58 protein-coding genes (1 of these 58 only partly in view) are annotated in these 56049 nt (G+C 64.7%); 27 read left to right on the top strand and 31 right to left on the bottom strand.

The window, feature by feature from the left end:
- The 11 genes from KZ491_RS12315 to KZ491_RS12365 form a co-directional block, all read right to left on the bottom strand.
- On the bottom strand, positions 1-134 hold the 5' portion of the coding sequence (locus KZ491_RS12315; protein ID WP_222566146.1) for a hypothetical protein. The gene continues 181 nt to the left of window position 1, outside the view; only the first 134 of its 315 coding nucleotides appear in the window; the start codon lies at positions 132-134; the stop codon falls past the left edge of the window.
- 114 nt (positions 135-248) lie between these two features.
- On the bottom strand, positions 249-563 hold the full coding sequence (locus KZ491_RS12320) for a cupin domain-containing protein (protein WP_246606820.1): 315 nt from the start codon (positions 561-563) through the stop codon (positions 249-251).
- Positions 564-649: 86 nt separating this feature from the next.
- The gene (gene chrA / locus KZ491_RS12325; protein WP_246606821.1) at positions 650-1861 is read right to left on the bottom strand and encodes a chromate efflux transporter; all 1212 of its coding nucleotides are present in this window, start codon (positions 1859-1861) and stop codon (positions 650-652) included.
- A gap of 619 nt (positions 1862-2480) precedes the next feature.
- The gene (locus KZ491_RS12330; protein WP_222566147.1) at positions 2481-3017 is read right to left on the bottom strand and encodes a TlpA family protein disulfide reductase; all 537 of its coding nucleotides are present in this window, start codon (positions 3015-3017) and stop codon (positions 2481-2483) included.
- 600 nt (positions 3018-3617) lie between these two features.
- Entirely contained in the window at positions 3618-4229 is a 612-nt protein-coding gene (locus tag KZ491_RS12335) for a DUF1294 domain-containing protein (protein ID WP_222566148.1), read from the bottom strand.
- A gap of 124 nt (positions 4230-4353) precedes the next feature.
- Positions 4354-4881: a hypothetical protein gene (locus tag KZ491_RS12340; RefSeq protein ID WP_222566149.1), complete on the bottom strand. Its 528-nt coding sequence runs from the start codon at positions 4879-4881 to the stop codon at positions 4354-4356.
- 33 nt (positions 4882-4914) lie between these two features.
- Entirely contained in the window at positions 4915-5388 is a 474-nt protein-coding gene (locus KZ491_RS13000; RefSeq protein ID WP_222566150.1) for a GNAT family N-acetyltransferase, read from the bottom strand.
- Between the two features lie 605 nt (positions 5389-5993).
- Positions 5994-6947 carry a hypothetical protein gene (locus KZ491_RS12350; protein WP_222566151.1) on the bottom strand — a complete coding sequence of 318 codons (954 nt, stop codon included), beginning with the start codon at positions 6945-6947 and terminating at the stop codon, positions 5994-5996.
- Positions 6948-7056: 109 nt separating this feature from the next.
- Positions 7057-7506: a hypothetical protein gene (locus tag KZ491_RS12355; RefSeq protein ID WP_222566152.1), complete on the bottom strand. Its 450-nt coding sequence runs from the start codon at positions 7504-7506 to the stop codon at positions 7057-7059.
- Positions 7507-7894: 388 nt separating this feature from the next.
- Complete coding sequence (locus tag KZ491_RS12360) at positions 7895-8311, bottom strand: ribonuclease E inhibitor RraB (RefSeq protein WP_222566153.1); 417 nt, start codon at positions 8309-8311, stop codon at positions 7895-7897.
- A 64-nt stretch (positions 8312-8375) separates the two neighbouring features.
- Positions 8376-8681, bottom strand: a complete 306-nt coding sequence (locus KZ491_RS12365) for a hypothetical protein (protein WP_246606823.1) — start codon at positions 8679-8681, stop codon at positions 8376-8378.
- 306 nt (positions 8682-8987) lie between these two features.
- Between KZ491_RS12365 and KZ491_RS12370 the strand changes: the two genes are divergently transcribed.
- Positions 8988-9989, top strand: coding sequence for an integron integrase (locus tag KZ491_RS12370; RefSeq protein ID WP_222566155.1), 1002 nt, complete (start codon positions 8988-8990; stop codon positions 9987-9989).
- Here the strand turns inward: KZ491_RS12370 and KZ491_RS12375 are convergent.
- Positions 9986-10909 (bottom strand): LysR family transcriptional regulator, encoded by a 924-nt coding sequence (locus tag KZ491_RS12375; RefSeq protein WP_222566156.1) that lies wholly within the window; start codon positions 10907-10909, stop codon positions 9986-9988. The two genes, KZ491_RS12370 and KZ491_RS12375, sit on opposite strands and share 4 nt — an antisense overlap.
- 89 nt (positions 10910-10998) lie before the next feature.
- On the opposite strand from KZ491_RS12375, the gene KZ491_RS12380 reads away from it, so the two are divergent.
- A complete protein-coding gene (locus tag KZ491_RS12380) occupies positions 10999-12528 on the top strand; it encodes an FAD-dependent oxidoreductase (RefSeq protein ID WP_222566157.1) in 1530 nt (509 codons plus the stop codon).
- Entirely contained in the window at positions 12525-12716 is a 192-nt protein-coding gene (locus tag KZ491_RS12385; RefSeq protein WP_222566158.1) for a hypothetical protein, read from the top strand. Before KZ491_RS12380 ends, KZ491_RS12385 begins: the two co-directional genes overlap by 4 nt.
- A 24-nt stretch (positions 12717-12740) precedes the next feature.
- Here KZ491_RS12385 and KZ491_RS12390 read toward each other — a convergent pair whose 3' ends face one another.
- Both KZ491_RS12390 and KZ491_RS12395 read right to left on the bottom strand, forming a co-directional pair.
- A complete protein-coding gene (locus KZ491_RS12390; protein ID WP_222566159.1) occupies positions 12741-13481 on the bottom strand; it encodes a GntR family transcriptional regulator in 741 nt (246 codons plus the stop codon).
- Positions 13482-13508: 27 nt separating this feature from the next.
- Complete coding sequence (locus KZ491_RS12395; RefSeq protein ID WP_222566160.1) at positions 13509-14753, bottom strand: acetyl-CoA hydrolase/transferase family protein; 1245 nt, start codon at positions 14751-14753, stop codon at positions 13509-13511.
- 175 nt (positions 14754-14928) lie between these two features.
- On the opposite strand from KZ491_RS12395, the gene KZ491_RS12400 reads away from it, so the two are divergent.
- From KZ491_RS12400 to KZ491_RS12430, 7 genes are all read left to right on the top strand, one after another.
- Positions 14929-16290 carry an MmgE/PrpD family protein gene (locus tag KZ491_RS12400; RefSeq protein WP_222566161.1) on the top strand — a complete coding sequence of 454 codons (1362 nt, stop codon included), beginning with the start codon at positions 14929-14931 and terminating at the stop codon, positions 16288-16290.
- Between the two features lie 8 nt (positions 16291-16298).
- Positions 16299-17684: an MmgE/PrpD family protein gene (locus KZ491_RS12405; protein WP_222566162.1), complete on the top strand. Its 1386-nt coding sequence runs from the start codon at positions 16299-16301 to the stop codon at positions 17682-17684.
- Complete coding sequence (locus tag KZ491_RS12410) at positions 17681-19081, top strand: phenylacetate--CoA ligase family protein (RefSeq protein WP_222566163.1); 1401 nt, start codon at positions 17681-17683, stop codon at positions 19079-19081. Before KZ491_RS12405 ends, KZ491_RS12410 begins: the two co-directional genes overlap by 4 nt.
- Before the next feature lie 10 nt (positions 19082-19091).
- Complete coding sequence (locus tag KZ491_RS12415) at positions 19092-20489, top strand: amidase (RefSeq protein WP_222566164.1); 1398 nt, start codon at positions 19092-19094, stop codon at positions 20487-20489.
- On the top strand, positions 20486-21745 hold the full coding sequence (locus KZ491_RS12420) for a CaiB/BaiF CoA transferase family protein (RefSeq protein WP_222566165.1): 1260 nt from the start codon (positions 20486-20488) through the stop codon (positions 21743-21745). The genes KZ491_RS12415 and KZ491_RS12420 overlap by 4 nt, the downstream gene beginning before the upstream one ends.
- Positions 21746-21855: 110 nt before the next feature.
- Positions 21856-23193 carry an MFS transporter gene (locus tag KZ491_RS12425; protein WP_222566166.1) on the top strand — a complete coding sequence of 446 codons (1338 nt, stop codon included), beginning with the start codon at positions 21856-21858 and terminating at the stop codon, positions 23191-23193.
- Between the two features lie 29 nt (positions 23194-23222).
- Entirely contained in the window at positions 23223-23591 is a 369-nt protein-coding gene (locus KZ491_RS12430; protein ID WP_222566167.1) for a hypothetical protein, read from the top strand.
- A gap of 217 nt (positions 23592-23808) precedes the next feature.
- Here the strand turns inward: KZ491_RS12430 and KZ491_RS12435 are convergent, their stop codons facing one another.
- The 9 genes from KZ491_RS12435 to KZ491_RS12475 form a co-directional block, all read right to left on the bottom strand.
- Positions 23809-24735: a VOC family protein gene (locus KZ491_RS12435; RefSeq protein ID WP_222566168.1), complete on the bottom strand. Its 927-nt coding sequence runs from the start codon at positions 24733-24735 to the stop codon at positions 23809-23811.
- Positions 24732-25304, bottom strand: a complete 573-nt coding sequence (locus KZ491_RS12440) for a LeuD/DmdB family oxidoreductase small subunit (RefSeq protein ID WP_222566169.1) — start codon at positions 25302-25304, stop codon at positions 24732-24734. Before KZ491_RS12440 ends, KZ491_RS12435 begins: the two co-directional genes overlap by 4 nt.
- A 35-nt stretch (positions 25305-25339) precedes the next feature.
- Positions 25340-26605: a 3-isopropylmalate dehydratase large subunit gene (locus KZ491_RS12445; RefSeq protein WP_222566170.1), complete on the bottom strand. Its 1266-nt coding sequence runs from the start codon at positions 26603-26605 to the stop codon at positions 25340-25342.
- Positions 26606-26719: 114 nt separating this feature from the next.
- Positions 26720-27388: a hypothetical protein gene (locus KZ491_RS12450; RefSeq protein WP_222566171.1), complete on the bottom strand. Its 669-nt coding sequence runs from the start codon at positions 27386-27388 to the stop codon at positions 26720-26722.
- A gap of 12 nt (positions 27389-27400) precedes the next feature.
- The gene (locus KZ491_RS12455; protein ID WP_222566172.1) at positions 27401-28081 is read right to left on the bottom strand and encodes a hypothetical protein; all 681 of its coding nucleotides are present in this window, start codon (positions 28079-28081) and stop codon (positions 27401-27403) included.
- A 107-nt stretch (positions 28082-28188) separates the two neighbouring features.
- Positions 28189-29031 carry a cupin domain-containing protein gene (locus tag KZ491_RS12460; protein ID WP_222566173.1) on the bottom strand — a complete coding sequence of 281 codons (843 nt, stop codon included), beginning with the start codon at positions 29029-29031 and terminating at the stop codon, positions 28189-28191.
- Positions 29032-29119: 88 nt separating this feature from the next.
- On the bottom strand, positions 29120-30619 hold the full coding sequence (locus KZ491_RS12465) for a flavin monoamine oxidase family protein (protein WP_222566174.1): 1500 nt from the start codon (positions 30617-30619) through the stop codon (positions 29120-29122).
- 85 nt (positions 30620-30704) lie between these two features.
- On the bottom strand, positions 30705-31643 hold the full coding sequence (locus KZ491_RS12470; protein WP_222566175.1) for a VOC family protein: 939 nt from the start codon (positions 31641-31643) through the stop codon (positions 30705-30707).
- 42 nt (positions 31644-31685) lie between these two features.
- Complete coding sequence (locus KZ491_RS12475) at positions 31686-32453, bottom strand: GntR family transcriptional regulator (RefSeq protein WP_222566176.1); 768 nt, start codon at positions 32451-32453, stop codon at positions 31686-31688.
- 90 nt (positions 32454-32543) lie between these two features.
- On the opposite strand from KZ491_RS12475, the gene KZ491_RS12480 reads away from it, so the two are divergent.
- The 5 genes from KZ491_RS12480 (at position 32544) to crcB (ending at position 36848) form a co-directional block, all read left to right on the top strand.
- The gene (locus tag KZ491_RS12480) at positions 32544-33323 is read left to right on the top strand and encodes an enoyl-CoA hydratase/isomerase family protein (protein ID WP_222566177.1); all 780 of its coding nucleotides are present in this window, start codon (positions 32544-32546) and stop codon (positions 33321-33323) included.
- 274 nt (positions 33324-33597) lie between these two features.
- Positions 33598-34641 (top strand): nitrilase-related carbon-nitrogen hydrolase, encoded by a 1044-nt coding sequence (locus KZ491_RS12485; protein ID WP_222566178.1) that lies wholly within the window; start codon positions 33598-33600, stop codon positions 34639-34641.
- The gene (locus KZ491_RS12490; RefSeq protein WP_222566179.1) at positions 34634-36082 is read left to right on the top strand and encodes an aldehyde dehydrogenase family protein; all 1449 of its coding nucleotides are present in this window, start codon (positions 34634-34636) and stop codon (positions 36080-36082) included. Before KZ491_RS12485 ends, KZ491_RS12490 begins: the two co-directional genes overlap by 8 nt.
- Positions 36083-36237: 155 nt before the next feature.
- Positions 36238-36411 carry a LiaI-LiaF-like domain-containing protein gene (locus KZ491_RS12495; protein ID WP_200889966.1) on the top strand — a complete coding sequence of 58 codons (174 nt, stop codon included), beginning with the start codon at positions 36238-36240 and terminating at the stop codon, positions 36409-36411.
- Between the two features lie 47 nt (positions 36412-36458).
- Positions 36459-36848 carry a fluoride efflux transporter CrcB gene (crcB, locus tag KZ491_RS12500; RefSeq protein ID WP_246606824.1) on the top strand — a complete coding sequence of 130 codons (390 nt, stop codon included), beginning with the start codon at positions 36459-36461 and terminating at the stop codon, positions 36846-36848.
- A gap of 36 nt (positions 36849-36884) precedes the next feature.
- On the opposite strand, the gene bilR is transcribed toward crcB, so the two are convergent.
- Positions 36885-38804: a bilirubin reductase, long form gene (gene bilR, locus KZ491_RS12505; RefSeq protein WP_222566180.1), complete on the bottom strand. Its 1920-nt coding sequence runs from the start codon at positions 38802-38804 to the stop codon at positions 36885-36887.
- Positions 38805-39076: 272 nt separating this feature from the next.
- On the opposite strand from bilR, the gene KZ491_RS12510 reads away from it, so the two are divergent.
- Complete coding sequence (locus KZ491_RS12510) at positions 39077-39463, top strand: MAPEG family protein (RefSeq protein ID WP_222566181.1); 387 nt, start codon at positions 39077-39079, stop codon at positions 39461-39463.
- 20 nt (positions 39464-39483) lie between these two features.
- Positions 39484-39933: an EamA family transporter gene (locus KZ491_RS12515; protein ID WP_222566182.1), complete on the top strand. Its 450-nt coding sequence runs from the start codon at positions 39484-39486 to the stop codon at positions 39931-39933.
- Positions 39934-40025: 92 nt separating this feature from the next.
- On the opposite strand, the gene KZ491_RS12520 is transcribed toward KZ491_RS12515, so the two are convergent.
- Positions 40026-40607 carry a DUF1003 domain-containing protein gene (locus KZ491_RS12520; RefSeq protein ID WP_222566183.1) on the bottom strand — a complete coding sequence of 194 codons (582 nt, stop codon included), beginning with the start codon at positions 40605-40607 and terminating at the stop codon, positions 40026-40028.
- Between the two features lie 101 nt (positions 40608-40708).
- Here KZ491_RS12520 and KZ491_RS12525 point away from each other — a divergent pair, with 101 nt between their 5' ends.
- The 6 genes from KZ491_RS12525 to KZ491_RS12550 all read left to right on the top strand — a co-directional run bounded on the left by KZ491_RS12525 (position 40709) and on the right by KZ491_RS12550 (position 46146).
- Complete coding sequence (locus KZ491_RS12525; protein ID WP_222566184.1) at positions 40709-41467, top strand: TVP38/TMEM64 family protein; 759 nt, start codon at positions 40709-40711, stop codon at positions 41465-41467.
- Between the two features lie 36 nt (positions 41468-41503).
- The gene (locus KZ491_RS12530; protein WP_222566185.1) at positions 41504-42193 is read left to right on the top strand and encodes a VIT1/CCC1 transporter family protein; all 690 of its coding nucleotides are present in this window, start codon (positions 41504-41506) and stop codon (positions 42191-42193) included.
- Positions 42194-42233: 40 nt separating this feature from the next.
- Positions 42234-42992 (top strand): COG4705 family protein, encoded by a 759-nt coding sequence (locus tag KZ491_RS12535; RefSeq protein WP_222566186.1) that lies wholly within the window; start codon positions 42234-42236, stop codon positions 42990-42992.
- 192 nt (positions 42993-43184) lie between these two features.
- Complete coding sequence (locus KZ491_RS12540) at positions 43185-43475, top strand: hypothetical protein (protein WP_222566187.1); 291 nt, start codon at positions 43185-43187, stop codon at positions 43473-43475.
- 56 nt (positions 43476-43531) lie between these two features.
- Complete coding sequence (locus KZ491_RS12545) at positions 43532-44449, top strand: c-type cytochrome (protein WP_343225625.1); 918 nt, start codon at positions 43532-43534, stop codon at positions 44447-44449.
- Positions 44446-46146 (top strand): cbb3-type cytochrome c oxidase subunit I, encoded by a 1701-nt coding sequence (locus KZ491_RS12550; RefSeq protein ID WP_246606825.1) that lies wholly within the window; start codon positions 44446-44448, stop codon positions 46144-46146. The genes KZ491_RS12545 and KZ491_RS12550 overlap by 4 nt, the downstream gene beginning before the upstream one ends.
- Positions 46147-46262: 116 nt before the next feature.
- Here KZ491_RS12550 and prpB read toward each other — a convergent pair whose 3' ends face one another.
- The 6 genes from prpB to KZ491_RS12580 form a co-directional block, all read right to left on the bottom strand.
- Complete coding sequence (gene prpB / locus KZ491_RS12555; protein ID WP_222566188.1) at positions 46263-47150, bottom strand: methylisocitrate lyase; 888 nt, start codon at positions 47148-47150, stop codon at positions 46263-46265.
- A gap of 45 nt (positions 47151-47195) precedes the next feature.
- Positions 47196-48878 carry an electron transfer flavoprotein-ubiquinone oxidoreductase gene (locus KZ491_RS12560; RefSeq protein ID WP_222566189.1) on the bottom strand — a complete coding sequence of 561 codons (1683 nt, stop codon included), beginning with the start codon at positions 48876-48878 and terminating at the stop codon, positions 47196-47198.
- Between the two features lie 117 nt (positions 48879-48995).
- Positions 48996-49937 carry a polysaccharide deacetylase family protein gene (locus tag KZ491_RS12565; protein WP_222566190.1) on the bottom strand — a complete coding sequence of 314 codons (942 nt, stop codon included), beginning with the start codon at positions 49935-49937 and terminating at the stop codon, positions 48996-48998.
- The gene (locus KZ491_RS12570; protein ID WP_222566191.1) at positions 49934-50878 is read right to left on the bottom strand and encodes a polysaccharide deacetylase family protein; all 945 of its coding nucleotides are present in this window, start codon (positions 50876-50878) and stop codon (positions 49934-49936) included. Before KZ491_RS12570 ends, KZ491_RS12565 begins: the two co-directional genes overlap by 4 nt.
- Positions 50875-51549, bottom strand: coding sequence for an isochorismatase family protein (locus tag KZ491_RS12575; RefSeq protein WP_222566192.1), 675 nt, complete (start codon positions 51547-51549; stop codon positions 50875-50877). Before KZ491_RS12575 ends, KZ491_RS12570 begins: the two co-directional genes overlap by 4 nt.
- A gap of 68 nt (positions 51550-51617) precedes the next feature.
- On the bottom strand, positions 51618-52865 hold the full coding sequence (locus tag KZ491_RS12580; protein WP_222566193.1) for an MFS transporter: 1248 nt from the start codon (positions 52863-52865) through the stop codon (positions 51618-51620).
- A gap of 141 nt (positions 52866-53006) precedes the next feature.
- Here KZ491_RS12580 and KZ491_RS12585 point away from each other — a divergent pair, with 141 nt between their 5' ends.
- The 4 genes from KZ491_RS12585 to KZ491_RS12600 are packed head-to-tail and all read left to right on the top strand — an operon-like array spanning position 53007 to position 55984.
- A complete protein-coding gene (locus KZ491_RS12585) occupies positions 53007-53315 on the top strand; it encodes a hypothetical protein (protein ID WP_222566194.1) in 309 nt (102 codons plus the stop codon).
- A gap of 7 nt (positions 53316-53322) precedes the next feature.
- Positions 53323-54192: an SDR family NAD(P)-dependent oxidoreductase gene (locus tag KZ491_RS12590; protein WP_222566195.1), complete on the top strand. Its 870-nt coding sequence runs from the start codon at positions 53323-53325 to the stop codon at positions 54190-54192.
- 47 nt (positions 54193-54239) lie between these two features.
- Positions 54240-55118 (top strand): polysaccharide deacetylase family protein, encoded by an 879-nt coding sequence (locus tag KZ491_RS12595; protein WP_222566196.1) that lies wholly within the window; start codon positions 54240-54242, stop codon positions 55116-55118.
- Entirely contained in the window at positions 55115-55984 is an 870-nt protein-coding gene (locus KZ491_RS12600) for an HpcH/HpaI aldolase/citrate lyase family protein (RefSeq protein ID WP_222566197.1), read from the top strand. The genes KZ491_RS12595 and KZ491_RS12600 overlap by 4 nt, the downstream gene beginning before the upstream one ends.
- The last annotated feature ends 65 nt before the right edge of the window (positions 55985-56049 follow it).

Here is a 56049-nt window from a genome sequence, read left to right on the forward strand (position 1 = left end):
GCAGAGGGATCGGTGACGCGGCCGTAGTCAACACCATTCAACGGCGTTGAAGTTCCCGCGAAGCGAATAGTCAAGGCGACGCCCAGAAGGACCGGGACGAGGAGTAGTTGAACGATGGCGAGTAGCGCTTCCATGCGGTCTAACACTGGGTTTAAGCCGACCAGCGATGCGGGGATTGGGCGATGCTGGGAATCGAACCACGACTCTGTCGGGAAATGGGGCTTCGCGGATTCGGCTTGAATGAGAAGTTAGATGCTGCCCTCGCGCTCCACGACCAGAATTCTCGCTTCCCCGACCGGAATTGCAACATGCTCGGTACCAACTGACGCAAAGAACACATCGCCAGTCTCTAAGAGCGTGCGTTGCTCTGTACCACTGTTGTCACGGAAACGCATCTCCACTCGCCCAGCGAGGACGGCAAAAACCTCCTCACCGTCATTGATATGCCACTTGTACGGCTGGTCTGACCAGTGAAGTCGAGTGGTCACACCGCCCATGTTCGCGATATCCACCGAACCCCAGGGCCGGTCAGCTGTGAACGTGCTGCTACGAAATACTTTCATGCAGTGTCTAGCGCCTGAGTTAAGCCGGACCGCGAAGCGGTCTCGCCTTGAACGAATCGTTAGCCGTCAATCGGTTGTTGTCTTGGCTACACCAAAACTGCCACAACACTTGCAGATACGCACCACAGCACTACGACGAGCGGAGAAGCCCGCCAAGCCACCATCAGGCCAAAGGCAACTAGGGCGATTACAAAGTCTATTGAGCCGGTAATGCTTGTTGTGAAAATCGGATCATAGAGCGCCGCGCCTAACAAGCCTACAACGGCTGCATTGATGCCGGAAATCGCGTTCCGTGCTGTGCGATTGTGAGAGAGCGCTTGCCAGAACGGGAGAACTCCTGCGACCAGTAGCAACCCCGGCAGAAACAGGAAGGCTAGTGCCGTTGCCGCTGTCAGATATGAGTTCTCAGTTGATGAAATTATGGAGCCAAGATATGCCGCAAAAGCAAACATTGGACCTGGAATGGCCTGTGACGCACCGTAGCCTGCCAGGAACTCATTAGACGAAACCCAGCCTGAGGAAACCACGGCATCCTGAAGCAACGGAAGGACGACGTGACCGCCCCCAAAAACTAGTGCGCCGGCACGATAGAAAGCTCCGGCGACAGGTAGCAATCCTGATTCTGCGGTGGCCAGCACAGGTAGGACAAATAGCAACCCTACGAATAACGCAATAAGCATGATGCCAGTTCTCGCTCCGAACGGAACTCGAATCCGGCTAGGCTCATCAGATTCCATGTTGCTGCGAAGGATGAGCAGACCGGCTAGTGCAGCGGATGCCACAACGGCGAGCTGAGCTATTGCTGATCCGAGTAGGAGCAGGACTGCGGCAGAAAGCAGAGCGATGGTGCGCCGTGGTCTGTCGGTGCAGATTTTCTTGGCCATTCCTAAAACTGCGTCTGCAACCACTGCAAAAGCCACAATCTTCAGACCATGAACGGTCGCCTGCCCGGCTGGTCCGGATAGAACCGGTAACAATGCCGCAAATACAACGAGCAAGATGGCCGAAGGCAGAGTGAAGGCCAGAAAGGCAGCGAGCCCGCCGAGCCAACCCGCGCGTAGCAAACCAATGCTAAAGCCTAGCTGGCTACTGGCTGGGCCTGGTAAAAACTGGCAGATAGCTAAAAGGTGCCCGAACTGATCCTCACTGAGCCAACGACGACGCTCGACGAATTCAGTCCTGAAGTAGCCAAGATGGGCGATTGGCCCGCCGAATGATGTGAGGCCAAGCTTCAGAAAAGCTGACGCCACCTCTAGCGCACTTCCTGAACGCATCGAATTGTTTTGATCTTTAATCATGCGATCAAGATAGTGCTTTGACGGCTAACACTGTAGTTAAGCAGATACCCGAAGTAGGCAGGAGGTTGGCCGAAATCGAGACACGATTATGCCTGTAAATGGGAATTAGGGGGTTCGGCTTGAACGACCAGTTAGATAAACTAGGGTGTAACGGCGAGCGTTGTGCTTTGCGAGCTAATTACAACGCCGTTGTCTTTAACTTGCGAAGAGTACGCTGCGGTGTCTCCGGACTCGTCTACTGTCACGGTGAACTCGACGCTCATCATCCCAGAGGCACCAGTCGCACCAACCTCAACCTGTGCGCGCTTTCCCGCCGCTGCGACAAGCTTTGGCTCGGACAGCACCTGTCCAGTGCGCAAGTCCGAAACAATAGCGGAAAGGTTATACGTGTTTTCAGCAGAGCCACGGCTCACAGCAACTTGTACGTCGGGCCGAGCATTGTTCCATGCGTCAAGCTAAACAGGTGCGCTGGGGCTGGCGACGGCGAGCGATGACACTGAAAGCAAAGCAACGGCAATGAGGTTCTTCATAACGGCTCCTTGTTGATGAGTGATGTCTAATACCTGGGTGCAGACGGGCCTGAAGCGGGCTCGGCTTGAACGAATAGCTAGGCCGCGCCCTATTTAATCTTGATTGACAGTGAAGATTCGATCCAACTTGATATACCCGCAAGAGTGGCGTGACCGTCCTCTCCGCCAAGTTCATTGGCGTATGTGGCGCTCACCAAATTTCCGCTCTCGTCGATAATTGCGAATACAGGGAACACTTTGATCCCGAGTGTCTCAAACACGTAATCCTGGCCGGGAGCGGCGATCGACCATGCTAGGAAGCGATCTTTGGTATAGGCGGCAGCGTCTTCTGGCGGATCGGGTGTGACGGCCAACACTTGCAGATCTGGATTGAGTTGTTTCAGGGCATTGAGTTTTGGAATTTCCCGAATGCACGGCGGGCAATAGGCGCTGTAAAAATTGATGATCAGTGGCTTTCCACGAAATGAAGCAAGATTTGCTGGCCCTGGGAAGTCGGGAACGGGTTGGCCAACGGTGAGCTTCAGGCCATTTACAGGCTTATACGGGGCCTCTGACTGTTCTTGCGCGTAAAGAGGTGAAGTTATTGAAATTGCAACTAGCACCAGAAGAGCTGACAACAGGCGCATATGAGTCTCCGTTAGCGGCCTAACACCGAAATTAAGCCGACCCGCAACGCGTGAGCCGGATGCTGATGGAATCCGAATTACGAGTCTGCCTGGAAATGGGACTTCGCGGGTTCGGCTTAAATAACCAGTTAGGGCTCACTCTGCCACAAAAAACTCGACCTTTCCGCAAGTGGCGCATGCGTATGTGTCGAACGTCGAACGGCTGACAAGGAGCTCGCCTAAGCGGCCGAAGAGGAGCGGCCAAGCACGTGTGCCTTCATGGATCTTGATGCGATCGACGACGGACATAGGTGTGGCACATCGTAAGCAATTTAGATCGCGAGAGAGCGGTTCATCCCGAGGCAGGCTCGGGAGGCTGTCAGGGACAAATAAAGCGTCCCGAGGCGTGCCGTCTAGGTGAGTGCCGCAGCTCCAGCACACGGAGTAGCCAGCCTCAATAACTTCGTCGCAGTTAACGCATCGTTGAATAGCCATGACACTTCCTGTGAGGGCTAACACCGTAGTTAAGCCGACCCCCGGCACGTAGTCCGAAGATTGGCGAAAATTGAGCAATGACGCTGCCTGAAAGTGGGACCTCGGGGGTTCGGCTTGAACGCCCAGTTAGCCGCCAAGCAGCGCAGCTGTTATTGAGTGTGCAAGGCCGCTATGCACAAGCCAAGCAACAACTGCGATGTTGAGGAGCACCGTAACCCAGAAGGCCTGCTGAAACGACGCCTTTACCGTCTTATGGCGAAACTGTTGCTGCGCAATGAGTGCACCTGGCCAACCACCAAGCAAGTCTAGTAGGTGCAACGTGCTTTCTGGAGTGCGTTGCATGTCTTTGCCAGCGGCAGCCTTGTCCAGTGAATACATGATGTAGGACACGCAGCTAAGTAACATGTAGCCGACTGTAATCGCCGCCGGGACGCCGCCGAAGAGCATGCCGAGTGTGACTGCAACCAAGAAAAATACACCAAGAGCCCGCCGCGGCAATGGCCTATATGGCTTAGGTTGCTGGATCTTCTGACCGGCGTGCCGTACATCTGTTGCGTTTGTTCGGCCCCGGGCATCTTTTGCTGCCGCGTATGTGATGAGGTCGCCATCAACTGGCCTACGAGACCCGAACTGGAAGGCTTTGATATGAACAAAGGCGCGGTCTCCACCGTCATGTGGCGTAACAAAGCCGTAGCCTTTGTCTTCGTTCCAGTCGGAAATTCGTCCTACAAATCGCATGGAAAGTCCATGTGGCAGCTGACACCGGAATTAAGCCGACCCGCGACGCGTGGGTCGCGTGCTGATGGAAACCGAACCACGAGCCTGCCTGGAAATTGGACTTCGCGGGTTCGGCTCGAAACTTTTAGGCGCCGCCCGACAGCGTCTTGTTAGCCCGGTGCAGGAGTACACGCTGCAAGATCCCGAGGCCAATGATCGGATACACAGCAGCCAAGTAGCGGTCGCCGCGGAACGCTAGAGCAAACATGAGAGCCAGGGCTGTGGCGAACAGCAGAACGAGCGATGCGCGCCTGGGCGATCCTTGAGCACCGATGTAGCCGGCAGCACTTGTGAGCGTAGCAACAATGCCTACCGCCAACATAAGGATGAAAATAGCAGCCTCTTGAAGCGAATTGTAAAGCTTGAGGAACCACCACTGATGGGTAAGGAACGCAAGCCCGCCGAGCAATAAATAGAGGTTTGCGGCCAGGATGAGGCGATTGGTAGGGCGGCGCTGCGGAACAATGATGGCGAGTTGAATGATGGCTGCCAGCGACGCTAGCTTGAATGCCATCTCCCAACGAGATTCATCCGGGGTTCCGCTCCAGAAGGCGTAGGTTGCGAACAGTGAAAGAGGCACAAACTGGATGAACGCAAAAATCCATTTCGGCACGGCGGATCTCTCCTGTGGTACCTAACGCCTAAGTTAAGCCGACCCACGCAGTGGGTTCGGCTTGAATGATTGGTTAGGCGGCAACTCGTATGCCATGTGTACGGTGCCACCGATGACAGACTGTACATTGAAGCCAAGCCGAGCATACAACTGCCTAGCAGGGCTCTCTTGATACACGCGGAGCCGCAGTAGCCGAGTGCGGCGCTTAGCGGCAATGATCAGAGCTTGCTGTATGGCCCAACTGCCAATGCCACGACCTTGATGCTCGGGAAGAACCTGTAGGTCTCTGATGGCAAGTGCATCAGTCTCATGCGCTAGTCTGATAAGGCCGACCGCGTCTGTCCGCTCTAGGATTATCAGATTCTCAAACTCCGACCAGCTTGCGGAGTAAATGCCGCTGTCCCAGCGAATCTGGCGCGAAGCAAGATAAGCTGACATGTTGCGGCGATTGAGATCCTCGCAGAACGTGCGGTCGTCATCACCCGCCGGTCGAAGTGAGAGCTGCATTGCCGCCTAACGCGGGAATTAAGCCGACCCGCGACGCGTGGGTCGCGTGCGGATGGAAGTCGAGCCACGAGTTAGCCTGGAAATGGGACGTCGCAGGTTCGGCTTGAATGACTCGTTAGGGCTCGGCTCGGGGGACCGCAACTGCCTAAGTATCTTGGCCGACAGCATCAGATTCTTTGCCGGCACGATTAATCCCGACTCAAATGGGGTCAGGAAGATTGTCATCAGAATCATGGGAATCAGCCCAATGGTTCTAGAGCTCGGATCAATGGCACGGCAGGTTTTATGAACAAGTGCGGCGTATACGATCACTGGAGGAATAGTAATGAGGGCAAGCCCGATGGAGGTTGTAGCGACCGCCTTGGAAGTATGCGCTATTGCGGTAGCGATCATTGCCACGAACCAGATGACGTGCACCACATAGCTCTGCAGCAGACGTCGTCGCTGCCGAGCTAGAGTTGCAGTCAGCGGGTTGTCCATACGAGCCCTAACACCGGAATTAAGCCGACCCGCAGCGCGTGTGGGTCGGGTGCTGATGGAAATCGAACCACGCGTCTGCCTGGAAATGGGACTTCGCGGGTTCGGCTTGAATGATTAGTTGGGCGTCATTCCTCTGGGTACACATCAATTAGAGACTCAAGCGAATTCGACACTACGACACCATACCGAATATCAAGCTTGGCTTGTTGCGCCATAGAGACGGAACTCTTTTCCGCAATGATGCGCGTTGAATATGGGATTGCGGTGTAAAAGGACTGCATGTCAAATAGGTCATTTGTCGTCAGAATCCCAGTTTTGGATTCAAGACGAGCTGCCATTTGTGCTTCTACGTTCAGGGTTGGAACATCCTCTATGAGCGCACGGACGGCTCTTTCTCCAAGCGCTTGGATCTGCTCAAAAGGATGTCCCATAGTGTTGGCTATTCGAATGAATAGGTCCTGGTGATCGATGAAGAGCTGGGCTGAGTAGGCCCGACGGCGCATATCAACTGTCTCACCGGCTAGCCTAGCGCGCCTTTTTTCAATTTCCGCAACTGCGGATTCTGCCGAAGCTGCTAATTTCTTGTGCGCTTCTCGGCGAGTACTATCATCTTGATTCTTCATGTATCTCACGTACTGATCCGCGGGATCTATGAGCTTATTTAGGCGAATGACCCTGTGCGTCTCCGACTCTGTTGCTATAAGCGTGTCCGTAGGTTCGAAGGACTGCAAGAAGCCATGAGCAATTACCCAGTTTTCTGGTAATTCTGGTTCCGGAGTGCTGAATATCCGATGGAGTGCAGATCGAACCTCGACGTGTAGCCGACCTGATCGACTGCGGTACGCGTATCCACGACTGAGTTGGGCTTGTGTTTCTGCCAATGCTGCCCGACTAGCTGGGTCATTTCGCTTTGAAGTTTCAAGCACATGAGATGCTGACAAAGGGAAAAGTACATGTCCTGCACCGACAGCCTTCAGAGCTTGGTTGTACGCGATAGTCGTATTGGAATCTCGTGATTTGCCGGCGCGTACACGAGCGAGGTCTATCCACTTGTTCTGATCGAGATAGACGATGTCCATTGAATGACGCCTAACACCTGAGTTAAGCCGGACCGCGTAGCGGCTTGGCAGTGTGCTACACGATAGCGCATGCGCCGAGCCGCGAAGCGGTCTCGGCTTGAACGAATAGTTAGGCAACATGTGCCGAGTACTGCGCGTTGAAGAACGCAACTGTGTTCTCGTACTTGACGCGAACATCCTGAGGCAAGTCAGCGAAAGAGCCGAATGTCGGTTCAAATATTTGATAGAAGCTCTCCGTAGTGAACGGAGGTTCCACTTTTAGTTGATGAGCCATCATCGCGGGCCAGTTCAGAACAACTAGATTTTCAACCGAGTTCTTCATTGGAACAGGCCAAGATACGACCACCTCACTCGATCCTGTCGTTAGGCCAAGAGCTCGAATGTCCGAAGCGACCGAGGGAGAGAATGTGGCGCCGAGCCACTGACAAGACTCGCCAACATGATATGCCTCCACAAGAGCGGGCCCTGCAAACATTGAGCGTTCGAGGTTTACGAAGAGCGTTCCTTTAGCTATGCCGATGCGTATTGGTACACGGTTGTACAAAGAGTTGTTGAACATCTGGGCCACTACGATAGTGAGAGCCCGAAGATCAGCCTCTCTGTCGCTGCGAGTGAATAGAAAGACGGTGTCAGAAAGGTGACCGCTTTTACGCGCTCAGGAACATGAATAGGTTCGCTAAGCCCCTCAAATTCAAGGGTCACGTTGGTAGAGGAGTCTCGTGCGTCTACTAGTGCGGAGAGCATGGACCAGGCTTCTTCTGGATCTTTGTCCATGATCGAAGACATCCCGAGTATGTCGAGATGTGCCACATAACGACGTTGCGAAGTGGTCATTAATGTTGCCTAACACCTGAATTAAGCCGACTTGCGTAGTGGAGGCAAAAGCGTGGCAGGCTTTTTATGCCACGCTTTTGATGTAACGAAGCAAGTTCGGCTTGAATGAATTATTAGGGGTGCTGCTTTTGCACGATACAACCCCAGCCGTCACACTCAAGCCCAAAAAGCTCACCGATGCAGACCATGAAGCCAGAAACCGAAAGTATGGCGTGCTGCTGTATGGGCATGTTTACAACTACGACAACTTGATGCTCACCGTCCGACTCCTGTGTTGCCGCAACCCCGAACTGGTAGTCGTTAATGAAGTCAGCGGCAAGGTCAGCCTTTTCAGCGGACGGGCAGCGAAGCATGAACTCCACATCACGAGGCACGGCAAAGTCATCGCCCTGCGAGTCAAGCTTGCGGAGCAGGTCTATATCCGATTCTGCATTTTGCATCAAGGAATCAAGAACCGTCACATGCACCCCTAACACCGTAGTTAAGCCGACCCCCGGCACGTAGTCCGAAGATTGGCGGAAATTGAGCAACGAACCTGCCTGAAAATGGGACTTCGGGGGTTCGGCTTGAACGACCAGTTAGACCGCAGGTACGTCACAGGCGCGCCCATACCTGCCGGATGCCTATGAAGTGGACAATGCCAAAGGCCAAGCAGATAGCAGAGCTCCAGAACCAAAATGTCATGCTGTTGCCAGGGAAGTAGCGCATAAGCGGGGCAGCAGCGAATCCCCGGAGGATGTAGACACCAGTGATCGCAACAAGCGCGATACGAAGTAACGGAAGCTTGCGTATGACGCCGGCACCGGACAGCGCGTAGATCGACCACAACAGCAGAATGGATGAAATCACTAGCGTGGCTACCGTCGGGTACCAATGGCCGGCTAGATCCAGTTGTGCCATCTGCTCACCAGCACCGAGGAATCGATACCACGGCGCGCCAAAAGCGATGCAGCCAAGGTGCAATAGCGCCGCGGATGCGCTGAGCGCAGCACCAGTTACAAGGAATGCATTCCTAGCCATACACCTACCGCCCTTTGCCGTCTAACACCTATTAGACACCAAAGTGGTGCCTATTCCTTGTGTCTAATCCGGATAGTCCGGTCCGAGTTTCCAGCCGTAGTCCTACAGAAATCAGCCACATCCCCTGAGCGAAGGGGCCTAATCCCTGTGTCTAATCTGGGACTTCCTCCGGAAAAGGACAATGCGATGGGATATTCGCACCCGAGCTCGGGCGGTGCAACGCCTGAGCCGCACGCCCCCCGGCTGCTGGACCAGGTCCGGGCGCGCATTCGTCGTCGCGGCTTGGCGATTCGTACCGAGGAGGTTTACGTCAGCTGGATTCGCCGCTTCATTTTGGCGAACGGAAAACGTCATCCGAGCGAGATGGGCGAGCGGGAGGTGGAATGGTTTCTTACCCGGCTGGCGGTGCACGGAAAGGTGGCCGCTTCGACCCAGAACCAGGCGTTGTCCGCGCTGCTGTTTCTGTACCGCGAGGTGCTTGGGCAGGACCTGCCATGGATGGAGAATATCCGGCGCGCCAAACGACCCGAGCGGTTGCCGGTGGTCCTCACCGTTGAGGAAGTGGCGCGCTTGTTGGCCCAGATGAGCGGCGTCCACCACTTGATGGCCAGTCTGCTCTACGGCTCAGGTATCCGGCTGATGGAGTGCGTGCGCTTGCGGGTTCAGGACATCGACTTTGTGCGCCGGGAGATCCTCGTGCGGCGCGGAAAGGGCGGCAAGGACCGGAGAACCATGCTGCCCGCCAGGGCGGTCGCGGCTCTGCAGACGCATCTCGTCCAAACCAGGATGCTCCATGAGGGAGATCTGGCCGTGGGCCACGGATCGGTGTGGTTGCCGGGTGCTCTGGCACGCAAATACCCCAATGCGGCCCGCGAGTGGATCTGGCAATACGTGTTTCCGTCGCGCCTGCGCAGCGTGGACCCGCGCTCGGGGATCGTTCGACGTCACCATGTGGACGAGAAGAACCTGCAAAGAGCGGTCAGGATTGCGGTACAGGCCGCCGGTATCGGCAAGCACGCCACATGCCACACGCTCCGGCACAGTTTCGCGACGCATCTGCTCGAGTCGGGCTCGGACATTCGCACGATTCAGGAGCTGCTGGGTCACTCGGATGTATCGACCACCATGATCTACACCCATGTCCTGAATCGTGGCGGTTCCGGTGTGCTCAGTCCGCTGGATCGCTAGGCCGCTTGCTCGGCTGCATTTCGCAGTGCTTGCAGCAACCGGGCCTGCGGATCCGACTGCGGTTCGCCCAGCCGGGTGTAGACGACCAGAGGGCGCTCCCAGGAGAATCCCGCCACATCCAGCTGCGTCCACTGCCGCGAGCCCAGCTCGACATGCACCAGGCGGGACGGCAGGAGGGTCAGGTAGCCGCCGTCGCGGACCAGGGTTCGCACGAAGTCCAGTGATGATGATTCCAGCGACTGCACGGGCGGACTGAGGCCGGCGTCCACAAAGCGCTGGCGGAACTGGGCTTCCACCTCGCCTAGACGTCGACCCATCACCCACGGATGCTCCAGCAGATTGGCCGCGGTCAGCTCAGCGCGGCCGGCCAGGGGATGGGAGGAGCTGGCCATGATCCGGTATTCGTCGTTCACCAGCAGGTCGCGGTGCAGTCGAGGGTCGGTTTCCAGCATGGTGTCCAGGGCGACGACCACGTCCAGCTCGCGCGCCAGCAGGGCGGGCAGCAATTCGGGAAGCACGCCACCCGTGACGCGCACGCCCAGTCGGGGCCATGCCGCGCGTAACGCGAGCACTGCCGGGGCGACAACCGAGCCGGCGGCGGTGGGGCCGGTGCCGATACGGATCTCGCCCTCGGTGCCGGTCTGCAGTTCGTGCAGCCGTTGTTCGAAGGTGCGCAGGGTGGCGTCGGCGGTGCGCGCGTGGTCCAGCAGCAGTCGGCCGACGGCGGTCGGACGGGCGCCGCGCGAGCCACGCTCAAACAGGCGCGCGCCCAATTGCTGTTCCAGCGCGGCGATGCCCTTGCTCAACGCCTGCTGGGTGCGACCGGTCATCGCGGCGGCGCGGGTAAAGCTGCCATGCTCGACGACGGCAAGGAAGTAGCGAAGCTGCCGGATATCCATGGCGGCAGGATAGGCGATCACAACGTCCGGTTGTTGACGTCCCGCTAACGGGTTGGCGCAGACCGCCCGCAGCGCGGATACTCGGTGCATCCCCCGTATTGAGGAATCCCATGGCCAGTCTTTCTTCCGTGTCCCGCTGGGACCAGACCTACGACATCGTCATCGCCGGCGCCGGGCTGGCGGGCATGTGCGCCGCGATCGAGGCGTATGACCTCAACCCCGAGCTGCGCATCCTGATCATCGAGAAGGCGCCCGAGGCCGAGACCGGCGGCAACAGCCGCGTGGCCGGGCAGTCGTTGCTGATCTCCAAGAACGCCGAGGTGCTGGCCGAGTACCAGCGCAAGATGAGCGCGGCCAACCCGATTCCCGAGGACATGCTGGTGCCGTGGTCGGAGGCGATGGTGGCGCTGGAGCCATGGATCCAGGCCCGCGCCGAGCAAGCCGGTGCGCAATACATCCACGGCACCGGTTTCAGCGATCGCGACGCCGTGTTGGAGTTCCCCGAGTTCGGTGCGCGCGAGGCGGTGTATTGCACCGCGACCATCCTGCCGATTCCCAGCGGCGTGTACCTCGCGTTCCGCGAGAACGTGCGCCTGCGCCCGGGCATCCAGGTCGCCTATGAGACCCCGCTCAAGGACCTGGTCCAGGATCCGGACACGCTGGAGGTCTACGGCGTGATTGCCGAGGTCAACGGCCAGCGCCAGGCGATCCGCGCCAACCGCGGCGTGGTGATGGCCGTCGGCGGTTTCGAGGCCAACATGGACATGCAGCGCAACTACTTCGGCCTGTCCGAGGCGCATCCGCTGGGCACCCCGCACAACACCGGCGACGGCATCAAGATCCTGCAAAAGGCCGGCGCCGACCTCTGGCACCTGCGCAACCAGGGCCAGTCGGGTGGTATCTGGCCGGGCTTCCGACCGGAGGGATTCGAGAGTGCCTTCCTGCGCACCTTCTTCTGGCAGAGCTTCAGCTGGATCGAGGTCGACGCGCTCAGCGAGCGGTTCTACAACGAGACCGCAGAACTGCAGCTCACCCATTACAAGGAAAAGAAGCACGGCCACTGGGTGGACACCCCGCACCACCGCGCCGGACCGGTGCACATGATCTTTGATGAGACCACCCGCCAGTACAACAAGCTGGTGGTGGAAGTCATGACCTGGAACCCGGTGGTCGGCGGCTACGAGTGGAGCGATGACAACAGCGCCGAGATCGCCAAGGGCTGGATCGTGCAGGCCGACACCATCGAGGAACTGGCGGCGAAGATCGGCCGCGACCCGGCCAAGCTGCGGGCCACGGTGGACCGCTACAACGCGGCCTGCGAGGCAAAGCAGGATGCCGACTTCGAGCGCAATCCCGACACCCTGTACCCGATCGCGCAAGGACCGTTCTACGCGATCAAGGTCGATCCGGTGATCGTCTGCACCGGTGGCGGCGCGCGACGCAACATCCACTCCCAGGTGCTGGACCATGACCTCAAGCCGATCCCGCGGCTGTACGAGGCCGGCGAGCTGGGCTCGATGTTCTCCGACCTCTACCAGAACGGGTCCTACCTGACCGAGGCGATGATCTCCGGACGCGCCGCCGGCAAGGGCTTGGTCGCGCTGGACGACTGGCAGGATCCCGCGGAGGTGTCGGCATGAAGGTCGTCACCCCGGCGATGAAGCTGGACGTTCGCATCAACGACGTGGTCAGCGAGGACGGCCTGCTGGTGATGAAGGGCGTGGCCGGCGTGCTGCCGTGCAACACCAGCCTGACCCCGGCCGAGTTCCGTCAGATGATGCGCATGGCGCTGCGGCCGTCGGTGCTGAAGCTGCTGTTCAAACGCTAAGCAGAAGCCCGCGCGCCGGCGCACTCAGCGCCGGTTGCGTGACAGCACCATGGAATAGGCGAAGCGTCCGGGCGGGTGTTTGCTGATGGCCAACATCAGCAAGCGCCCCGTGGCGTCGCGGTAGTGGCGGCGTACCCGCATCGCCGGCTCGCTGCTCTCCACGCCCAGCAGCTTTGCCTCGGCCGGCGACAGCGACGCGGCATCGAATACCTGCTCCACCCGTGACAATCGCGCCGCATCCAGGAAGCCGGCGACCGTCCGCGCGGAGCTGGACAGGTCGAGCAGCTCGGCGCTCGGTGTGCCCGCCCGTACCGGCACCAACATCTCGGTCACCGCAATGGGCTCGCGATTGGGTTCTTCCATCCGCACCCCGTTGAGGACGAGGTATTCCTTGCCTGCGCCGATCTCCAGCTCGCGGATCATCTCGCCGCTGGCTTTCGCCGAGTGGGTCTCGTGCACCTGCAAGCGGGTGGTGTTGCCGTATTGCATCAGCAGGTCGAGGCTGTCGATGCCATGCTCATAGCGCATCGCCTCACGCTGGGCGATGACCCGGGTGCCCGATCCGGGGCGGCGCTGGACCATCCCGGCGGCGATCAATTGGGCGAGGGCGGCGCGCGCGGTGTGCCGGCTGACCTGGTGTCGCTCGCACAGTTCCAGCTCGGTCGGCAGCAGGCTGCCCACCGGGTAGTCACCACGCTCGATGCCGGCCTGGAGCAGGTCGCCCAGCTCGGCGTAGCGGGGTTTGCTGCGCTGTTTGACGGTCATTCCTGAAGTCCTTTCAAATGTGCCATGTCAAAGCCTTTGGGTAATTTCGTGCCAGTCCCGTTCCAGGGATTCGCGATGGGCCGGGTCGGCGATCGCGATCAGGGCGCGCGCCCGTTCGTGCACGTCCAGATGTCGCAGGTCGGCCACGCCGTGCTCGGTAACCACGCAGTCGGCGTCGATCCGCGCCACGCTCACCGGGCCAGCCGGCAACATTGGCACAATTCGTGTCTGTCCTTTCGGTGTGGCGGCGGGCAAGGCGATGATTCCGCGGCCTTCGGGTGCCTGTCGTGCGCCCCTGAGGAAGTCCGGCAAACCGCCGATGCCACTGAGCTGACGACCGCCGAGGCAGTCGCCGTTGACCTGGCCCAGCAAGTCCACCGACAGCGCACTGTTGATCGCGGTCAGGCGCGGGATGGCACGCAAGACGCCATGGTCGTGGGTGTAGCCAACCTCGCGGAACTGCGCCCGTCCGGCAACGGCCTCATACAGCGCCGGGCTGCCCAGGGCGACCCCAGCGACTACGGCATCCGGCGCCGGCGCCAGAGCGCCGTCCTCGATCAACCCCAGCAGGCCATCGGACACCATCCCGGTGTGCAGGCGCAGGTCGCGCCTCCCGCGCACGGCGCGCAGCACTGCCGACTGCAACCGGCCCAGGCCCAATTGCAGGGTCGCCCGGTCCGGCACCAGGGTGGCGACCTGTTCGGCCACCGCGTCCATGGCAGGGTCCGGCGCGGGATCCGGGGCTTCCAGCAGCGGGCAGTCGTGCTCGATGGCCGCGTGGATGCGCGACCACGGGATCGAGGGGCCGTGGGTGCGCGGCATGCGGGGGTTCACGTGGGCCAGCACCTTGGTCGCCCGCGGCCAGGCGGCAGGCGTGAAGTCGGCAGCCACCCCCAGCGAGCATTGGCCGTTGTCATCCGGCGGCGCGACCTGCACGAGGGCGACGTCGAATTGCGCCGCCTCGCTCAGCCACTGCCAGGTCGCCGAATAGCTCATCGGCAGATAGTCCACGCGTCCGGCCAGCCACGACTCGCGCAGTTCGGCGCTGAGAAAGATCGTGCGTTGACGCGCGCCCGGGTGCAGGCTGGCAAAATCGAACTTGTTGACGGTCGGGATGTGCACGCCGGTGAAGCGGACGCCGTCACAGCGCTCCGGCGCCTGCTGCAGCCACGACTCGAACAACAGCGAATGGCCAGCACAACCGGGTGCATAGACCTCCGCACCGGGACGGAGATGATCGAGGAAGGAACTGGCGTCGAGCTGCGTAGGCACGGGGACTCCGGTCCGGAAAAACGGTGATGGCTGACCCGGCAGCGGCCGGGTTTGCGATGTGCGGAAACCTGATCATATGATATGTCCGGACAAAGTCCGATACCCTTGGCCGGAACGGTGAATCACGTGCGGACACATTCCACGATGCAACGAGGTGCGACTTGGTAGACGCGGCATGACAGCACGGGCCCCGAGCCTGACCGAAGCGCTGGCGACGCAACTTCTGCGGCCGGTGGACACGTCCGCGCGCCAACGCGCCGCCGCGCTGGTGGCCGACTGGTTGGGTTGCGCGCTGGGTGCGTTGCGATCCCCGCTCGCCGGTCAGCTGACCGGAGTGGTGGCCGCACTGCCCCGCGGCGACGCAACGGTACTCGGCGCCGGTCGGCGCGATCCCGCCTCCGCGCTGCTGGTCAACGGCGCGCTCGGCAACGTGCTGGAAATGGACGACGTGCACCGCGGCGCCATCCTGCACGCCGGACCGGTGGTGATCCCGGTCGCGCTGGCGGCGGCGGAAAGCGTCGGCGCCACCCCGCAGCAATTCCTGGATGCCGTGGTGCGCGGCTACGAGGCCACCATCCGCGTCGGTCGCGCGCTCGGGCGTGACCATTACCGCTACTGGCACCCGACCTCGACCGCCGGTGCGTTCGGCGCGGCCGCCGCTGCCGGCTCCGTCCTCGGCCTGGACGCTGATGCGCTGGCCGACGCGCTGGGCACTGCCGGCAGCCGGACCGGAGGTCTGTGGCAGATGCGCCACGAGCCGGTCCCGACCAAGTCGATCCACAATGCCGAAGCCGCCCGCAGCGGCTTGCTGGCCGCGCAACTCGCGGCCGCCGGCCTGCGCGGCCCGCGCCGGATCCTGGAAGGCGAGCAGGGCCTGTTTGCCGCCACCGCGCCGGATGCCCTGCCGGGCCTGGTCCTTGCCGAGGCACCGGACTGGCTCATCCACACCACCAGCCTGAAACCCTGGCCGGCCTGCCGCCACGCCCACCCGGCGATCGATGCGATGCGCGACGCCCTGCGCCAGTCCGGTGGCCTGCCGGTGGAGGCGTTCGTCAGCATCCACGTGAGCACCTACGCCGAGGCGCTGCGGTTCTGTGACCGGCCCGAGCCGACCACCGAACTGGAGGCGAAGTTCAGCCTGCAGCACGCGGTCGCCGCGATTGCCTGTCTGGGCCGTCCGGAGTTGGCCCACTACCTGCCCGAGGCGATCAACGATCCGGTGCTGCGTGCGATGCGCGAGCGGGTCACCGTGAGCGAAGACGAAGCGGCCAGCGCGCGCTTCCCGGACCATTACGGCGCCACCGTGACCGTGGCGCTGGCCGACGGCCGCCGCCTGCACGCGAGCCGCGTGGATGCCTGGGGAGACCCGGAGTGCCCGATGCCCGAAGCCGCGATCGCGTCCAAGGCGTTGGCGTTGGCGGAGTGGGGCGGTGTGCCTGCACCGGTCGCGACCCGTCTGTTCGATGCCGTGCGCGCGTTGCCGACCGCGCTCTCGCTGGAACCCCTGCAGGCCGCCCTGGCCGGGCTGGACGCATGAGCGAAGCCATGCCCCGCCTGACCGAAGCGCTCGTCGCGCACGCCGCCGACCTGCGCTACGAGGATCTCTCGCCGGACACCATCGCCGCGGCCAAGAAATTCATCATGGACGGCGTTTCGGTCGGCATCGCCGGCTCCGGCCCGCAGGTGCCGTTGAACAAGGTCGTGCGTGACAGCGCCCAGACCCTCGGCAGCGGCGGTGATAACGATGCCCGCGTCTGGGTCACCGGCGAGCGCCTGCACGCCTCCAGCGCGGCGATGGTCAACGGCTTCCAGATCCACAACCAGGAATTCGACTGCGTGCACATGCCCGCGGTCGTGCATCCGATGGCGGTGGTGCTGTCCAGTCTGCTCACCGCCGCCGAGCAGCGTGGCGGCGTGGACGGCAAGCGCCTGATTGCCGCGGTGGTGATCGCGGTCGATGTAGCCACCCTGATCGGGATCAGCGGCCGGGCGCCGATGCGCTTCTTCCGCCCGGCGATGTGCGGGGCCCTGGGCGCGGTGGCCGGGATCGCCCATTTGCACGGCGCCGACGAGGTCACTCTGCGCCGCGCGCTCGGCCTGACCTACAGCCACCTGTCCGGCACCATGCAGGCGCACGTGGAGGGCTCGCCCACGCTGGCGCTGCAGATCGCCTTCAATGCGCGCGCAGCGATCACCGCCTGGACGCTCGCCAACCACGGTTTCCCCGCGCCGCACGACTGGCTGGAAGGCCCGTTCGGCTACCTGCCACTGATTGAAGGCGCCTTCGACACCCGCCCGGCGCTGGCCGCGCTGGCCGCGGGCGATGCGCAGATCGAGCAGGTCAGCCACAAGGTGTTCCCGACCGGCGGCGCCGCGCATGCCTGTCTGGACATGCTGCGCGAACTGCGCGAGCGCGAGCACCTGCGCATCGAGGACATCGCCCGGATCGAGCTGCGTGCGCCGCCACTGGTCCGCCGGCTGGTGTCGCGGCCGTACAAGGCCGGCATGGAGACCAGCTACGCGCGCCTGTGCCTGCCCTACCTGACCGGCACGATGCTGATCGACGGCCGGGTCGGACTGGACGCGTATTCGGCCGAGGCGCTCGCCGATCCGGTGCGCGCCGAGTTCGCCAATCGCCTGCATGTCGTGCCCAACGAATGCGACGATCCCAACGCGCTGGTGCCGCAGAGTCTGGTGGTCACCACGACCGATGGTCGCGAGCTGCACAACCACCGCGATGCCGCGCTGGGTTCCCCTGAGCGCCCGCTGGACCGCGCCCAGCAACTCGACAAGTTCCACCATTGCCTGGACCACGCGGCCCGGCCTTTCGATGCGGCCCGCCGGACCGAACTGCTTACCCTCCTTGACCAGCTGGAGGCGCTCGATGATGTGCGTCGCCTGGTCGACCTTCTGATTGTTGAGGCCCCATGAAAACGACGCCGACCTATTTCGAAACCTTCGACATCAAACAGCTGCTGTCGGACTTCCCGCTGGAGCAGGACTTCACCGAGCGCTTCCGCACCATCAGCCGCGACGAGCTGTTCGCGCAGCAGGATGTGCTGTTCAAGCGCTGCGTCGCGCGCGCCTGGCAGATCCCGTTCTACCAGCGCCTGTGGGGCGCGCAGGGCATTGAACCCGGCGACATCAAGGGTCTGGCCGACATCACCAAGCTGCCGGTGTACGGCAAGCACGACATCATGGGTTCGGTGGAATCCTGTCCGCCGCTGGGCGACTTCCACGGCTGGCACGACGGCACCCCCGCCGGCGACATGCCGATGGTGTTCCACACCACCAGTGGCACCACCGGCCGCCCGCAGCCGCTGGTGTTCAGCCCGCGCAGCCGCGAGATCCAGAACCTGCTGCTGGCGCGTCTGTACCGCTGGCAGGGCATGAAGCAAGGCGACGTCGTCCACTCGGTGTACGGCCACGGCATGATCAACGGCGGCCATTACGTGCGCGAGGCGGTCAACCACTTCACCCAGGCGCTGTTCTGCTCGGCCGGTACCGGCATCGAGATGCGCTCCGCGCAGCAGGTCAAATTGATGCGTGACATGGGCGCGACCGTGATCGTCGGTTTCGCCGACTACATCAAGAAGCTGGCCGACGTGGCCCGCGAGCAGGGCCTGGAGCCCGGCAAGGACATCCCGGTGCGGATGATCTGCGGCCATCTGGGGCGCGAGTCGCGCGAGTCGCTGGCCAAGGCCTGGGGCGGGGTGGAGCTGTACGACTGGTACGGCGTCGGCGACACCGGCGCGATCGCCGGTCAGGGCCCGGATCAGGACGGCATGTACGTGATGGAGGATGCCCAGTACCTGGAGATCCTCGGCGTCGACGACGGCAAAGTCGTGGCAGAAGGCGAGACCGGCGACATGGTCGTGACCTGCCTGTACAAGGACGACATCTACCCGATCATCCGCTTCAACACCCATGACGTGACCCGCGTGCTGACCACGCCGTCGTCGCTGGGCCTGAACCTGCGCCGGATCGAGGGCTTCCTCGGCCGCAGCGACAACATGGTCAAGGTGCGCGGCATCAACGTGTTCCCGCAGGCGATGGCGCCGATCCTGGAAGAGCACTCCGGCTTTGCCGGTGAGTTCATCTGCGTGACCACCCGCGATGCCTCCGGCCGTGACGATCTGGCCGTGCACATCGAGGTCAATGGTTCGACCGACGACACCGAGCTGGCCGCGGCGTTTGCCGCGCTGCTGCGCATGCGCCTGGGCGTGGATGTGACCATCGTGCTCGCCGAGCGGGGCTCACTGGCACCGTTGACCGGGATGGAGACGCGGCAGAAGCCGATCCGCCTGATCGACAAGCGCTTCGAGTAAGCACGACGCCATGAGCCGGATCGACGCTGCCCTGCTGGGCGAGGACATGACTTCGCATCTCGCCCGGCTGGAGCGCGGCGAGCTGACCTGCCGCGACTTGGTGGAACAGCAGCTGGCCGCGATCACGGCCAGCCAGCCGGTGCTCAACAGCTACCTGGCGGTGGATGCGGAGGCCGCCCGTCGCGCCGCGGACGCGTCCGATGCGCGGCGCAAGGCCGGGACCGCACGTACCCTGGAAGGGGTGCCGGTCGCGATCAAGGACAACATCGACGCGGCCGGTTTTGCCACCACTGCCGGCATGGCGACGCGTCGTGATGCGGCCGCGGCCAGCATCGACAGTCCTTCCGTCGCGCGTCTGCGTGAGGCCGGCGCGGTCATTCTCGGCAAGCTCAACATGCACGAGGCGGCGCTGGGGGCGGACAACAACAACCCGCACTTCGGCCCCTGCCACAACCCGCACCGGCCCGGCTTCACTCCCGGCGGGTCCAGCGGTGGCAGCGGTGCTGCCGTGGCCGCCGGAGTGTGCAGCGCCGCGCTCGGAACCGACAGCATGGGCTCGGTGCGCATCCCCGCCAGCTACTGCGGCGTGGTCGGTCTCAAGCCCAGCTGGGGCGCGATCAGCACCCGCGGCACGGTCGCGCTGAGCCATCGGCTCGACCACATCGGCCCGCTGGCACGCTCGGCGCGCGACCTGCGGGTGCTGTTGCCGGTGCTGGCGGCGTTCGACCCGGCCAGCGCGCAGTCGCGGGCGATCCACTTTGCGCCGGCTTCGAGCGGACCTCTGCGGCTGGGTGTGGTGGATTTCGGTGACACCGTCGAGTGCGAGCCGGGTATCACCGAAGCGTTCGAAGCCGGGTTGCAGATTCTGCTCGGCCTCGGTCACCAGCGCGTGGATCTGCCCGCACCCGCGTTCGCGCCCGGCCATTCGCGCCGCGCCGGCCTGCTGGTCTGCGAGGCGGAAATGCTGATCGAGCACGCCGATGACTGGCAGCACCAACGCGAACGCTTTTCGCCGCTGCTGCAGAAATTGATGGCCTACGCCGAGCGCAAGTCCGCCAGTGATCTGGTCGACGCGGTGCGCGTGCTCGATCAGGCCCAGGTGCAGCTGCAGCAGTGGCTGGCCCAGTGCGATGTGCTGGTGATGCCGACCACCCCGCAGCGCGCTTTCAGCTTTGACACCGCCACGCCGGCCAATCAGGCTGACCTGACCGGCTATGCCAACTTCGCCGGCAATCCGGCGCTGTCGGTGCCGCTGGCGGTGGCCGACGGTGAACTGCCGCTGGGCCTGCAGCTGGTCGGCGCTATCGGTGATGAAATGCAACTGATCGCACTCGCCGAAGCGTTCCAGCAGACGATTGGCTGGCAGCCCTCCCTCCCGCAAGCCTGCAACGACTGGTGGCCGCAATGAAACCTCTTGATGGCGTGCGCGTACTGGACCTCTCGCGCATCCTCGCCGGCCCGTGGGCCACCCAGGTGCTGGCCGATTTCGGCGCCGACGTGATCAAGGTCGAGCGTCCCGAAGGCGGCGACGACACCCGCGGCTGGGGTCCGCCGTGGCTGCACGACGCGGACGGCGTGCCGACCGCGGAGTCCGCCTATTACCTGTGTGCCAACCGCGGCAAGCGCTCCGTGGCGATCGACTTCACCGGTGAGCAGGGTCAGGCGCTCATCCGCGAGATGGCCCGGCACTGCGACGTGCTGGTGGAGAACTACAAGGTCGGCGGTCTGGCCAAATACGGCCTCGACTACGCCAGCCTGAAGGCGATCAATCCCAAGCTGGTGTACTGCTCGATCACCGGCTACGGCCAGACCGGCCCCTACGCCAAGCGCGCCGGCTACGACGCCGCGATCCAGGCGATCGGCGGGCTGATGAGCATCACCGGCGAGCCGGAAGGCACCCCCGGCGGGGTACCGCAGAAAGTCGGCGTCGCCGCGACCGACCTGATGACGGGCATGTACGCGGTGTCGGCGATCCTCGCCGCGTTGCGTCACGCCGAGCGCCACGGCGAAGGTCAGCACATCGATCTGGCCCTGCTCGACACCCAGGTCGCCTGGTTGGCCAACCAGGCGTCGAACTACCTGGTCGGCGGCGTGGTGCCGCAGCGTCAGGGCACCGCGCATCCCAACATCGTCCCCTACCAGGTGATGCCGACCGCGGACGGCTACTTCATGCTCGCGGTCGGCAACGACGGCCAGTTCGCGCGCTTTTGCGAGGTCCTCGGTGATCCCGAACTGGCGAGCGATCCGCGCTACACCACCAACGCCGCGCGGGTCGCCAACCGCGACCGGCTGGTGCCGTATCTGGAGCAGCGTCTGGCGACCCGGCCGAGCGCGCACTGGCTGGCGGAGCTGGAGCGCGCCACCGTGCCGTGTGCGCCGGTCAACCGCATCGACCAGGTGTTCGATGACCCACAGGTGCAGGCGCGCGGCATGCGTATCGAGCTACCGCATCCGACCGCAGGCCACGTGCCCGGCGTCGCCAACCCGGTGCATTTCTCCGCCACCCCGGTCCAGTACACCCACGCCGCGCCCGGGCTGGGCGAGCACACCGGCGCCGTGCTGGGCGAGCTCCTGGGGCTGGATGCCGACGCACTGGCCGCGCTGGAAGCGTCCGGCGTGGTCGCGCTGCCTGCAGTGAAGACCGCCACCGCCAGCAACGACTGACCGCCACCCGACATCACCTGGGAGCACTACGAAATCAACGCCCCGATCGCCGATGAGGTGTTTGTGCTTTCCGGCCAAGGCGACGAAGCGCCGGTTGCAGGCGGCAGCCGTTGAGCGCGGGCGGATCGGAGGGTCCGGCGGCGCTCGCTTCGGCCGGCAACACCACCTTCCGTGCGGTCACCGCAGCGGTGGCCGGCACGGTGTTCGAGTGGTTCGATTTCTTCCTGTACGGCAGCCTGGTGGCGGTGTTCGGCCGGCTGTTTTTCCCGCCGGGGCACGAGACCGCCGGCCTGCTGGCAGCGCTTGCGGTGTTTGGTGCCGGCTGGGTGGTCCGACCGCTGGGCGCGTTGTTATTCGGCCGCCTGGGTGACCGGATCGGCCGTCGACCGACCTTCCTGATCACCATCGTGCTGATGGGCGGTGCGACGGTCGGCATCGGCCTGCTGCCGACCTACGCCAGTGCCGGACTGCTCGCCCCGATCCTGCTGGTGTCCTTGCGGCTGGCGCAGGGCCTGGCGGTCGGTGGCGAGTTCGGCGGCGCGGCGATCTATGTTGCCGAGCATTCCCCGGCGCGCCACCGCGGCCTCAACACCAGTCTGGTGATGGGCACCGGCACGGTCGGCCTGCTGCTGGCGCTGGTGGCGATCATGCTCACCCGTGGGTTGCTTGGCGACGTGGCGTTCGAAGCGTGGGGCTGGCGACTGCCGTTCCTGGCCTCGGTCCTGTTGTTGGCGCTGTCGGTGTACATGCGCATGCATCTGGGCGAGTCGCCGATGTTCGAGAAGCTGCAGGCCGAGGGCGAGCTCGCCCACGCCCCGCTGAAAGAGGCGTTCACCACCCCGGCGCACGTCAAATCGATGCTGCTCGCGCTGATCACCCTGACCGCGGCCCAGGGCGTGGTGTGGAACGCCGGCACCTATTTCCCGCTGGTGTTCCTGCAATCCCCGCTTGGGCTGGATGTCGGCGTCGCGGCGGAGCTGATGGCCTGTGCGTTGCTGCTTGGCGCGCCGCTGTTCCCGTTGGCCGGCTGGTTGTCAGACCGTTATGGCCGTCGCCCGGTGGTGATCACCGGCTTCGCGCTGTCCGCGCTGACCTTGCTGCCGACCTTCCGGATGCTCGCCGCGGCGGTGCAGCCGGAACTCGAGTTCTTCACCGCGCTGGCCTTGATCTGGACCCTGGCGATCCCGGTCGCGCTGGTCTGCGGCCCGGCGCCGGCCTATCTGGTCGAGCTGTTCCCGACCCGCATCCGCTACAGCGCGATCGGCCTGCCGTACCACATCGGCAACGGCTGGTTCGGCGGCTTCATGCCGTTCGCCACCATGGCCCTGAGCGTGCACTTCGGCAGCCAGTTCGCCGGCCTGTATTACCCGATCACGATGGCCATCATCTGCGGGCTATGCGCACTGTTCCTGATGCCGGAAACGAAGGATCGGGACATTTCGTTGTAGTGTCGCTGCAACGCTCACCGGAACAGATCATGGACGATCCAAAGCCCCGCCCCTTTCTCGACTTTTTGACCTGCCTGGCGCTGGTGTTGCTGCTGTCGTTCGCTGGGCTGGTCGGTTACTACTCGGCGGCCTGCAGTGACCGCAGCGGCGCGGTCGGCATGGCCATGATGGTCATGCTGTTCGGCGCGTTCGCCGCCCCGGCGACCGCCATCGTCGCGGCGAGTGGCGGCGTGGTGGTCGCGTTTATCGGCTCGGTCTTTTTACGGCCGGCCGAGTCGATGGCGCGCTTCGGCGCCACCTGTCTGGCGGGCGGCGCGCTGGCCTTGGGCAGCCTGATAGTGATTGCGAAGATCGCCGATGCAGCCGATGCCTACGCAAGGTGCAGCATCGGCTTCTGAGCGCCGCGCCGGACGGTCAGCGCTCGTATTGCTGCCCCTGCGACAGCAGCTCGGGCCGGTTTTAGGCGATCGATGCGCCAGACAGGTACAGCGCCTCGAACCCGGTCTGCTGGGCGATCAGCGCGGTGAACGCATCTTAGATGCCGGGCACCAGCACCGAAGTGGGCTGTTGCAGGCGTTGTTTGAAGGGGGTTCTCCTGGTTCCGGGCACACGGAATCAGGAGGGAATGCGGTCACCGGCGACGACCAGCTGCACATGCTCGCCAGCAGGGCCGATCAGGCCCACGTGGCGCTCGGTAGCCGTGTGGACATCGGCAATCTGTGTCCAGCCGGCCGCCGCCAGCCCGTCCGGCAGTGCCGGCAGGCGCAGCGCGATGCTGTGCTGTCCGGCGTAGCGCTCGCCCGCGGTCAGCACGCTGGCGGCATCGGTCTGCGGCAGTGGCACTTCGTCGATCTCGACCAGAGACTGCCCCGGCAACGGCACCGCCGCGACTGGGTAACGGCTGGCGAGGTCCTTGCCGAACGCGTCGTTCAGTACGGTGATTTTCGTCTCGAACGCCCAGCCGGGGTGGTCGGCCAGCGCGGCCCACGCTGCTTGCGAGGCGTCGCGGTCCGGGGTGGCCATCACACCGATGAAGGTGTGGGACACGCGCTCATCGCTCATCGGCAGGTCGAAAGGCGGTACCGCTTCCTTGATGCTGGTGAGGTAGAGCATTTCCCCACAGGGTCCCAGTACCTGGCTGGCGCGGATCGCCGGGCTCAGTTCCAGGTCGGCGGGCGGGCGCAGTACGCGGAAGGGCGGATGCAGGTCGGCGACCAGCGCATCGACATCGGCCACCAGCACCTCCAGTGACAGCCAGCCGTGCCGGAACATCGGCTCCAGCGGTCTCGCGTGCGGGTCTTCGACCAAACGGAGAATGCACTCGCCGGCCGGGTTGGCGAGCCAGGCGACGGGCGCGCCGGCAAGGTCGGCAGCTCCCAGGACCGCGGCAAGCTCAGCGCCAAGCGACTCGCGGGCGGCGACAGTCAGGCCCAGTTGTTCGCGGTATGCAGCGCACGCGGCATCCAGGTCCGGCGCGATCAGGGTGACATGGAGGATGCCGTTACCACGGAACTTCAGCGTGGACGGGTCAACGACACTCAAGCCGGATCACCGGAAGTCCCGTCCGCGCCGGAAGCCGCGGATTTCGCGTCAGCTGCCAGTTTGCGCGCCAGCCACGGCATCAGGCCGCCGACGTTGACGATGTCCATCAGCTCCGGCGGAATGCTCTCGCACCGGTACTGCTTGCCGCTGGTGTGGTTGATCACCAGGCCGTCCTGCGGGCGCACTTCCAGATCGTCGCCGCGCTCGGCCTGCAGATCGGGGCAGGTGAGTGCGGGCAGACCGAAGTTCAGCGCGTTACGGTAGAAGATGCGGGCGAAGGAGGTGGCAACAATCGCGCCCACCCCCAGCACCACGAGCGATTGCACCGCCTGCTCGCGCGAGGAGCCGATGCCGAAGGATTTGCCGCCCACCACGATGTCGCCGCGCTGCACGGCGCCGGCAAAGTCGGGGTCGATGGCTTCCAGGCAGTGGCTGGCCAGCACCTCGGGGGACTCGCGCATGTACGGGCCCGGGGCCAGCAGGTCGGTGTCGATGTTGTCGCCGAACACGAATGCCCGGCCGCGCCGACTCAGGGCGGAATCGACGTCGGGGGTGCTCTGCTCGCTCATGGAATCCTCCGTGGCCGGTTTGGCGTTACCAGCGGTCACGCCGGTTCCGCCAACAGTTCGCGCGGGTCGCAGATGTAGCCCTTCACCGCGCCGGCGGCGACGCTGTACGGCGAGCCCAGGTAGACCTGCGCCTTCGACGAGCCCATGCGGCCCTTGAAGTTGCGCGCGGTGGTGGACAGGCCGACTTCGCCGTCCGCGTACATGCCCGCGCCCATTCCGGCGCAGGCCCCGCAGCCGGTCGGCAGCATGATGGCCCCGGCTTCGGTGAGGATTTCCAGAGTGCCGTCGGCGGCGGCCGCGCGGGTCATCGCCACTGACGCCGGGGCGATCAGCAGGCGCGTATTGCTGGCGATCTTGCGGCCCTTGAGCACTTCCGCGGCCATGTGCAGGTCGGACAGTTTGGCCCCGGTGCAGGCACCGATATAGCCCTGGTCGATGTGGACCGGCTCGTACTCGGTCACCGCCCGGCTGTTGGCCGGACTGTGCGGCGCGGCGATCTGCGGTGCCAGGGTCGCGGCGTCGTAGTGGTGTTCAGCCAGGCACGCCGCGTCGGGATCGCTCTGCCAGCGCGCGATGTCGCCGCTGTACGGGCGGCCGGCTTGGGCCAGTGCGGCCAGTGTCTTCTCGTCGGCGGCGACCATGCCGGTCTCCGCGCCCAACTCGGCCGACATGTTGCACAACACCATGCGCTCGGACATCGACATGGCGCGTACCGCCGCGCCACCGTATTCGAACGCCTGGTTCTCGTTGCCCATGCCGAGCGTGGCGCACAGGTACAGCATGATGTCCTTGGCACTGACGCCCTTGCCGAGCGCGCCGTCCCAGTTCACCCGCACGGTCTGCGGCACCTTCAGCCACAGCTCGCCGGTAACCAGCGCCCCGGTGATGTCGGTCGCGCCGACACCCATCATGAATGCGCCGTACGCGCCGCCGCTGGGCGAGTGCGAGTCGCCGCCGACACAGAACATGCCCGGCTGCACATGGCCGCCTTCCTGCAGCACCACATGGCAGATGCCCAGCATGTCGTAATGCCGGACCCCCGCTTGCTGGGCCCAGCGCCGCGTAAGCGCCAGGATCTCCGCACTTTCCAGGTCCGTGGCGGGGACGAAGTGGTCACTGACGACCACCACCTTCTCCGGATCCCAGACCTTCGCGCCGAGTTGTTCCAGCCGCGAGGCAACCCGTCGTGGGCCGCCGGAGTCATGCATCATCAGCAGATCCAGCGACGCGGTGACGATCTCGCCGGGGCGCACGCTGTCGCGGTGACAGGCGTGGGCGATGATCTTTTCAGCAAGGGTCAATGACAAACGGTGTTCTCCCGGAATGCTCGGTCCGTTTGTGGCAGGACCCCGGCCCGATGTGACGCGGTTAATATGACCTAATGATATGACTTTAGTGCTTTATCCGCGAGGGCGCTAAAAGACGCCCTTGGTACTGCCCAGCACAGCGGCGATGACCAGCGCGATCCAGATCACCCAGACGGGGATCTTCACCATCGCCATCAGATGTTTCAGCGCCGCGTCGTCGGCAGGTGTCGCGCTGCCGTCGGCGACCTTGGCCAGCATCGGGCCGAACGGCTTGAGCTGGACCCGGATCAGCAGACCCATCGCGATCGACAGGGCCATCATCGCGATCTTGATCCCCAGCCACGGCGCGGGGGTGATCAGGCCGCCTGCGCGCGTGGCATCGATCGCCAACCACACGCCTGCGGCCACCACCAGGACCCGGAACACGAAGTCGACCTGGCCCAGCCGGCGGCCCCATGCGCTGTTGCCCAGCTGGTGCACCGTCCAGGTCAGCGCGAGCCACGCCAGGCTCACCACCCACGCCAGCGGCAACCACCGCTCCAGCGAAGGCATCAGGCCGATGCCGGTGGTGAGGGTGAGGCCGATCGCCGCGGTCAGCACCAGCGCGGTACGCGGCACCATGTCCAGGATCAGCATCGCCTTGGTGGCGAACATGCGCACCGGCGTCGGGGTTTTGGGATCGACGATGAACCCGCTCAGGTAGTACACCGCCAGATCGGTACCCAGCCAATAGCCGATCACAAGAATGTGCGCGGCCGACCACAATCCGTTAGTCATCAATGCAGGCCCTCAGAACGCTTTGGCGGCGCCGATCAGGCATACCGTGGAGATGCCGATCCAGTAGAAGTAGGCCAGCCCGCGACCGATTCTGATCGAGCGCTCCAGCGTGGCTTCCACTGCGGCGTCCGGTGCCTGCTCCAGCTTGCGGAACATCACCGTCCACTCGCGCATGATGAAACGCAGTTTCAGGCCGATCACCAGCAGGCCCGAATAGATCAGGATCTTGGTCGCGTACCAGTTCGGGCCGTCCTCGCCACCGGCGAACGGGCCATGGCCCATCAGCGAGGAGATCGCGCAGATCGCCAGCAGCGGGATCAGGATGAATCGCACCCCTTCATCGATCCGTGTCAGCAGGATGCCCGTGTCGGTGTCGCGCTTGACGAACGCCGCCCAGCACAGCGCGAGCCAGGACAGGCCGAGGATCCAGAACAGCACCAGCCAGCCGCCATTGAGCGGGTTGACGTTCCACAAGGTGCCCATGTGCAGGCCCAGCGGCAGGAGCAGGATGATGCCGGTACGCGCCAGGATGTCGATGCGGTACGCGGTCTCCATGTGGCGGCGGCGTTCGGCCAGCGGCAGCGACCGGTTGATCACCTGGTAGCTGGACTGGAACACGCCCCATTCGCCTCCCAGCCAATAGACCATGGCCAGGATGTGGAACCATTTGAGCAGGATGATGGTGTGGAACATGCGGCGGTCTCCCCGGGAGTTGGTACGGTTGGCGTAGTGCGGCTGACAGCCGTGGCTGCGGAATCAGTCTTGCCTGGTCGGTGGCGCTGGAGCAGCGAGGCGAAGCCTCAGTACGGCGGTTCCAGCGGTGGTGGTGCTTGGGCGATGTCCTCCAGCTCCGGCGGCAGCACCGGCTGGTAGGCCTGCTTGTAGTCGAAGTGGTGCTGGTCGCTGCTCCAGTGGTTGACGTGCGCGCCACCCACAAAGCGGATCAGGCTCAGCGAGCCGCTGCGCGAGCCATACGGCCCGTGCGGGATGCCCGGCGGACGCCAGAAATACGAACCCGGCCGCATCGTGCCGTACTCGCCGGTCAGGTCGCCGGCAATCAGGAACGCCTCTTCGGGCGTCGGGTGATGCTCCTTGGGCCCACGCCAGTTGGTCGGGTGGGTCTGCGGCGCGGTCATGAACAGGAAGGTCTTCTGTTGCGTGATCGGGTCGATGCGCAGGATCTTGCGGCCGCACGCTAGGTGGTTGAGCCGGTAATCGAGGACGCTGCGGTCCCACACCATGCGGTAGGTGTCGACGAACGGGATCGCCGGCGCGCGGTCGTCGGGGGCCGGCTCGTCGCTGGCCATCAGGCGCGGACGGCTGTCGAAGAAGCGCAGGATCACCGCGCCTTCCGAGGAGTACGCACCGGCGCGGGGGTGGCCGGCCGGGTAGAAGCCGTAACAGCCCTCGGCGTACTCGTAGCCGTTGAGGTAATAGCAGCCCGACAGGACGTAAAACTCTTCGTCGGCGGCGATCCGGCTGCCCTGCTCGAAATGCAGGCCCGGATCCATCTTCGACAGCAGCGTGCAGGCGCCGGTCTCGTCATCCACGCTCAGGGTGCGGGTCCACGCGCCCGGCAACAGCTCCTCGGGTTCCCAGGGCAGGGACTGGTTTTGCAGGAACTCGATTTGGGGCCGGGCCATGGGGACTCCTTGTGACGGGTGGATCAGCGCAAGCGCAGGCAGCGCGGGCGCAAGCCGGAAGGGCGGACGCGCTGAAGGAGGCGCAGGGTCACGCCGTCGCGTCAGCCTGGGCGGCGACCTTCTCCGCTGCGGCGATCTCCACCGCGGCGCGCAGGCCGGAGGCCAGCGCGGCCTCGATGCCGGGCTGATCGAAGGAGGTGTGCTCGCCGGCGAAATGGACCCGGCCCAGCTGCTGCGCGGTCCACTGCGCGGTCTCGGCGCAACGGCCCGGAGCGATTTCCGCGAACGCGCCCATCGTGTAGGGGTCGCGGCCCCAGCTGCGAACGGCCAGCACCTCGGTGGCACCTTCCGCGGCGGGGCGCCACACCGCCAGTTCGCGCTGGGCCCACCGGCCGATCTCGCCGTCGTCCATCTGATCGATGACTTCCGCGCCGCGGCCGTTAACCCAGACCAGGACGCGCTCGATGCGGTTGTTTGCATCGGGCACGCCGAACACGCGCTCGATGGAACCGTCCAACCACATGTTCAACGGCAGGCCGTCGGCCTCCCAGAACGGCTTCAGCGGTTTGAGGTGGATCGCGGTGACGGCGGTCAGCTGGCGCTCGGCCCAGGCCTTGCGTTGCTCGGCCGGCGGTTCCGGGGAGAAGCGGACCTTGCCCAGTGGACCCGGGGGCAGTGCGACAACCACCCGCGGCGCACGCCAGCGGCGGCCATCGGCGGTGACGACCGTGACGCTGTCGTCCTGCTGCACCACCTCGCTGACCTGGGCGCCGAACACGACCGGCTGCTTGAGGCGGGAGGCGACCGCCTCGGGCAGCGCCTGCGTCCCGTCGGCCATCGATCCGACCGATTGCGGGCCACGACGCAGCATCGCGTTGCGGCGCAGCACGTCCAGTGCGCTGACCCGGTCCAGGCCGTTGTAGGTGGCGCCCACGTCCATGTAATCGATCGCCTGGTTCGACCAGTTGCGCGCGGCCAGCCAGTCGCGCAGCGGGATGTCGTGCGCGGCCAGCGCGGGGGCGAGCCATTCGTTGATGTTGGTGACCGGGTTGGCTTCGCCGCCGGTGGCCGCCGACAGCAGTGCCGGCGGCGGAATCGCGCGCTCCCGGCCGCTGAAGGGATTGAGTGCACTGCCCGCCCAGTCCTTGGCGTTGATCAGCGTGCCGCCGACGCCGACCGCGGACGGGCCGCCGAAGCGCGCCGCCATGGCCTCGGGAGTGGGATCCAGGATGCTGACGCCGACACGCGGCGCCAGGCCACGGGTCATCCAGTAGTTGCCGCCGATGTCGGAGGCGCCGACATCGAAGCGCTGACCGCCGGCTTCCACCGTGTGCATGCGCCCGCCGACGCGCTGGCTGGCTTCCAGCACCACCACCCGGCGACCCGGGTTCTGCTCTTCCAGCAGCATCGCGGCGTGGAGGCCGGCAATGCCCGCGCCCAGGACGAGGATGTCAGCGTCGGTTGCCTCGGCCGCACCGGCCTCGGTAGCGGACGGACCCGTACCCGAGCCACCCCAGCCGCATCCCTGCAGGAGCAGAGGCGTGGCAGTGGCGGCGGCAAGCATCTGCAGGAATCGGCGTCGTTGCATCGGTAGCCCAACCAAAAGACCTAATGAGATATCTATATAGCAACTTCAGCGGGAAGTCAGTTTGATCTGAGTCAATTGACGCCAATCAATCGCGCCGGTAGATCTCCAGCAGCTCACCGTCGGGGCCGAACACGGTCGCGACATCGCAGTCGCCAAAGCCCGGAAGGGCGAGCCGGGCGCGTGCTACAAGCTCGCCGCCCAGCGACTGCAGGTGGGCGAGGCTGGCGTCCACGTCGGTGCTTTCGAAACTGGCCGAAAGGATGCCGATGTTGGGCGGTACCGCCTTGTCGCGCAGCGGCGCGTCGGGCAGGTGGTCCATGTCGAGGTAGGCGAACATCTCGACCCGTCCCGGAATGATGGTGCCGTCCTTGAGCAGGTTGATGTTGTGGATGCGCACCGGCTTGTCGGTGCCCAGCAGGTCCTGCAGCTCGGGAAAGTCCAGGGTCTGGTCGAACAGCGTCTGATACCCCAGCGCGCGGTAGAACGCCGCCGAGCGTTCGACGTCGCGGGTGGCGATCGCGACCGTCTGCAGGACGCTGACTTCAGTATCCAGCGGGCCGCGCAGCTCGCCGCCGCGATCGTAGGAAAACACGTCCAGGCGGATGCCATCGGGATCGTCATTGATCGAGTCGCGCACCGACACGTGCTCGCTGACCTCCCAGGCGCTGGGCTCCTTGCCCGAGCTGCCGCCGGCGGCCTTGACCGCGTTCATCGTGTCCAGTGCGTCGCGGCTGCGGAAGTTGAGCGCGTAGAACCCGGAGCCGTTGTACAGATTGTCCTTGTTCCAGATGCGCTCGCCGGGCGCGTCGAAGGACACCAGGCGAATGCGGCCGAGGCCGGAGTCGTCGGCGGCGATGATCGCGTAGCGGCCGCTCAGCGCTGGATCGAAGCGCCACAAAGCGGCCAGCTCGGGCGAGATCGGTCCTGATTCCTTGACCTGGTACTGCAGCGCAGCGGAGTAGAACGCACACGCGTTGTCGAGGTCGCTGACCCCGAGGGTCACCAGCTTCACTTCTGAAAGCATTGAGTAGTCCTCAAAGACGGGAGGGGTGTGCCGCGTCGCGCGTCAATCGGCGCTCGGCGGCTCGTCAAGGTCCAGCGTCATCTGGTAGGTGAACTGGTCCGGGCGATAAAGGATGCTGAGCAGGTCGACCAGGCGGCCTGACTCGTCGTAGGAGTGGCGCTCCAGCGCCAACAGGGCACTGCCGGGCTCCATGCCCAGGTGCATCGCGACCACTGCGTCGGCATTGACTGCGGACAGGGTCTGTCGCACCTGCCTGAGCTGGATGCCGATGCGTTCGAACAGCTTCAATCTGGAGGTCGTGGCCAGATTGTGTTCGTTGAATTCGCCATGGCCGGTGAGGGTCCAGCTGGTGTAGTGGCCAAAAGGCGTGCCCGCCCGGCTGCGCACCCGCACCGCGCGCGCCAGCGGCTCGCCCGGATCCAATCCGAACAGCTCGCGGACCCGCGCCGGCGGCGCGACGCGGCCGAACTCGACCACCTTGGCTTCGGTCTCCTCGGCGAGGATGTGCAGGTTTTCCAGCAGGCCGATCAGCGGTCCACGCACCGGCTTGGGGCTGGCCCGATGGATCACGTGGGTGCCGCGGCCGCGTTGGCGCTCCACCAGGCCGGCGTTGGCCAGCTCGTCCAGGGCACGCTTGGCGGTGATGCGCGATACACCGAAGGTCTCGGCAAGGCCGAATTCGGTCGGCAGTTGCGCCCCGTAGGGCGGGTCGCCAGACAGCACGCGCTCACGCAGGATGTTGAATATCTGGTGGTATAGCGGCAACGGCAGGTCCGGACGCAGCAGTTGCCTGAGATCGGGGGACTGCAATGAATGAACTACCTGGCCGGCCATCAAGCGCTTCCATCCTTGCCATAATGCTATAACTATAGATCATAAGTGCGCGGCGAAAGGAGCGGCATGCAAGCGAGCAATGAAGTGGTCGGTTGGCGGCTTGACGACAGGGTTGCGCGACTGCGGATCGACCGCCCGGAGAAGCGCAATGCGTTGGCAGGTGTGCATTGGGCGGCCATCGAGCGCTGCCTGGCCGAGGTCCACGCCAGCGACGCCCGCGTCCTCGTGCTGGAAGGGGTGCCGGGTGCGTTCAGTGCCGGTGCCGATATCGACGAGCTGGCCGAACTGCTGGTCAATCCTTCCGGCTTCGCCGCCAGCAACGCCCAGGTGCAGCGCACCCAGTTGGCCCTGCAGCGCTCGCCGTTGACCACCATTGCCGTCATTGATGGCGTCTGCGTTGGCGGCGGGCTGGGGTTGGCGCTGGCGTGTGATTTCCGCCTCGGCAGCACCCGCAGCCGCTTCGGGCTGTCCCCGGCCAAGCTCGGACTGGTCTACAGCCCCGAGGACAGCCGCCGTCTGGTCAACACGGTGGGCCTGGCGCGGGCGCGGGAGATGCTTCTGACTGGACGCCTCCTGTTTGCGGCGACCGCATTGGAGTGGGGCCTGCTCAACCGCATCGCCGGCGATGACGGCGTGGATGCTGCGCTGGCCACGCTGCTGGCCGAGCTGGAATCCGGATCGGCCAGTGCACGCGCCGGCATCAAGCAGGTGCTCGCCTATCTGGGCGGCGACGCCGAGGCCGGCCACGAGGCCGCGACCGCCGCCTTTGACGATGCCTTCGCCAGTGCCGATTTCGCCGAAGGTGCGGCCGCGTTCCTGGCCAAGCGCAAACCTGATTTCCAGTGAGGTGCCCGCCGTGACCGCTGCCTACCTGATCGTCGAGGCCCGGATTACGCGGCTCGTGGACGCCGCCGCGCCATTGGACGCCGCCACCGGGCCGAAATGAATCTGCAACCAGAGATCTGACATGACCCATACGCGCCGCAGTTTCCTGAAGGGCTCCGCCGGCTTGGCGACCCTGGGGGTAATGGCTCCGGTTGTGTTGGGTCAAAGCGGCCGCGCCACTGCGGCCACCGGCGCGCAGCCGGACGCAGGCCACAATCAACACAGGACAAAATCCATGACCGAGGTTTACCGCGCCCTGGCGCTGCAGACGGCGTGCTACGCCGTGAATGCTTCCAAGGACGTCGCTACGGCGCGCAGCAAGATCGCCGCCAATATCGCCCGCATCGACCGCCAGATCCGGGCCAGCAAGCAGTTCATCGGCCAGGACCTGCGCATGGTCGTGCTGCCGGAATACTTCGCCACCGGTTATCCGCTGGGCGACACCATTCCCGGCTGGGCCCAGAAGGCCGCATTCGCGATGGATGGCCCCGAGTACGACGCGCTGGCCAAGGTCGCGCAGGACAACAAGGTCTATCTGGCCAGCAACGCCTACGAAACCGATCCGAACTTCCCGGATATCTACTTCCAGGCCAGCGTGGTGTTCGACGACGCCGGCAATACCGTGCTGCGCTACCGCCGCATGGTGTCGCTGTTCGCGCCGACCCCGTATGACGTGTGGGACAAGTATCTGGACGTGTACGGCATCGACGGTGTGTTCCCGGTCGCGCATACCCCGCTGGGTCGGCTCGCCTGCGTCGCCTCCGAGGAGATCCTGTACCCGGAGATCGCCCGCTCGCTCGCGCTGCGCGGTGCCGAGGTGTTCCTGCACTCCACCAGCGAAGTCGGCAGTCCGGCCCTGACCCCGAAGGATGTCGCCAAGCGCGCCCGCGCCTTCGAGAACATGGCGTACGTGATCTCGGCCAATACCGCCGGTATTCTTGACGTCGATATCCCCAACCAGAGCACCGACGGCATGTCCAAGATCGTCGACGACCAGGGCCGGGTGATGGCGGAAGCCAGCGACGGCGAGTCCATGGCCGCCTTCGCCGATATCGATATCCGGGCGTTGCGTGGACGCCGCGAGCGCCCGGGCATGGGCAATATCCTGTCGCGCCTGCCGCGCGACGCGATGGCCCAGGGTCTCGCGCCCGCGGCACTGCAACCCAACGCGTTGCTGCCGGACGGCAAGCTTCGCGTTCCCGAGCGCGCCGATTTCGCCCAGCGCCAGCGCGCGACCATCGAAGCATTGAAGACAGCAGGAGTGCTCGGCAATGACTGAGTCAGCCCAAGCCGCTACCAGCGGCGCCCAAACAATCCCGCTGCGCGACCCGGCCACCGGGGAGTGCGACGGCCAGCTGGCCGTTGTCTCCAAGGCCGAGGTCGACCGGATCGCCCAGCGCCTGCGCGCCGCGCAAGCCGATTGGGCCGCGCTGGACGTCCACAATCGTTGCGACGCGTTGTTGGCCTTCGCCGATGCGCTGGAGCGCCACCGCGAGCCGATGGTTGAAGCGCTGCTGCGTGACACCGGCCGCTGGCAGGAGTCGCAGATCGAAGTCGACAGCACTGTCGGCGCACTGCGCCGCTGGGCCGCCGATGCTCCGGCGCTGTTGCAGGCGCCCGAGCCGGTGGCCAGCAGCATGGGCTTCCTTCACAGCCGCCAGAACCTGGTGCCGTATGAACTGGTCGGCGTGATCAGTCCGTGGAACTTTCCCCTGCTGCTGAGCCTGATCGACGCCATTCCGGCGCTCGCCGCGGGATGCGCGGTGTTGTGCAAGCCCAGCGAGGTGACCTCGCGGTTCGCGAGCGTGCTGGACGACGTGATGGCCGAAGTCCCTGCGCTGCAACCGGTGTTTGCCGTTGTCACCGGTGGTGGCAGCACCGGTGAGGCGGTGATCGGCGCCGTCGACACCATTTGCTTCACCGGCAGCGTGCGCACCGGCCGTCGCGTCGGTGAGGCCTGCGCGGCGCGCTTCATTCCGTGCTCGCTGGAGCTGGGCGGCAAGGATCCTGCGCTGGTGTTGGCGGATGCCGACCCGGTCCGCAGCGCCCGTGCGATTGCCTGGGGCGGCTTCGTCAACGGCGGGCAGAGCTGCATGTCGATCGAACGTGTCTATGTGGACGCCAAGATCGCCGAGCCGTTCATCGCTGCACTGGTGGAAACCGCGAAGAGCCTCAAGCTGACCCACCCGGAACCGCGCGAAGGCCAGATCGGGCCGATCATCTCGGCCGCCCAGATCGCCATCGTCCGCGAGCAACTGGCCGACGCCAAAAAGCGCGGCGCACGTGCGCTGGCCGGCGGCGAGCTGATCGAACACGGCGGCACCTGGTGCCCGCCGACCGTGCTGGTCGACGTGGACGAAAGCATGCGCATCGCCAGCGAGGAAAGCTTCGCCACGATCCTGCCGGTGATGGTCGTCGCCAACGAGGAGGAAGCGATCAAGCGCGCCAACGATTCGATATTCGGCCTGTCCGCGGCGGTCTTCAGCGGCGACACCGAGCACGCCGCACGCGTCGCGTCGCGTCTGCACGCCGGCGGCGTCAGCATCAACGACGCCTGCCTGACCGGCATGATCCACACCGCCGAGAAGCAGAGCTTCAAACAGTCCGGCCTGGGCGGATCGCGCATGGGCAGCGTCTCGATCCGGCGATTCGTGCGCTCCCAGGCGGTACTCGTGAACTCGGGTGTCGACGATCCGTGGTGGTTTCCCGCCACGACGTGATTCCAGCTGGAATCCAGGCCCGATGCAGCGACCAACTGCATCGGGCTTTTTTGTGAGTCGGGGTACCCTAGGCACCACAACCCATTCCCGCCCCAGGCGCGCGCGGGACCGACGCTGCTCGGTTGCTGCGCCGCAGGCTTCGACAGGACGATTCGATGCGATCCAACTCACTGACAGGCGCCTATGTATTGATCGCCGTGGGCACCTATTTCCTTCTCCAGAAGCAGGGTTGGCTGCCCAACATCCGGCCACTCGTGTCGGAGTGGTGGCCGGCGGTCCTGATCGTCATCGGCGTGGTCATGATCGTGCAGCGTCGCTCGCGCGGTTGACCGACGCACGCAGGGGCGGACACCGATGACCCGGCTGCGCAGCGTCGATGGCCATGCATAGCCTGCTTCTCGTCGGGTGCGGCGGATTCCTGGGGGCGATCGCGCGCTACTCGCTGGGCCTGCTCATCCTGCCCATGGGCGGACAGGACCGCTTTCCGCTGGGCACGCTGGCGGTGAATATCCTGGGTTGTCTGGCGGTGGGCGTGTTGGCCGGTGTCGGCGAGCGCTACCAGGTATTCGGAGCCGAGGCGCGACTGTTCCTGTTCACCGGTTTGCTGGGTGGATTCACCACCTTCTCGGCGTTCGGGCTGGAGGCCTCGCACCTGCTGCGGCGAGGCGAACTGGCGTCCGCGGCGCTCTATGTGGGCTGCAGCGTGGTGCTCGGCATCGCGGCCGTCTGGATCGGGCTCAGGCTCGTCTCGATGCTGCCGCGCTGATTCAAAGGGCTGATGCCGACCCTGTGGACGCGCCCGTCAGAGCGCGTTGGCCGCGTCGTAACCGGTCTGGATGGCGTGGGCGATATCGGCCACTTCGGCGCAGTCGCCAATCCTGACCACCTCGATGCCGCGGTTGCTCAGGGCGTCGGTGTCGAACGGCACGGAGCGTGCACCGCTGGCGATGACCACGTAGTCGCAGGGGATCCGGATGGCCGTCCCGTCGGTGTCCTCGCAGAGCAACCCATCTGCATCGATGCCCGTGACCGTGTGCCCGGTGTATTGCTCCACGCCGTACATCCGGTAGTTCTCGAGCAGCGTGGGCAGCACGGTATTGCTGATGCCGGTGGCGATGGTGTCCAAGGCTTCCACCAACAGCACCTTGCAGCCCTGCTCGGCGAGGTACTCCGCCGTCTCGCAACCGACCAGCCCGCCGCCGATGACCGCCACGCGGCCGGACACCTGCTGCTCGCCGCCCAGCACCTTCCAGGCATCGCGCACGTTCGGTCCGTCCACGCCGGGAATGGGCGGAGTGAAGCTGGATGCACCGACCGCGACGATCACCGCGTCGGGGTCCAGCGCGAGCACGCTGTCGTTGCTGGCGGCCTCGCCCATGCGCAGCGAAACCCCTTCGGTGGAGGCGGCGTGCTGCAGGTTCTCTACCGCGCGGAAGATTTCCTTTTTGCGCGGCGGCACGGCGGCGATGTTCAGTTGCCCGCCCAGCTGCGTCTGCTTCTCGAACAAGGTCACCGTGTGGCCCTTGGTTGCGGCCACGCGCGCAGCTTCCAGCCCGGCGGGGCCGCCGCCAATCACGACGATGTTCTTCTTCTCGATCGCCGGGGTGATGACGCGCGTCTCCTCGTAGCCGTTTTCGGGATTCAGAACGCAGGCGATGAAGGCGCGATTCTGGATGTTGTCGGTGCAGCCGCGGTTGCAGGAAATGCAGCGGCGGATGTCGCAGGCGTCGCCCGCAGCAGCCTTGTTGACCCAGTCCGGGTCGGCCAGCAGCGGCCGCCCGATACCGATGATGTCGGCCCGTCCGCTTTGCACGACCTGCTCGGCCATCGCCGGGTCGATGATGCGACCGGCGGTGCTGACCGGGATCGAGACCGCCCGCCTGACCGTGCCGGCGATCTCGGCAAAGAACGCGTAAGGCTGCACGCCCATCGGTGGAATGGTGTCGGCCATGTTGCCGGTGTGGTTGGCCTGGGCGACATGCAGCATGTCCACCCCGGCTTCCTGCAGCCACTGGGCAAACCGCGGCGCATCGGCCTCGTCCACGCCGCCCCTGCCGCGCGCCGGCGTCACCACCGGCAGTTTGTAATCCAGGATCATCCCCGGCACGGCCTTGCGCAGCGCGCGCACCAGCATCAGGGCGAAGCGCGTGCGGTTCTCCAGCGATCCGCCGAATTTGTCGGTGCGCTGGTTCATTTTTGTGCTGCACAGCACGCCGACCAGCCGGTCGCCGTGCACCTGGATCGCGTCGGCCCCGGCCTTCTGCGCGCGCACCGCACACGCACACATCTTGTCGATGATCTGCAGGAGAGCGTCTTCGGTCACTTCGTTGACGAAGAACTCCATGTCGTGGTGCAGCGCCGCGCGCACCTGGTCCTTCTTTCCGCTGAAGAACAGCGCGTTGATCGCGTCGCAGTCGTACTCGGGATGGAAGATCTGCAAGCCGAGCTTGGCGCCGTAGGCATGCACGCTGTCGGCCAGCAGGCGGAAGCTCTCGATCTGGCTGTCGTCGAACAGCTTGGGAGTGGGCGCGAAGCTCTGGATCGGTGCCACGTCGCCCAGCACGATGTAACCCACGCCGCCCTTGGCCAGCCGGGTGTAGAACGCACGGCTCTGCGCGCTGATGCTGCCGTCCTGATCCTCATACCCGGTGGTCAGCGGCGGGAACATGATGCGGTTCTTGAAGGTCACGCCGCCGACGGTGATCGGCTCGAGGATTTTCATGGCTCACAGTTCATCGGACGCGGCAGGCCATCGTAGGGCGGTGCCGGAATATTTGCTCGACCTCCGGACCGGGCTGCGGCCCATCGCGGTACCGCCGTTCAGGTGACGCCAGTCCGCCCACCCACGCACCGATCGGGTTTACGCTGTCGCGGTACTCCAGGCTCGCATGGACCGACAAGTGTTAGTGCCAGACCCGTGTGGACGTCACTGACGCCTCCAAGTCCGGCTGCTGTCCGACGTGACCGGGCCGGGCGATGAACAGGAATCCGACCATGAATTACGTTGATCTGATCGCCATATTGGCGGTCCTCCAGTTGGTGATGTTTGGCGTGCTGGTGGGTCGTGCCCGCGGCCTGTACGGCGTTCATGCGCCGGCAACCTCCGGACACGAAATGTTTGAACGCGCCTACCGGGTGCAGATGAACACCTTGGAGTTGATGGTGGCGTTTCTGCCGGCGCTGTACATCGCGGCCAAATACTTCCCGCAGATCTATGTGGCGGCAGCCGGCGCCATCTACCTGGTCGGCCGATTGGTCTATTGGCGCAGCTACACCGCCGCCCCCGCCAGTCGCGGCATCGGCTTTGCCCTGTCGATGCTCCCCATTTTGGGCTTGCTGATCGCTGCGCTCGTCGCGATCGTTGCTGGCAGCGAGACCTGACCAATCAGGAGCGATAGGCAATGACCCTTCCATCGGGCTGGCTGCTGTGGGCGTTGTTGTCGGCCTGCTTCGCGGCGCTGACGGCGATATTCGCCAAGGTAGGCATCCGGGGCGTCGATTCGGATCTGGCGACGTTGATCCGTACCGTGATGATCATTGCGGTGCTCGCGCCGTTTGTGTGGCTGACCGGCAAGTGGAGCAACCCGTTGTCGCTGTCGCCCAAGACGCTGATCTTCCTGGCGCTTTCCGCGCTCGCAACCGGGGCATCGTGGGTGTGCTATTTCCGCGCCCTGCAGATCGGGCAGGCCTCCCAGGTGGCCCCCGTTGACAAGTTGAGTGTGGTGCTCGTGGCCGTGTTCGCTTTTGTGTTGCTTGGCGAGCGCCCTTCGTTGCAGGAGTGGCTGGGCATCGCGCTGATCGCCGGTGGGGTGCTGCTGATCGCACTGCACAGGGCGCCTATCGGCGCCTGATGATCGGTTAGTTTGGGACTCGCCTGGCACTGCGCTTCGCGCTGCTTCCAGACCGTCGCGGCCGCGAACAATTACTGGCGGGCTGACCCGGCCTAGTTCGGCATTTCCGGTCCAGCCAGTCCGCGTTCTGCGACCAGGCGGGTCAACAGTTCGATCTGCGTCTGCTGCTGGGAAATCACCGTCATCATCTGCTCGGCCCGCAACGCATCCATCTTTTCGTGCAGCGCGAGAATCTCGACTTCGGCCTTCAGGTTGACCTCGTAGTCATAGCCGGCCATCAATCGGTCTTTTGAGGCCTGCCGGTTCTGGCTCATCATGATCACGGGCGCCTGGATGGCCGCGACCATCGACAGAATGAGGTTGAGGAAGATATACGGATAGGGATCGAACGCATCCTTACCCAGGATCCCGCTGTTGGTGAATACCCAGACGACCAGCGCGGCGGCGAAAATAATAATGAAACGCCATGATCCCCCGAATGAGGCGACCTGATCCGCCAGTCGCTCGCCATAGCTTGTCTGCGCCTCAAGCCGACGATTGGGATCTTCGACAGCGATCTGGCGACGCGACGCCAGGGTCAGCACGCGATGGGTGGTCGCATCCAGTTCACTGGCATGGCGTCCAAACCAGCGGGAGGCCGAGCCGAGGTAGTCGAGGGCTTTCGGATGAGTCATGAGTCGTTTCTCCTGGGTATCCGGGACCGGGCAAACTCGGCCGCTGCGTGGTGCGGGCGCATACTCGGGTTGGACGATGGGCCCGACGAGACATTCCCGCCATGAAACGGCCTGCCAGCCAATTGACCACCACCGGCCGTGCGATGCGGCTGCTCAAGCGCACCGATGCCGGCATGCTGACCGCCATCGTCGCGGCCATCGTGCTGTTGATCGTCGCCGGCGTCGTTCTTGGCGATCAGATCAAGGTCCATATCGGTGCGCTCCAGACATGGATCGGCGGGCTGGGTCCGTGGGGCGTGGTCGTGTTTGCTGTGCTGCTGATTCTGGGCACATCGGTGCTGGTGCCCGAGTCGGTGTTCGGGGTCGCGGCAGGCGTCCTGTTCGGCCTGGTCTGGGGCATGCTGATCGCGGTGGCTGCCAACCTTGGTGCCGCAGCGTTTCAGTATGCGCTCTCGCGTTGGTTGTTCCGCCAGCGGGTCCAGCGCGCCGTCGACCGGCGGCCGTCGTTCCTGTCGATCCAGCGGGCAGTGATGAAGGATCAATTGTGGCTGCAGTTTCTGGTGCGGCTGACCCCGATCAATCCCGCCTCCATCAGTTACGTATTGGGCGCCACCGGCGTGCGCTTTTCCACGTTCATGCTCGCTTGCCTCGGACTGCTGCCGCATGTCGGTCTGGAGGTGTACCTGGGCCACGCGGGCGAGCACCTGGTGGAGGCGACCCATGCCGGTTCGCGATTCCGGCAGGGGCAGGATCTGGTCCTGGTCGGTGGACTGGTGGTGGGCGTCATTGCGATCGTGATCATCTCGAGGATCGCGCGCAAGGCGGTCCTGCGTGCGGTTGCCGGCCACGACCATCTTTAGTGTCTCAACAGCATTTCGATAGAAAGAGAGGGATCCATGCGACACAGTGAGCGCCATAGAACGCATCGGACCGGGTGGCTGCGCGCCGCCGTACTGGGGGCCAACGACGGCATCGTTTCGACGGCCAGCTTGGTGCTGGGCGTAGCGGCGGCGGGTGCAGGCACCAAGGCCATCCTCGTTGCGGGTGTCGCCGGGCTGGTATCCGGCGCGATGTCGATGGCGGCGGGCGAGTATGTCTCGGTCAGTTCGCAGGCCGACACCGAGCGGGCAGACCTTGCTCGCGAGAGCAAGGAGCTGGCCGCCAACATCGACCAGGAACATGAGGAGCTGGTCTCGATCTACATCAAGCGCGGACTGGACCGGCCGCTGGCGACCAGTGTCGCCACCCAGCTGATGGAGCACGACGCGCTGGGCGCACACGCCCGCGACGAGCTGGGCATCTCCGAGACGCTCACCGCCAAACCGGTCCAGGCCGCGTTCGCCTCGGCGGCGACCTTTGCCGCCGGCGCGGCGTTGCCATTGCTGGCCGCGCTGCTGATACCGGAGGCCGTGCTGATGTGGGGTGTCGCCGGCTGCTCGCTGTTTTTTCTGGCCAGTTTGGGCCTGATCGCTGCACGGGCGGGCGGCGCACCCGCGCTGCCATCGGTGTTGCGCGTCGCCTTCTGGGGCGCGCTGGCGATGGGCCTGACCACCGCGGTCGGCTCGCTGTTTGGAGCGGTCGGGTGAGCGTTGCGAGGAACATCACCGCAGTCAGCACGAGGTAATCATGAACACTGCCGTCAGAGATTCGCTCAGCAAAGTGCCCCAGGTGACGTTTGGCTTCTGGCTGATCAAGATCCTCGCCACCACCTTGGGCGAAACCGGCGGCGACGCGGTGTCGATGTCGATGAACCTCGGCTACCTGGTGAGTACCGCGATCTTCATGGGCATTTTTGTGGCGGCGGTGTTGATGCAGATCGCCGCCAAAAAGTTCCACCCCTTCGTGTACTGGGTCACCATCATTGCGTCGACCACGGTCGGCACGACGTTGGCGGATTTCGTCGATCGGTCCCTGGGCATCGGCTATCTGGGCGGCACGATCATGCTGGTCGCGTTGCTGATCGCCTCCCTTTTCGCCTGGTACAAATCCCTCGGGTCCATCGATGTCGGCTCGGTGCACACGCCCAAGGCCGAGGGGTTCTACTGGCTGACGATCATGTTCTCGCAAACGCTCGGCACCGCCCTGGGCGACTGGACCGCCGACAGCGCGGGGCTGGGCTATACCGGCGCGGCGCTGATCTTTTCCGGACTGCTGGCGGTGGTCGCCCTTGCCTATTTCTTCTCCAGCATCTCGCACACCCTTCTGTTCTGGGCGGCATTCGTGCTGACCCGGCCGCTGGGGGCGGTGGTCGGCGACTACCTCGACAAGCCGGCGGCGAGCGGCGGACTCGAGTTCAGCCGTTACACCGCTTCAGGCCTGCTGCTGGTGGCCATCGTGCTGCTGATCGTGGTGATTCCGCAGCGTGCGGCGGAGAAGTCGCACTGACGCTCTCTGGGCGCGCGCCTGCGGCGTCAATCGATAACAATAGCACCGTTTCCAATCACGTCTCTTGATCCATGTCAATGACTAACCTGAACAAGAGGTTCATGATTCAGTCAAGAGTGCCTGCGCGCCGTTGATTCTGGCGGAGACCGCGCGGGCACATTGCCGGCAACCTCTCTTGGGGAGGTGATTGACGTGGCGCAGCGACTGATTGATCTGACGATTGCGATCCTGGCCAGCATCGTGTCCTTCCTGCTGTCGTGGCCGTACTTCCGCAATTTCGAGTACTGGGCCGAGTCGCGCGCGATGTGGCTGGTGTATTTCGTCGTCGGCTTCCTGCTGGCGGTGTACGTTTTCTACGTCCTGCTGCGGATCACGCGCACCCTGTTCGAACACGACGCGCTGGACCGCGCTGACACGGCCGCCGGAGTGGCACGCAATGAATCCGGCGCAGATGCCAATCGCGATACCGGGGGCCGGTCGTGAGCTGCGGGGAGGGCAAACCGTGCCGGGAAGCGTTACACCGGCGGACCGCCCTGGGCGTGCTGTTTTTCATGCTGTTGATCTTCCTGGGCCTGTCATCGGTTTCCTTCATCGACTCGCGCGGCCAAGTGACACCGGACACGGTGAGTTTCAGCTCGCATGACGCTGTCGCCGGCAAACGCGTTTTCCAGGCCTACAACTGCATGGGTTGTCACACCATGGTCGGCAACGGCGCGTATCTGGGGCCGGATCTGACCAATACCTACGAGCGCACCGGAGCCGCGTGGCTGGCCGCGTTCCTGCCGTCTTCGGGCACGTGGCCGACCAGTGCGGCGCTGCGGATCCAGTTGCAGGGAGCCGCCCTGGCCGCCGACAGCGGTTCGGCATCCCTTGACGACTACCTCAAGAAGTATCCCGGTGCCGCCGAGCGCGTGCAGCGTCGCGGCGGTCATGACTCGCTGATGCCCAACCTGCCGCTGAAAGCCGAGGAGGTGGCGAACCTGATCGCCTACCTCAAATACACCTCGGCAATGAACACCGAGGGCTGGCCACCCAAGCCGAAGGTGGACGGACTGACCTTCAAATATGCATCGCCCGGTTTCAACGTGATGTCCACCGCCGCGGCCTCGGGCGTCGCCGCCGCGGCGACCGCTACCGCCGCGGCGTTGCAGGACCCTGCCACCCATGGCGCGCAACTGGTCAAGGACTACGCCTGCACTGCGTGCCATTCGCCGGACCAGCAGAAGCTGGTGGGTCCGGGCTGGGGCGGCCTGTACGGATCCCATGTGAGCCTGGCCGATGGCAGCACGGTGGTGGCCGATGAGGCGTATCTGAGCGAATCGATCCGCAACGCCAACAGCCAGATCGTTGCCGGCTACGCCGCGGGCACGATGCCCGAGTACGCCGGCATGCTCACCGACGACGAGGTCGCGGCGATGACCGCCTATATCCGCAGTCTGCAGGAGCCGGGGCAATGATCAAGATCGATTATCAAACCCAGCGACTGAGCCTGCGGTTCTTCATGTTGATGCTGGTGCTGTTCGTCTTCCAGGCCGGCTTCGGCATGGTCCTGGCACTGCAGCAGATCGATCCGACCCTGCTGGCGGGCAACCTCAACTTCAACGTGATCCGGGCCGAACATCTCAATCTGGGCATCATCTGGATCCTGTGCGGCTTTATCGGCACGATCCTGTTCGTGGGGCCACTGTTGTCGCATCGCGAGCTGGCTGCGCCGTGGCTGATCAAGTTCCTGTTCTACGCCGTGGTCGCCGTGACGCTTTGGAACGTCGGCACCCAGTACCTGGCCCAGTCCGGGGTCGCCGGTTGGTGGCTCGGACAACCGATGCTGCAGGAAGGGCTGGAGTACCTGGAGGCGGGCCGGATCGCCGACATCGTGATCCTGATCGGCTTCTGCATCCTGTGCTACGTGGTGCTGAGGACGTTCCCGCCGCGGCGCGACTGGAACGAGATCCACTGGGCGCTCGGCATCGGCGTCATCGCGCTGACCCTGGTCTGGCTGTTCGGCTTCTTCTTCATCGAGCGCCTCGATGTGCAGGAGTACTTCCGCTGGTACGTCGTCCATTACTGGGTCGAGGGCGTCTGGGAGGTGATCCACATCGCCCTGGTCGGGTTCCTGCTGGTGCTGATGTTCGACGCCAAGGTCAAAAGCGTCGGCTACGCCGTGTTCTGGGGCGTGGTTCTGGTGTGGCTGTCGGGCCTGCTGGGCAACGCGCACCACTATTTCTGGGTCGGCACGCCGGAGTTCTGGCAGTTCTGGGGGTCACTGTTCAGTGCGCTGGAGCCACTGCCGCTGATCTTCTGCTTCTGGCATGTGTATCTGGATGCGCATCACGACCGCAGGCCGCTGAAAAATGCGCCGGCTTTCTACTTCATCCTTGGCTCGGTGGTGCTGGAGCAGGTGGGCGCCGGCATCCTGGGCTTCACGATGACTTTTGCGCTGACGAATGTCTGGTCACACGGCACCTGGGTAACCCCGGCGCATGCGCACCTGGCGTTGTTCGGCACCTTCGGCATGCTCGGCATCGGCGCGGCGTACTACGCCGTGCCATTGATGCGCGGGCTGGCCGACTATGACCAGCGCTGGGGCAAGCTCTCGTTCTGGCTGCTGTTCGTGGGCATGCTCGGCATGGCGTTCGCCTTCGCACTCGGCGGCACCGTGCAGGTGTTCGTGTACCGCACGCTTGGGCTGGACTGGTTTGGTGGCGATGTGTTCCCGGCGATGAACCTGTTCAAGATCCTGGTGCCGGTGTTCGGGGTGATCTTCAGCATCGGAACGGTCACGCTGGTGTACGACCTGCTGACGCTGGGGCATCGCCACGCCGCCCCGATCGCGGACCTGCGCGGTACCGTGCGGCGTGGTCCGCCGGTCGCCGGCTGGGGCCGCTACCTGACCGGTTTCGAGGCAGGCATGTGGCTGCTGGCGATGTGGCTGTTTGGTGCGGTCATCACCTTGGGCCTGCTGAGCTTCAATCTTTCGGTGGTGCAGGCAGGCAATGCGACGCTCCCGTACCTGCTCGCCAGCATCGGCTATCCCGGCCTGCTGCTGGTGACGCTGCTGTTTGTCTGGCGTTTCCTGGCGTCGCTGGAAATGCGGAGTTACGAGCCGGAATCCGCCGGCAGTGTGCTCCCGCCAATGGCGCCGGTGGCTGGTTGAGCAGGGGATGCCGTGCCTGACCGGGCCGGGCACGGCAAAACACGAACGCAGCCCTTTGGCTGCGTTCGTGTTTGTTTCAGCAATCGCTCCGTTGGAGCTGGTGGTCGCGCGTGCGCCTACTTGGCGTCGCTGAAGACCTTGTCCAGGCGCTGCTCGAACTCGTGGTAGCCGATCCGGTCGTACAGCTCCTCGCGGGTCTGCATGCTGTCGACCACGTTCTTCTGGTGGCCATCGTTGCGGATGGCGGTATAGACGGCCTCGGCGGCCTTGTTCATCGCCCGGAACGCCGACAGGGGAAACAGCTGCATCGCCAAACCCACTGAGGCCAGCTCGTCGCGGCTGAACAAGGGGGTCTGGCCGAACTCGGTGATGTTGGCCAGCACCGGCGCCTTCACCGCATCCACGAAGCGCTGGTAGGTCGGCAGGTCGTAGGCGGCCTCGGCGAAGATGCCGTCGGCGCCGGCTTCCACGAACGCAATCGCGCGCTCGATCGCCTCATCCACGCCGTGCGAGGCGATCGCGTCGGTGCGCGCGATCAGGAAGAAATCCGGATCGGTCTTCGCATCCGCGGCCGCCTTGATGCGGTCGACCATTTCGTCCTTGGAGACGATTTCCTTGCCCGGACGGTGGCCGCAGCGCTTGGCGCCGACCTGGTCCTCGATATGGCAGGCCGCGCCGCCGGCCTTGATCAGCGACTTGACGGTGCGGGCGATGTTGAACGCGCTGGGGCCGAAGCCGGTGTCGATGTCGACCAGCAGCGGCAGGTCGCAGACATCGGTGATCCGGCGCACGTCGGTGAGCACGTCATCCAGCGTGTTGATGCCCAGATCCGGCAGGCCCAGCGAGCCGGCCGCGACGCCGCCGCCGGAGAGATAGATGGCGCGATACCCGGCGCGTTTGGCTAACAGAGCGTGGTTGGCGTTGATGGTGCCAACGATCTGCAGCGGCTTCTCTTCGTTGAGTGCTTGGCGAAACCGGGCGCCGGGGCTGGTCATTGCGGTCATGGGGCTCTCAGTGGGGATTAGTGAGAGCCCCATGGTACCGCCGCGTCACATCTGGGCGTAGTTGGGGCCGTCGCCGCCGAGCGGAGCCACCCAGACGATGTTCTGGGTTGGATCCTTGATGTCGCAGGTCTTGCAGTGCACGCAGTTGGCGAAGTTGATCTGCAGCTTCTCCGCGCCCGGCTCGCCGACAAACTCGTACACCCCGGCCGGGCAGTAGCGCGCTTCCGGTCCACCGTACTCGGCCAGATTCACGGTGACCGGCACCGCCGGATCCTTCAGCGTCAGGTGCGCCGGCTGGCTCTCATCGTGGTGGGTGCTGCTCAGGAACACCGAGCTGAGGCGGTCGAAGGTCAGCACGCCATCGGGCTTGGGGTAGTCGATCTTCTCGCGCTTGTCGGCCGGGTCCAGGCACTCGTGGTCGGCCTTGGAATGGCGCAGCGTCCACGGCGGATTGCGGATGCCCAGCTTGGGCAGCAGCCACTGTTCGATGCCGGTCATCAGGGTCGCGATCATGCGGCCCTTCTTGAACCACTGCTTGAAGTTCTTGGACTGCTTGAGCTCGTCGTGCAGCCAGCTGGCTTCGAACGCGGCCGGGTAGGCGGTCAGCTCATCCTGCGAGCGGCCGGCGGCGAGCGCGTCGAATGCGGCCTGGGCGGCCTGCATGCCGGTCTTGATCGCCGCGTGGCTGCCCTTGATCCGGCTGGCGTTGAGGTAGCCGGCTTCGCAGCCGACCAGCGCGCCGCCGGGGAATACGGTCTTGGGCAGCGACATCAGGCCGCCGGCGGTGATCGTGCGCGCGCCGTAGGAGATGCGCTTGCCGCCTTCCAGATGCTTGCGGATCGAGGGGTGGGTCTTGAATCGCTGGAACTCCTGGAACGGGCTCAGCCACGGGTTGCTGTAGTCCAGCCCGACCACGAAGCCAACCGCGATCTTGTTGTCATCGGCGTGGTAGAGGAACGAGCCGCCGTAGGTCTCCGAGTCCAGCGGCCAGCCGGCGGTATGCACCACCAGACCCGGCTCGTGCTTGGACGGGTCAACCTGCCACAGCTCCTTGATGCCCAGGCCATAGCTTTGCGGGTCGCAGTCCTTGTCCAGCTGGTAACGGGCGATCAGCTGGCGGCCGAGCTGGCCGCGTGAGCCCTCGGCGAAGATCGTGTACTTGGCGTGCAGCTCCATGCCGCGCTGGAACTGCGGGCCGGGCGCGCGGTTCTTGTCCAGGCCCATGTCGCCGGTGGCGACACCGATCACGGCGCCGGCCTCGTTGTAGAGCACTTCGGCGGCGGCGAAGCCGGGGAAGATTTCCACCCCGAGCGCTTCGGCCTGCCCCGCCAGCCAGCGGGTGACTTCGCCCAGGCTGATGATGTAGTTGCCGTGGTTGTCGAAGCATTCCGGCAGCAGCGCGGCCGGGGTCGCCTTGGCGCCGGTCTCGCTGAGGAACAGGAACTCGTCGCGGGTCACCGGCTGGCGCAGCGGTGCGCCGCGCTCCTTCCAGTCCGGGAACAGCTCGTCCAGCGCGCGGGTGTCCATGATCGCGCCCGACAGGATGTGCGCGCCCGGCTCGGAGCCTTTTTCCAGCACGCACACGGACACTTCGCTGCCGTTGCTGGCGGCGAGCTGGCGCAGGTGGATCGCGGTGGCCAGTCCGGCCGGGCCGGCGCCGACCACGACGATGTCGTACTCCATCGATTCGCGGGGGCCGTAGGTGGCGAGCAGGTCTTCCGGGGTCATGGCGGTTCCATTGCTGTTGATGCGCCGTGCGGCACATGCAGGAGTGGCTGGGGAACGTCTTCGCGGGAGCGGGATGGAATCGATTATCCCGCGCACCGGCTGAAGACGCGAAACGGGCTAGCTTGTGGTGTTGCCGGTCGGCAGGGCCGCGGTCAGGATCGCCGACGGGGCCGCGTTCCAGATCGCATCCGCGCGCGATGCCAGATGCGCGAACACGCGTTCCAGATGCTTGATCCGGTGCGGCTGGCCCATCACCCAGGGATGGATGTTGAGCGCGAGCAGACGGCCGTGGCCGGTCTCGCGCGCCTCGCGGAGCAGGAACTCGCAGGCGTCGATCACCTGGTCGGCGTATTCGGATTCGGCGTGCAGGTTGTCACCGACGATGAAGCGGTCCTCCAGCTCCAGCGACAGCGGCAGGATCGACAGCGGGCCGTGGTCGGTGTTGAAGGCGTACGGCAGTTCGTCGTTGACCCAGTCCGCGCACCAGTCGAGGCCGGCCTCACGCAGCAGATCGGGCGTGCGGTGTGACTGCGAGCGCGCCGGCGACAACCAGCCGCGGATCGGTTGCGCGGCGTAGGGTTGCAGCGCGGCGAGGCTGCGCTGGATCGACTCGCGCTCGCGTGCCTCGTCCAGGCCGCCGTAGTGGACGGCATCCATGTTCCAGCCGTGGCCGAGCAGCTCGAAACCGGTCGCCTGCACGCGGCGCAGCAGCGCCGGGTAGCGTTCGGCCAGCTCGCCATTGACCGCGACACTGGCCGTGAGGTCCTGCGCTTTCAGCGCATCCAGCACGCGGAACACCCCAACCCGGTTGCCATAGTCGCGCAGCGTGTAATGGCGCAGGTCGGGGTAGGGCATGGTCATGCTGCCGGGCGCCTTGAAGCCTTCGCCGGTCGGGTTCAGCGGGAAGTGCTCCAGGCTCAGGTTCAGCCACAACGCCAGCGGCTTGCCGTCCGGCCACGCCACCGGGGCGCGCTCGGCCAGCATCGACCACGCATAGCGGTCATGGTCCATGCCGTGGCGGCGGTTCGGGTATTCCAGGTATTCCGGGCCCAGGCTCATGCCGATGTCTCCTGCGCCACCGCGTCGATCGACGCCAGCGCCTCGTCGTAGTGGTGCTCAAGGTAGTGCGCGGCGATCTCGCGGCCGGTGGTCTTCCACACGCCCGAGTGCTGGCTGATGTAGTCCATCGCGTCCTCGAAAGCGGCGATCCGGTGCGGGTGGCTGACCTGGTAGGCGTGCAACGGCACGCACATCACGGTGCCGCTTTCCGCGCCCTCCTCGTACAGACGGTCGAAGGCGTCCTTGATCATCTGCCCGTAGCGGCGCGGCTCGATCTTGTTGACCACATAAGTAATGGTGTCGTTGAGCTCCAGCGAGTAGGGCACCGAGACGAAGCGCTGGCCACTGCGGGTGCGCACCGGGGTGGGCTGGTCGTCGTGGAACAGGTCGCAGGTGTATTTGCCGCCGGCCTCGGCGAACAGGTCGATGGTCGCGTTGGAGTGCGACAGCGCCGGCGCCAGGTAGCCGTCGCAGTGCTGACCGGTGTGCTGGGCGATCAGCGCCATCGACTCCTCGATCATCTCCCGCTCCTGTGCCTCCGACAGGCCATAGGTGTAGCGGGTGTTGTAGATGCCGTGGCTGAAGAACTCCCAGTCGCGCTCGGCCGCCAGTTCGATCACCTCGGGATGATGGATCAGCGTCGCCGCCGACAGCGACACCGAGCCGCGCAGGCCGTAGGTGTCCATCACCCGCATCATGCGCTGATGACCGACGCGGTTGCCGTAGTCACGCGTGGCGTAGCCCAGCACGTCGGGCAGTGGCCGTGGCCACGGCTTGCGCAGTGGATTGGGCGGCGGGTCCAGCTCGTAGAACTCGATATTCGGCGCGATCCACAGCGCGACTCTGGCATCGCCGGGCCAGCGGATCTTCGGCCGGCTGTCGTAGGGCCAGTAGTCGTACAGGCCCGGATCGGCCTTCTGCGTGGGCGCGCCGGCACTCATGGTGCGATCTTCTTCAGCTGCGCCGCCACCTCGTCGACGGACTCCACGTCGGCGTACTTGAGCATGATGTCGGCGAGGTTGGCGAAGTGCGGGATCTCGTGCTTGTCGGCCACGCACTCCTCCACCACGATCGTGCGGAACCCACGCGACAGGCTGTCCACCGAGCAGGCGCGCACGCAGCCGGAGGTCGAGCCGCCGGTGATGATCACCGTGTCGATGCGGTGGAAGGTGAGCAGCGACCACAGGTTGGTCTCGAAGAACGGGCTGGCCATCCGCTTGTGCATCACGATGTCGCCGGGCTGCACGTCCGCGCGCGGGTCGAGCTGGGCGCGCTCGGAGCCGTGCTTGATGTTCTGCAGCGAGTCCGGCGTGTTGGTACGCGTGCCCCAGACCCCGGCGTCCTCGCCGTTCTCCAGATAGGCAACGTAGGTCCAGATCACCGGCAGGCCGCGCTCGCGCACCAGCGCGGACAGGGTGTTGATGTGCTCGATCTGGCGCGGGTCGGTTTCATACGCGGTCTTGAACGCGTCCATGTCGGTGTAGGCGCGTTGCACGTCGATATTGACGATCGCCGGGCGCTGACCGAAGCCGAACTTGGCGCGGTTGCGGTTGGCCTTGACCTGGGCCCAGTACTGGCGGGCGGTGAGGTCGGAGGTTTCCATTACAGCCATGAGGTGTCTCCTTGGATCAATGAAGCCTGGGTCAATGAAGCCCGATCAATGGGTTTTGCAGCCGCACCTCAAGAGGCCGCTGCGGCCAGACGGATGCGTTCGTCGCGAACCAGCGTGGCCATGATCAGCGCCAGCACGATCAACCCGAACACCAGCTGGAAGGCCGGCTTGTAGCTGCCGGTCAGGTCGAAGATCTTGGCCGCCAGCCAGATGCCCATACCGGCGGTCGTGGCGTCGAGCAGGGTCACGGAACCGAGGATCTTGCCGGCCGAGGCCAGGCCAAAGGAGTTGACCGCGAGCAGCTGGATCATGGTGTACAGACCGCCCCAGCCCAGGCCGAACAGGATCAGCGAGTACCAGATCAGGTCCGCGCGCATGGTGGCCAGGAGGAACGCACCCGTGGCCATGATGGTGAGGTTGACCAGGAACACGGCCTTGGGCGGCACGACGTCGGCCAGTGCGCCGAACAGGAACTTGCCGACCATCGCCAGACCGAACATCAGGGCCAGCGCGTTGCCGGCCTGGGCCGGGGCGAACTGGAGGTCGCGCATGTGCAGGAACAGGTTCTGCGACACGGCCATGATCGAGAAGAACGTCGCCATCGCCACCACGGCCAGTGCCCAGAAGGTGCGGGTGCGCAGCGCCTGCTTGTAGGTCACGTCGGGCAGGGTGACGATGTTGGCGGCCGCGTCCGAGATGACTTTGGCGGCCGCCTTGTCGGCGCCCCACGGCTTGATACCGCCCGGCTGCGGACTGCGCACGAAGAAATAGGCGATCACCAGGAACGTCAGCGGGATCGCCATCTCCCACATGAAGGCCGTCCGCCAGTTCATGCCCAGCGTCTCCATGAGGTACACGCCGAGCCGTGGGAACAGCATCCCGCCCATGCTGGTGCCGACCAGTGCAATACCGATGGCGGTGCCGCGATTGAGGGCGAACCACTGCGACACGAAGATGACCGATACGGTCAGCCCCGCCGCGACCAGCACCACGCCGAAGCCGACGTGGATCAGGTACAGCTGGATCAGCGAATGCACGTAGGCGTAGGCGAAGTAAAGACCCGCCAGCAGCGCGATGCCGGCCAGGATCAGCTTGCGTGGACCGGCGCGATCGATCACCACACCAATGAAGGGCCCGAGCCAGCCGGCCAGCACCAGGGTGATCAGGTCGCGCATCTTCAGCTCACTGCGCGTCCACCCGAACTCCTTCAACAGCGACTCGTCGAACGCGGTCAGCCCGGTGACAATCAAGCCGTTGGACGTCAGCAGGATCAGCAATCCCATTACCGCCATAAGCCATGGGTAGTAGCGCTTCATTCTCTTACCTCTGCAGGTTGGTGTTGGCGGGATAGCCGACTGTAGGGGAGAAATCCGCGACTGGCGTTGACCGGCAACGGATGGCATGCCTACACTTTGTCCGGACAAAGTGTGCCACAGTCGATTGCCCCGGAGGAAGCCATGAATACCGTGATCGTTCTTTTCAACCTCAAGCCCGGCGCCAGCGTCGCGGATTACGAGAAATGGGCGCGCGAGCAAGACGTGCCAACGGTCAACGCCCTGGCGTCGGTCGACCGTTTCGAGGTGCTGCGGGCCAAGGGCCTGCTGATCGGCGAGGGCAAGCCGCCCTACGAGTACATCGAAATCATCCGCGTGCCGGACATGGCGGCCTTCGGTGCCGACATGGCCGGCGAGGCCGTTCAGGCCGGTGCTGCCCAGCTGCAGAAGTTTGCCGACAACCCGATTTTCATCCTTGCCGAGTCGATCTGAGGCCGCCATGACCGCTGAAACCTCCCCGTTGCCGTCACCGCGCTACAGCGAACTCAAGGGCAAGGTCGCCCTGATCACCGGTGCCGGCCGCGCCGGCGGCCTGGGCGAGGGCATCGCCCGCCGCCTCGCCGCCGAGGGCTGCAAGGTGGTGATCACCGATATCGGCCAGGGCCGCGGCGAGGAGATGCCGGTCGATGCGATCGGCACCGACGAGGAAATGGCGCGTACCGCCGCCGCGATCACCGCCGCCGGGGGCGAGTGCATCGCGATGGCGCTGGACGTGCTGGAGGAAAGCCAGGTCGAGGCGGTGATCGCCAGAACGGTCGAGCGTTTCGGCGGCATCGACATCCTGGTCAACAACGCCGGCATCGGCTACCTGATGAAATCCATCGTTGATATGGATGTGGCGGAATGGGACGCGGTGCTCGGGGTCAACCTGCGCGGCACCTTCCTGTGCACCAAGCACGCGGGGAAGGCGATGATCGCCCAGGGGCGCGGCGGACGCATCGTCAACATCGCCTCGCAGGCAGCCAAGTCCGGCGTGCCGCATGCCGGTGCGTACTGTTCCTCCAAGCACGGCGTGGTCGGCCTGACCCGGGTCAGCGCGATCGAGCTGGGCGGGCACGGCATCACCGCCAACGCGATCTGTCCCAACCACGTCACCACCGGCCTGGGCGCCTGGCAGAACGAGTACTTCGCCAAGCTGCGCGGCCTGAGTGTGGATGAGTACCTGGCCCAGATGCGCGCGCGCATTCCACTGGGCCGCGCCGGTCTGCCATCAGACACGGCAGCGGCTTGCGCGTTCCTCTGCTCCGACGACGGCGCCTACATCACCGGTGAGGCGATGAACGTCTCCGGCGGCGAAGAAACCCACTGACGGCTGCCTTTCCACGCCGACCACCATTTCAAGAACCGGAGGGTTCGATGTCCCCAACAACCTACGCCTGGCCCAACGATGCACGACTGGCACTGTCGGTCGTGGTCAATGTTGAGGAAGGCTCCGAGTACAGCATTGGCGAGGGTGACAAGATCACCGAGCCCGTCGATGAGCTGTCGGTCAGCCTGACCAAGCCGATCCGCAACTACGGCAACGAGTCCAACTACCGCTACGGCGTCAAGGAAGGCCATGCGCGCGTCGCCGCGCTGCTGGACAAGTACGACGTGACGACGACCTATACCGCGGCGGCGCTGTCATTGGAGCGCGCCCCGGAGATCGCCGCGTACCTGCACGGCAGCCGCCACGAGACCTGTTCCCACGGCTGGCGCTGGATCCACCAGTTCCGCCTCAACCAGGAGCAGGAGCGCGAGTTCATCCGCAAGGCTGCCGACAGCATCGAGCGCACCACCGGCACCCGCCCGGTGGGCTGGCTGTCGCGTTACCTGCACACGGCCGACACCCGCCGGCTGCTGCAGGAAGAAGGCTTCCTGTACCACATGGACGACTACTCGGCCGACGCGCCGTTCTGGGCGCCGGTGGAGGGTTCCGACGAGCCGATGGTGATCGTGCCCTACCAGCTGGACACCAATGACATGAAGATGTGGCTCGCGCCTTCCTACCTGCCCAAGGACTGGCTGGACTACGCGATCGACAGCTTCGACACCCTGTATGAGGAAGGTGCCCATGCGCCGCGCATGATGTCGATCGGCCTGCACCTGCGGATCATCGGACGGCCCGGCCGGATCGGTGCGCTGGAGAAGTTCTTCCAGTACGTGGCCAGCAAACCCAAGGTCTGGTACGCGACCCGTCGCGGCATCGCCGAACACTTCGTCGCCAACAGTGACAAGCAGGTGGTCACCGTATGAGCACGCCGTCGAACGGTTCTGCCGTCGTCAATCCGCGCCGCTGCCTGCTGTTCGTACCCGGTTCGCGTCCGGAGCGCTATGCCAAGGCCGTTGCCACGGGTGCCGACCAGGTCTGCATCGATCTGGAGGACGCGGTCGCGCCGGGCGACAAGGACAGCGCGCGCGCCTCGGTGTTCGCCTTCCTGGCCGACGCCCCCGAGTCGTACAGCGAAATCGGCCTGCGTCTGAATCCGCTCTCCACCGAGCTGGGTCGCAAGGATCTGGCCGAGCTCAAGGCGTCCGGCCTGGCGCCGGCGTTCGTGATGCTGCCCAAGGTCGAGACCGTGCAGGAGTTGCTGGACGCTGATGCCGTTCTGGCCGGTTCCGACACCGGGCTGATCGCCCAGATCGAGACCCCGCGCGGGCTGCTGGATGCCCGCGAGCTCGCCCGGGCCACGCCGCGCCTGCAGGCGCTGATGTTTGGCGGCTTTGACTTCATCGTCGCCCTGCGCGGCCGCGCCAGCTGGGAAAGCTTCTTCCATCCGCGCGTGCAGCTGGCCGTTATCGCTGCCGAAGCCGGCATCGGCTGCATCGACGTCCCGTATCTGGACATCAAGGACGAGGCCGGACTGGTTGCCGAGACCGACCGCGTGATCGCGCTGGGCTTCACCGCCAAGGCTGCGATCCATCCGGCGCAGGTTGATCCGATCCAGCAGCGTTACCTGCCCACCGCCGAGGAGCTCGAACGCGCCAAGCGGGTGGTCGCCGCGCTGCAGGCCAATCGCGGCGAGGCGATCCAGCTGGACGGAAAACTCGTAGACCGACCAATTGAGATTGCCGCCGAGCGCGCCATCGCGCTGGGCGTACATGGCGCGCGTCAGGACTGATCATCGCCCGACACACCGCTCCACCACCCGTTGTTGCTTCCCGTTTCATACCTCCCACCCAGCTT

Source organism: Novilysobacter antarcticus, from assembly GCF_019802285.1.
GTDB classification, from domain to species: domain Bacteria; phylum Pseudomonadota; class Gammaproteobacteria; order Xanthomonadales; family Xanthomonadaceae; genus Novilysobacter; species Novilysobacter antarcticus.

Bases quoted from the DNA above. Each gene is read 5' to 3' on its own strand.
- KZ491_RS12320 (WP_246606820.1), bottom strand. From the start codon at position 563: ATGAAAGTATTTCGTAGCAGCACGTTCACAGCTGACCGGCCCTGGGGT.
- KZ491_RS12550 (WP_246606825.1), top strand. From the start codon at position 44,446: ATGATCAAGATCGATTATCAAACCCAGCGACTGAGCCTGCGGTTCTTC.
- KZ491_RS12480 (WP_222566177.1), top strand. From the start codon at position 32,544: ATGCAAGCGAGCAATGAAGTGGTCGGTTGGCGGCTTGACGACAGGGTT.
- KZ491_RS12585 (WP_222566194.1), top strand. From the start codon at position 53,007: ATGAATACCGTGATCGTTCTTTTCAACCTCAAGCCCGGCGCCAGCGTC.
- KZ491_RS12355 (WP_222566152.1), bottom strand. From the start codon at position 7,506: ATGTTCAACAACTCTTTGTACAACCGTGTACCAATACGCATCGGCATA.
- KZ491_RS12595 (WP_222566196.1), top strand. From the start codon at position 54,240: ATGTCCCCAACAACCTACGCCTGGCCCAACGATGCACGACTGGCACTG.
- KZ491_RS12460 (WP_222566173.1), bottom strand. From the start codon at position 29,031: ATGGCCCGGCCCCAAATCGAGTTCCTGCAAAACCAGTCCCTGCCCTGG.
- KZ491_RS13000 (WP_222566150.1), bottom strand. From the start codon at position 5,388: ATGCAGCTCTCACTTCGACCGGCGGGTGATGACGACCGCACGTTCTGC.
- prpB (WP_222566188.1), bottom strand. From the start codon at position 47,150: ATGACCGCAATGACCAGCCCCGGCGCCCGGTTTCGCCAAGCACTCAAC.
- KZ491_RS12420 (WP_222566165.1), top strand. From the start codon at position 20,486: ATGAAACCTCTTGATGGCGTGCGCGTACTGGACCTCTCGCGCATCCTC.
- KZ491_RS12335 (WP_222566148.1), bottom strand. From the start codon at position 4,229: ATGCGATTTGTAGGACGAATTTCCGACTGGAACGAAGACAAAGGCTAC.
- KZ491_RS12530 (WP_222566185.1), top strand. From the start codon at position 41,504: ATGCGACACAGTGAGCGCCATAGAACGCATCGGACCGGGTGGCTGCGC.
- KZ491_RS12380 (WP_222566157.1), top strand. From the start codon at position 10,999: ATGGCCAGTCTTTCTTCCGTGTCCCGCTGGGACCAGACCTACGACATC.
- KZ491_RS12575 (WP_222566192.1), bottom strand. From the start codon at position 51,549: ATGGCTGTAATGGAAACCTCCGACCTCACCGCCCGCCAGTACTGGGCC.
- KZ491_RS12490 (WP_222566179.1), top strand. From the start codon at position 34,634: ATGACTGAGTCAGCCCAAGCCGCTACCAGCGGCGCCCAAACAATCCCG.
- bilR (WP_222566180.1), bottom strand. From the start codon at position 38,804: ATGAAAATCCTCGAGCCGATCACCGTCGGCGGCGTGACCTTCAAGAAC.
- KZ491_RS12525 (WP_222566184.1), top strand. From the start codon at position 40,709: ATGAAACGGCCTGCCAGCCAATTGACCACCACCGGCCGTGCGATGCGG.
- KZ491_RS12465 (WP_222566174.1), bottom strand. From the start codon at position 30,619: ATGCAACGACGCCGATTCCTGCAGATGCTTGCCGCCGCCACTGCCACG.
- KZ491_RS12410 (WP_222566163.1), top strand. From the start codon at position 17,681: ATGAAAACGACGCCGACCTATTTCGAAACCTTCGACATCAAACAGCTG.
- KZ491_RS12385 (WP_222566158.1), top strand. From the start codon at position 12,525: ATGAAGGTCGTCACCCCGGCGATGAAGCTGGACGTTCGCATCAACGAC.
- KZ491_RS12440 (WP_222566169.1), bottom strand. From the start codon at position 25,304: ATGAGCGAGCAGAGCACCCCCGACGTCGATTCCGCCCTGAGTCGGCGC.
- KZ491_RS12520 (WP_222566183.1), bottom strand. From the start codon at position 40,607: ATGACTCATCCGAAAGCCCTCGACTACCTCGGCTCGGCCTCCCGCTGG.
- KZ491_RS12535 (WP_222566186.1), top strand. From the start codon at position 42,234: ATGAACACTGCCGTCAGAGATTCGCTCAGCAAAGTGCCCCAGGTGACG.
- KZ491_RS12450 (WP_222566171.1), bottom strand. From the start codon at position 27,388: ATGACTAACGGATTGTGGTCGGCCGCGCACATTCTTGTGATCGGCTAT.
- KZ491_RS12350 (WP_222566151.1), bottom strand. From the start codon at position 6,947: ATGGACATCGTCTATCTCGATCAGAACAAGTGGATAGACCTCGCTCGT.
- KZ491_RS12405 (WP_222566162.1), top strand. From the start codon at position 16,299: ATGCCCCGCCTGACCGAAGCGCTCGTCGCGCACGCCGCCGACCTGCGC.
- KZ491_RS12365 (WP_246606823.1), bottom strand. From the start codon at position 8,681: ATGGCACAACTGGATCTAGCCGGCCATTGGTACCCGACGGTAGCCACG.
- KZ491_RS12400 (WP_222566161.1), top strand. From the start codon at position 14,929: ATGACAGCACGGGCCCCGAGCCTGACCGAAGCGCTGGCGACGCAACTT.
- chrA (WP_246606821.1), bottom strand. From the start codon at position 1,861: ATGATTAAAGATCAAAACAATTCGATGCGTTCAGGAAGTGCGCTAGAG.
- KZ491_RS12515 (WP_222566182.1), top strand. From the start codon at position 39,484: ATGACCCTTCCATCGGGCTGGCTGCTGTGGGCGTTGTTGTCGGCCTGC.
- KZ491_RS12580 (WP_222566193.1), bottom strand. From the start codon at position 52,865: ATGAAGCGCTACTACCCATGGCTTATGGCGGTAATGGGATTGCTGATC.
- KZ491_RS12330 (WP_222566147.1), bottom strand. From the start codon at position 3,017: ATGCGCCTGTTGTCAGCTCTTCTGGTGCTAGTTGCAATTTCAATAACT.
- KZ491_RS12455 (WP_222566172.1), bottom strand. From the start codon at position 28,081: ATGTTCCACACCATCATCCTGCTCAAATGGTTCCACATCCTGGCCATG.
- KZ491_RS12510 (WP_222566181.1), top strand. From the start codon at position 39,077: ATGAATTACGTTGATCTGATCGCCATATTGGCGGTCCTCCAGTTGGTG.
- KZ491_RS12430 (WP_222566167.1), top strand. From the start codon at position 23,223: ATGGACGATCCAAAGCCCCGCCCCTTTCTCGACTTTTTGACCTGCCTG.
- KZ491_RS12565 (WP_222566190.1), bottom strand. From the start codon at position 49,937: ATGAGCCTGGGCCCGGAATACCTGGAATACCCGAACCGCCGCCACGGC.
- KZ491_RS12600 (WP_222566197.1), top strand. From the start codon at position 55,115: ATGAGCACGCCGTCGAACGGTTCTGCCGTCGTCAATCCGCGCCGCTGC.
- KZ491_RS12485 (WP_222566178.1), top strand. From the start codon at position 33,598: ATGACCGAGGTTTACCGCGCCCTGGCGCTGCAGACGGCGTGCTACGCC.
- KZ491_RS12570 (WP_222566191.1), bottom strand. From the start codon at position 50,878: ATGAGTGCCGGCGCGCCCACGCAGAAGGCCGATCCGGGCCTGTACGAC.
- KZ491_RS12495 (WP_200889966.1), top strand. From the start codon at position 36,238: ATGCGATCCAACTCACTGACAGGCGCCTATGTATTGATCGCCGTGGGC.
- KZ491_RS12590 (WP_222566195.1), top strand. From the start codon at position 53,323: ATGACCGCTGAAACCTCCCCGTTGCCGTCACCGCGCTACAGCGAACTC.
- crcB (WP_246606824.1), top strand. From the start codon at position 36,459: ATGGCCATGCATAGCCTGCTTCTCGTCGGGTGCGGCGGATTCCTGGGG.
- KZ491_RS12560 (WP_222566189.1), bottom strand. From the start codon at position 48,878: ATGACCCCGGAAGACCTGCTCGCCACCTACGGCCCCCGCGAATCGATG.
- KZ491_RS12415 (WP_222566164.1), top strand. From the start codon at position 19,092: ATGAGCCGGATCGACGCTGCCCTGCTGGGCGAGGACATGACTTCGCAT.
- KZ491_RS12370 (WP_222566155.1), top strand. From the start codon at position 8,988: ATGGGATATTCGCACCCGAGCTCGGGCGGTGCAACGCCTGAGCCGCAC.
- KZ491_RS12390 (WP_222566159.1), bottom strand. From the start codon at position 13,481: ATGACCGTCAAACAGCGCAGCAAACCCCGCTACGCCGAGCTGGGCGAC.
- KZ491_RS12470 (WP_222566175.1), bottom strand. From the start codon at position 31,643: ATGCTTTCAGAAGTGAAGCTGGTGACCCTCGGGGTCAGCGACCTCGAC.